Origin of the sequence: Pectobacterium aquaticum (genome assembly GCF_003382565.3) — a bacterium.
Taxonomy (GTDB): Bacteria; Pseudomonadota; Gammaproteobacteria; order Enterobacterales; family Enterobacteriaceae; genus Pectobacterium; species Pectobacterium aquaticum.
The window spans coordinates 1,207,854-1,265,524 of sequence record NZ_CP086253.1; the positions used below are offsets into that span (position 1 = coordinate 1,207,854).

Genomic DNA, 57,671 nt, shown 5'->3' on the forward strand with positions numbered 1-57,671 from the left:
GGGTTTTGGCGATTTTCTTGATCAGCTTGCGCTCACGGTCACGGTTACGCAGTTCGAGGCTGAACTCTTCTTCCTGCGCTGCGCGATCCACGGGATCCGGGAAATTAGCGGCTTCATCGCGCATGTGCGATACCGTACGATCCACTTCATCCATGAGTTGGTTGCGCCATGCTTCAAGAATACGTTTGAAATGAGCCAACTGAGCGTCGTTCATATACTCTTCGCCTGGCTTCTCTTGATACGGCTCTACTCCGGCAATTGCGAGAATGCTCAGAGAAGATGTCTTACGGTTTTGCCCTTCTTGCATGTTGCTTCTCCTACATAACACGACACGCATAATACCCTTTTATGCAGTGAAGTTGCGGCGTTGTTGGCCATAACTTCAGCTATCTGGGTATATCGGCCCCCAAAGGGGGAAAAAACAGGCCGCTATAAATAGCAGATGAAGATGGGGTTGGCAATGCTTCCTGACACCGGCCTGATAAAGTGTGAGGAACAACCTGCTTACATTAAATAATAAACAATGTGTTACGCCTTTGGTGGTACGTTCGGCGTGTTATGCAATGCTTGTACGTCATCCCAACAACGGTAGCTTATGCGTCAATTTAATACCATCAGGGCATAATGTGGAGCCGTAACATAAAATTTCAACCCCAGCCTGCTGTGCTTCGATAAATAATTCCGCATAGCGTGAATCAATATGCCGGGCGGGAGAAACCTGCTGGATACCTGAATGGAGCACGGCGAAAAAAAGGACTGCACGTTTTCCATTGGAAACCATCTGTTGCAGCTCGCGCAGATGCTTTTGCCCTCTGAGTGTAACCGCATCCGGAAAGTAACCACATTCATGTTGCAATAATGTGACGGATTTCACCTCAATATAGCAGTCAATCCTGTCCGGCGCCTGTAAAAGCAGGTCGACTCGGCTATTTTCCGTACCGTATTTTACTTCCGTTTTTACGTCTAGGTAGCCCGCCAACTCTTCTATGCGATTTTCTAATAAGGCTTCGTACAATAATGTGTTGGCACGCAGAGTATTGACACAAATCCAGTGATTTTGTTGTGTTTCAGTCAGTTCCCAGCTCTGGGCGTACTTGCGCTTAGGGTTATCCGATGTGGAGTACCAGACGGTATCGCCGGGCGTTGCACAGCCTGTCATCGCACCGGTATTGGCACAGTGCAGCGTGAGCGTCTCGCCTTCTGGGGTTACGACATCGGCCAAAAAGCGTTTGTAACGTTTAATCAACCGGGCGGGTTGTAAGCGTGGGGTATAGTCCATGCGTATCCTGTTTTTTGTTTATCCACTCGACTATTTATTTAATAAATGACCAGCTTTCCAACTGCTGATAGCGGGTTTTGCCATTATCGAAAAGTGACTCGTAAAGTGAAAAGTGCGTCATGTCTACCTGCCAGCTAAAGGTGGCGGGGGGAATCGCAACGGGGCGTGTCGCGCCACGTAAGAGCGTAATATGTGGATGAAACGGCAAGGCCGTTTGATAGCAGCCGTTGCGTGCGGCCTGAGACCGCAGCAGTTCCGCCAACTGTAACAGCCCGCGCGGTGCACGACGGCAGCCCAGCCATACCACGCCGGGACGCGGCCAGTGTCCAGCGTCATTCAGCGTAAGGGAAAAGGCGGGTTGGTGGATACGGCCTGCCAGCGTTTGCAAAACCTGCGCTTTTTGCTCGCTGACATCGCCTAAAAACGCCAGCGTCAGATGAAGATTGGCCGCCGCGACCGGACGACCGGCTTCCAGAGGGAAGTGTTCGGCACGCCAGCGGAGAATCTCTTGCTGTGTAGTTTCCGGTAGTGATAAGGCAAAAAACAGGCGGCGTGTGGCTGGCATGGCGATCTCTCTGTTCTGATTCCATCAGATGCTACATTCATCCAGATGCTACAATGCTCGCCGCTGAAAGTTAACCTTATACGGAGAAGCCTGTGATTTTACCGCCCGTCAGCGCCGTGCTGGATGATGTGATAACGGCGCTACATAACGCGCCTCAGGTGCTGCTCAATGCGCCAACGGGGGCGGGGAAATCAACTTGGCTGCCGTTGCAGTTGCTGCAACAGGGCAATGTGAACGGGCGCATCATCATGCTGGAGCCACGCCGTCTGGCGGCGAAGAGCGTGGCCTGGCGACTGGCGCAGCAACTGGGTGAAGAACCGGGGCAAACCATAGGCTATCGCATGCGGTCGGAAAGCTGTGTGAGTGACGCAACGAGGCTGGAAGTCGTCACCGAAGGCATGCTAACCCGTTTGCTGCAACAGGATGCGGAACTGCAAGGCGTGGCGCTGATCATCCTTGATGAATTTCACGAGCGCAGCGTGCAGGCCGATTTGGCATTGGCACTGTTGCTCGATGTGCAACAAGGGCTGCGTGAAGACTTAAAATTGTTGATTATGTCCGCCACGCTCGACAATGCACGGCTAGCAACGCTGTTGCCGGACGCCGTCTGCGTGATTTCCGAAGGCCGCAGCTATCCGGTAGCGCGGTGTTATGCCCCGTTGAACAGTCAGGAGCGTTTTGAAGAAGGCGTTGCGCGACAGGTGCGGCGTTTGCTCAGTGAAGAAGCGGGGTCGCTGCTGCTGTTTTTGCCCGGCGTCGCGGAAATTCGCCGTGTGCAGGCGCTGCTGGAAAATAGCGTGTCGAGCGAGACAGATCTTTGTCCTTTATATGGTGCATTGACGTTGGCGGAGCAGCAAAAGGCGATTCTGCCCGCGGAACCGGGTCGCCGTAAGGTGGTGTTAGCCACCAATATTGCCGAAACCAGCCTGACGATTGAAGGTATCCGGCTGGTGATGGATAGCGGCCTTGAGCGCGTAGCCAGCTTTGATGTGAAAAGCGGTATCACCCGACTGGTGACGCAGCGAATCAGTCAGGCATCGATGGTGCAACGTGCCGGACGTGCTGGACGTTTAAGCCCCGGTATATGCTGGCATCTGTGCTCGCGTGAACAAGCAGAGCGCGCGGCGGCGCAGAGTGAAGCCGAGATACTGAATAGCGATTTAAGCAGCATCTGGCTGGATTTATTACAGTGGGGCTGCACTGATGTGACGCAGTTAACCTGGCTGGATACCCCGCCAGCTCCTGCGCTTTATGCTGCACGCCAGCTGCTGTGCCAGCTTGGTATTACTGATGAACAAGATCGGCTGACTGCCGAGGGGCGGAAAATAGCTGCGTTAGGCTGCGATGCCCGACTGGCGACGATGCTGTATGCCGCGTCACAGCAAGGTTCAGATGCATTAGCCACCGCCGGATGTCTGGCGGCGATACTCGAAGAGCCGCCGCGTAGCGGGTCGATCAATCTGGCTGACTGGCTGCATCGCCCATTGTCACACTGGCTGCGGCGGGCAAAACAGCTGACGCGCCGTTTATCGACGGCTTCGGGACGCATTGACAGCGGAGAAGCCGACTGGCTGCTGGCACAGGCTTTCCCCGATCGCATCGCCCGGCGGCGCAGTCAGGATGGGCGCTACCAGCTTGCTAACGGCAGCGGCGCGATGATGTCGCCTGATGAGGCGCTGTCAGGCACCGAGTGGTTGCTGACCCCGGCGTTGCTACAGAACGATCGATTAGTGCAAAACAAGCAAAGCGCAGAGGCACGGATCCTGCTGGCGTTGCCGCTGGATATTGAACGGCTGGAACGGCGGCTACCCGGATTAATAAATGAACGTAACGTGGTGCACTGGGACGAAGAAAAGGGTACTCTGCGCGCCAGCCAGCGCGACCAGATAGGTTGTCTGACTCTGCGAACGCGTCCGCTGAATAAGCCATCCGATGAGGCACTACAGCAGGCGATGTTATCCTGGATTCGGGAGCAGGGGATGGATGTATTAAACTGGGATGCTGCGGCGTTGCAGTTACGCGCCCGGCTACAGTGCGCGCACCAGTGGTTGCCGGAAGTTGACTGGCCGCGAGTGGACGATGAAGCGCTGCGGGCAACGCTGGAAATCTGGCTACAGCCGTCACTTGTCGGCGTGCGTGATTTACGTGCGCTGCACCAGATCAATTTGAGCGATGCGCTGCTGCGGCTGTTGGACTGGCCGCTGCGCCAGCGGCTGGATAGCGCGCTGCCCACGCACTACACGGCACCCGGCGGTAGTCGTTTGCCTATCGCCTATTATGACGATAAGCCACCGGTGCTGTCGGTGCGAATGCAGGAAATGTTTGGCGAGCAGCAGAGCCCGCTGCTGGCAGAAGGGCGTGTGGCGCTGGTATTGGAACTTTTGTCACCCGCACAGCGTCCACTACAGATTACGCGAGATTTAGCGGCATTCTGGCAAGGCACCTACCGCGACGTGCAAAAAGAGATGAAGGGGCGTTACCCCAAGCATGTCTGGCCGGACGATCCGGCAAATACGGCTCCGACGAGACGTACCAAGAAATATCAGAATCACTAATTTCAGACGTTTCCGCTTTCCCAAACAAGGAGCGGGAAACAGAGTAGGCGGCTTGAGCGCAGAGCAGATAGCCGTGAACAACCTGATGGAGAAGTTATTGTAATGTCTGGGGATGACCGCGAACCTATCGGACGCAAAAGTAGAGCGCCAAAACGTAAGCCTGAACGCAAGCAGGCCATACGACGCCGCAGGGATGACGACTATGATGATGAAGGCTATGACGATTATCAGGGCGACTATGACGACAATGATGATGACGACAGCGATGACACCATGACGCGTAAATCGCAGAGAAGACGGCGCTGGCTGGGGCTGGCGATCAAGCTGTTCCTGATCTTTGCCGTGGCGATGGCGATCTATGGCGTATACCTAGATAGCCAGATTCGTAGCCGTATTGAAGGCAAAGTCTGGCAGTTGCCGGCCGCCGTCTATGGTCGCATGGTCAACCTTGAGCCGGGCATGGCCTATAGCCAGAAAGAGATGATCAGCCTGCTGGAAGGTATGCAATACCGTCAGGTGAGCCGCATTACCCGTCCAGGGGAATTCAGCGTGCGTGGCAACAGCATCGACATGCTGCGCCGTCCGTTTGATTTCCCCGATGGAAAAGAAGGGCAGATTCAGGCGCGCCTGACGTTTGCCAACGATCGTCTGTCGCAGATCCAGAATCTGGACAATCAGCGTAACTTCGGCTTTTTCCGCCTCGATCCGAAATTGATCACCATGATGCAGTCGCCGAATGGCGAACAGCGTTTGTTCGTGCCGCGTGCCGGTTTCCCCGATTTGCTGGTTGATACGCTGGTCGCGACCGAAGACCGTCATTTTTATGAGCACGATGGTATCAGCCTGTACTCCATTGGCCGTGCGTTCTTAGCGAACATCACGGCGGGGCGTGCGGTACAGGGTGGTAGTACGCTGACGCAGCAGTTGGTTAAGAACCTGTTCCTGACCAACGAGCGTTCGCTGTGGCGTAAAGCTAACGAAGCCTATATGGCGCTGATCATGGATTATCGCTACAGCAAGGATCGCATCCTTGAGCTGTATCTGAACGAAGTGTATCTCGGTCAGAGCGGTAACGATCAGATCCGCGGTTTCCCGCTTGCCAGCCTGTATTACTTTGGTCGTCCAGTAAATGAACTTAGCCTCGATCAGCAGGCACTGCTGGTGGGCATGGTGAAAGGAGCGTCGCTGTATAACCCGTGGCGTAACCCACAGATTACGTTAGAGCGACGCAATCTGGTGTTGCGTCTGTTGCAGAATCAGCAGGTTATTGATGCCGATTTGTACAACATGCTGAGTGCACGTCCGCTGGGCGTACAGCCGAAAGGCGGTGTCATCAGCCCTCAGCCTGCATTTATGCAACTGGTACGTCAGGAACTGCAACAGCGGCTTGGCGACAAGGTTAACGATCTCTCCGGCGTGAAGATCTTCACCACGCTCGATCCGGTCTCGCAGGATGCGGCGGAAAAAGCGGTGGAAGTCGGGGTTCCGGCACTGCGCGCAGGCCGTAATGTCAGCGATCTGGAAGCGGCGATGGTGATTGTCGATCGCTTCAGCGGCGAAGTCCGCGCGATGGTTGGCGGTGCTCAAACGCAGTACGCCGGGTTTAACCGTGCGCTACAGGCGCGTCGTCCTGTCGGATCGTTGGCGAAGCCGCCGACATATCTGACCGCGCTGAGCCAGCCGGATACCTATCGTCTGAATACCCTGCTGGTGGATGAGCCGTTGTCGATCAAGCAGTCTAACGGACAGCTATGGCAGCCGAAGAACTATGATCGTGAGTTCCGTGGCCGCGTCATGCTGGTTGATGCGTTGGCAAACTCGCTGAACGTGCCGACCGTCAATCTGGGGATGGCCGTGGGGCTGAATCAGATCACGGAAACGTTGAAGCGTTTAGGGATTCCGGAAAATGTGATCCAGCCTGTACCGGCGATGCTGCTGGGGGCGATCAGTCTGACGCCGATGGAAGTGGCGCAGGAATACCAGACGATCGCCAGCGGCGGTAACCGTGCTCCGCTTTCCTCGCTGCGTTCGGTGATTGCGGAAGACGGTACGGTGCTGTATCAGAGCTTCCCGCAGGCGGAACGCGCGGTTCCGGCGCAGGCGGCTTATCTGACGCTGTATGGCATGCAACAGGTTGTCGAACGCGGTACGTCGCGTTCGCTGGCGGTGAAATTCCCGAATTATCATCTGGCGGCGAAAACGGGTACTACCAATGACCTGCGTGACAGTTGGTTTGCTGGGATCGACGGTAAAGAAGTGGCGATTAGCTGGGTAGGGCGCGATAACAACGGCCCAGCCAAGCTGACGGGGGCGAACGGTGCGCTGACGATTTATCGTCGCTATCTGGAAAACCAAACACCGCTGCCGTTAATGCTGACACCGCCGGAAGGCATTACTACCATGACGGTGGATGCCAGCGGTAACTTTATCTGTAACGGCAGCAGCGCCGGACGCGTATTGCCGGTCTGGACGGATAATCCGCAGGCACTGTGTCAGGCGAGCCAGCCGCAGCCTTCAGTGCAGCAGGACCAGCAAAACGGAGAAGGCGTCGCGGACTGGATCAAACAAATGTTTGGGCAATAAATGCTTATCATTACCCCGGTTAATCTATTGTCTCTTATAGACAAAGACAGGGGGATCACGGGCTTTGTCGTTATCCGGCGTAATTTCCGCCAAAAGCCTCGAGATCACGGCGGGAAGGGAAGTCCGCCGACGAACAGCGGCTAGCCGGAGACGTTGATAGCTTCAACCAGCATCCAGCAGGTGGTAAGCACCAGAGAAAGCGCCATGATGCCGTTGAAGGCCTTCAATTTCCACGGCTCTTGTAAATGTTTACCGATGCGATCGCCGAGTAACGCCCAGACCAAAATGCAGGGCAGGTTTAGCGCCATAAAGGCGATCATAATGGTCAACACGCCGTTGCTGGCGGTATACAGCAGCGCGATGTTGCTGGACATTAGCCAGGCCTTTGGGTTTACCGCCTGAAATAACGTCCCTTGCAGTACCGTCATCGGCTGTACTCGCCCCTGTAATTCCGGTGCTGATGAGCGCACGATTTTCCACGATAGCCACAGCAAATAGACGCACCCCAGCACAGTGAGCGGGAGGCGAATCATGCCCAGCCAGCTCAGTAACAGCTCTAATGCTACGCCCATCAGTGCTGTTTGTAGCGCACAGCCAATTAAAATACCCATTAGCATCGGCACAGTACGACGCAGGCCAAAATTGACGCCTGACGTCGCCAGCAGCAGATTATTGGGCCCCGGCGTGATAGACATGACGGTGACGTAGCTGAAAAAAGAAGGGTCGAGCATGGTGTTATCCTGATGATGGGGGAGAACACTATGGTAGGCAGAAAAAAGAAATGGTTACAGATACACAAAATGATTATTGTTATGGGTACAAAATGCATTAATCGTTAACTGTATTCATCGGCTTGCGGGGGAACTGTGTCCATTATCGACTCACAAGAAAGTACGCTCTATCAACAGCTCGCGGAAACTTTCGCCACGGCGATTCATCAAGGAACGTTAGCGCCGGGAAGCCGCCTGCCTTCTATTCGCCGCGTTGCCGGTTCGCATCAGGTGAGTGTGAATACGGTGTTGAATGCCTGGCGTATTCTTGAAGATCGCGGGCTGATCGAAGCGCGACCGCAGTCCGGCTATTTTGTGCGGGGGCGTCTGCCGTCGCTGACGGAGAGCAAGCCTCACCGTGCGCAGGTGATTGTGCCGGGCAGTGAAAAACTGGATCTGATTGATACCGTGTTTGCTGCTCAGACCCACCCAGACTACACCAACATTTCTCTGGCGTGCCCGCAGCATACCGATTTCTACCCTACCGAAAAGATCAGCCGTATTGCTGCTTCTTTGCTGCGACGACAGCCTGAGCTGATTGGTCGCTATGCGCTGCCGCCGGGCAGTGAACGGCTGCGGCGCGAAGTGGCGCGGCGGGCGATGGATTTGGGTATGACATTGACCCGCGAGGACATCACGATCACCCACGGCTGTATGGAAGCGCTACAGCTGGCGCTACGCACGGTTACGCAGCCGGGCGACTGTGTGGGGCTGGAAACGCCAACCTATTTTTATCTCTTTCCTCTGCTTGCCAGTCTGGGATTGAAAACGGTGGAAATTCCCACCGATCCGCAACGTGGTCTTGCACTGGATGCGTTGGAACTGCTGCTGTCAGAACAGCGATTACAGGCGATTATTACTATGCCGAACGCGCAGAATCCGCTCGGATGCAGCATGACGCTGGCAGATAAAAAGCGGCTGGCAAAGCTGGTGAACGATTATCAGGTGCCACTTATTGAGGATGGGTTATACAGCGAACTTCAGTTTACCTGGCCGCTGTCGCCGACAGTGAAAGCCTTCGATCGCGAAGGCTGGGTGATTTACTGCTCCAGCTTCACGAAAACGCTGGCACCCGATTTTCGCATCGGCTGGATGGCGTCAGGCCGTTTCCGCGCCAAAGTGGCGCGGCTGAAAGCGGTATCGTCAATGGCGGAATCGGCGCTGCTATCGGAAACGTTGGCGCAGTTTCTGGAGTCTGGCGGTTACGATCACCATCTGCGCACGCTGCGCCGTCGCTATGCCGCGCAGATGGATGAGGCGCGCGGGCTGATTGCCCGGCATTTTCCGCAGGGGACACGCGCGACGCAGCCGCAGGGCGGTTTTGTTTTCTGGCTGGAATTGCCGGGTAATGTCGATGGGGTGGAATTATTCCATCGTCTGTTGCAAGAGAAAATTTGCGTCACGCCCGGCGAGCTCTATACGCTAAGTGGCCGCTGTAAGCACGCGCTTCGGCTATCGTGTTGCTACCCGTTTGATGAACGCTACACCTATGCGCTTAAGCGCGCGGGGGCGCTGGCGTGTGAAATGAGCGGTATCGAGCCGGGGAATGGGGATTAATGGTGCGTCTGGTTTGCGCTGAAATGACGGCGCCAGTGAGTGACGCCGTCGTCGTGTATTCAGTTGGCTTTTACAACCGTGAGAAGCAGAGCTGTGCGGCTTCTATAGTGCGATCGATGTCCTGTGGCGTGTGTGCCAGCGACATAAAGCCCGCTTCAAACGCGGACGGCGCGAGGTAAATTCCTTCTTCCAGCATCATGTGGAAGAACCGCTTAAAGCGCTCGACGTCGCACTTCATCACATCCTGATAGCAGGTGACGCTCTCGGCATCCGTGAAGAACAGACCGAACATACCGCCCGCCTGATTCACCACTAGCGGAATGTTTTCGGCTTGCGCGGCAGCCAGCAGGCCGTCAGCCAGTTGATTGGTCAACGCGGTGAGTTTTTCATGTACGCCGGGTTTCGCCACTTCCGTCAAACAGGCAAAGCCTGCGGCCATGGCAATCGGGTTACCGGACAGCGTTCCTGCCTGATAAACCGGGCCGGTCGGTGCCAGCGCCTGCATGACCTCACGCTTACCGCCGAATGCGCCAACTGGCATGCCGCCGCCGATGATTTTCCCCAGACAGGTTAGATCTGGCACTACGCCGTAGTGCGACTGTGCACCCGCCAGTGCGACACGGAAACCGGTCATTACTTCATCGATAATGAACAGGGCACCAAACTCGTCACACAGAGCACGCAGGCCGGGAAGGAAATCTGGCAGCGGTGGAACGCAGTTCATGTTGCCCGCAACCGGTTCGACAATAATCGCGGCGATCTCGTCAGGATATTGTTCAAATGCAGCGCGAACGGATGACAGATCGTTATAGACGCAGGTCAGCGTGTGGCGGGCGAAATCGGCTGGAACGCCGGGGGAATTAGGCTGGCCCAATGTCAGCGCGCCGGAACCGGCTTTCACCAGCAGGCAATCGGCGTGGCCGTGGTAGCAGCCTTCAAATTTGATGATTTTGTCGCGGCCCGTGTAACCACGCGCCAGACGGATCGCGCTCATGGTGGCCTCCGTACCGGAGTTGACCATCCGCACCATATCCATACTCGGCACCAGTGAGGTGACCAGACGCGCCATCTGCACTTCCATTTCTGTCGGTGCGCCAAAGCTCAGGCCGCGCTCCGCTGCCGCGATTACCGCATCACGGATTGCCGGATGATTGTGACCCAGCACCATCGGACCCCACGAACCCACGTAATCAATGTACGCTTGATCGTCAGCGTCGTAGAGATAAGCGCCATCAGCCCGTTCGATGAACAGCGGCGTGCCGCCGACGCCGTTAAAAGCACGAACGGGTGAGTTCACTCCGCCGGGAATAAGTTGCTGTGCCGCAGCATACAGGCTTTCAGATTTGTTCATTACGCGGTCCTGACTGGTCTTGATCGTAAAATGTAGGGGTATTCTAATGAACTGACCGCCGTTATGAAATCGCTGTGCGGGTTTTCACTTGAAAACGCGCCGCATCATACCCACTGAGAGTACTGGCTGTGTGGTGTATGAGACGGCATAATACGGCGATTATTTCAACAATCTACCCGTCATACTTCAAGTTGCATGTGTGTTGGCTTTCCTTACTCACCCCAGTCACTTACTTGAGTAAGCTCCTGGGGATTCGTGCGGTTGCCGCCTTCCTGAAACTCGAATTATTTAGGGTAGGGCTGTCAAATCTTGAACGTTTTCGCATACTGCCGGATAATAAGCGTATGAATATGGGTCTATCACCTGATAAGCCCTGAGTTGGGAGTAAAAATATGAGCGATGATATAGCAGCACTGCCTCTGCAATTTACCGATGCGGCGGCAAGCAAGGTGAAAAACCTGATTGCTGATGAAGAAAACCCAGAGCTGAAACTGCGCGTGTATATCACGGGCGGCGGCTGTAGCGGTTTCCAGTATGGTTTTACCTTTGATGATCAAATCAACGACGGCGATATGACCATTGAGAAACAAGGTGTGGCGCTGGTAGTTGATCCGATGAGCCTGCAATATCTGGTTGGCGGTGCGGTGGATTATACCGAAGGGCTGGAAGGTTCTCGTTTCATCGTCACGAATCCGAATGCGAAATCCACCTGCGGCTGTGGTTCCTCTTTCAGCGTCTGATCCTGCGTTGCGGTTATTCACCGACTAAAAAAATAAAAACCGTGTCTTGTTGCCGAGACACGGTTTTTTTATAGCAGACATTTTTTATCGCAGACAATAAGCCAATGATAGGAAGCGTTAAGAAAACACGCCCCTGTTTTTACTGTGACGACCATGCGACCGTAATCAGACGCGTTTCCGTACCCTGTGCGATTTTGCCGCAGAGGTCGAAAATTTTGTCTGATCGATATGAATACGTGACTCAGTAATTTTAGGTTGTGGTACAGAGGCTACGTTACATTTGATATTGACCGGACTGAGGCGTTACGCCGCACGCCGGTAGTATCGTCAGTTGAGCGTTAATTTGTCCGCCCTGACACCCTGTATATGCCGTGCTACAGGCGCCATAAATACTAACGAAGCTATTGTCAGCGGAATGGTTTCATGGTGTTAATTAACAATCACCTGGCTGACGAAAGCGTGGGTCTTAACTCTGCTAATTGAGAACAAATTTGCTGGGCTGCCAATAGCAAACGAGGGCCGCTGCGGCTAAACCAGTCTTCATTGACGGTAATAACCGGAGCCGCTAACTGCGGCTGCCAAAACGCCTGCACGTTGGAAATCCTCTCTGGCGCACCACCGACAATAATGGCCTGCGGCTGGCGTCTTAACACCTGTTCACGGCTGACCTGCGGCCAGGGCACGGGGCTGTCGCTAAAGACATTTTCGGCGCCGCACAGTGAAACGATCTGGCTTTGCAGCGTTGCTTGCGAAGAAGTAAACAGCGGTTGAGTGCCAAATTGAATGAATACCCGCACTGGCGCGGCGTGAGGTGCCTTGCCAGAGTGCCGGAGCTCACCTATTTCCTGCTGAAAATCTGTCGCGGCTCGTTCGGCTTGCTCAGGATGGCGGCTATAGGTCGCCAGCTGTCGTAGTGACGCCGGAATATCGTCTAACGTCTTCGCATCCAGATAAACGATAGGAATCGAGAAATTGGCGAGCTGTTCCAGCGGCCGCTGCGGGTTCCCCTCGCGCCACGCCAGAATCAGGTCGGGTTTGAGGGCGAGGATCCGCTCCAGGTTGATTCCCTGCCAGGAAGCTACCTGTTCCAGCTTTTTCGCTTCTGGCGGGTAATCTGACCAGGCGCTGACCGCAACCAGTTGTTCGCCCATGCCTGCCGCATAGGCCATTTCCGTCGCGTGTGGTGCGAGACTGATCACTCGCTGCGGAATGGCATAAGCGGCAGAGCAGAGCAGTAGCCCGGTCAGCCAGCAGAGGAGCCTGACTGTCACGATTAGCGTGCGGCCAGCTTGGCCAGAATCGCTTCTACCATCCGCGTTGATTGCTGTGCCGCAACGCTCAGGAACTCATCGAAACTCAGGTGTGAGGCTTTATCGGCCACATCAGAAATCGCGCGTACAACCACAAACGGGACGGCGAACTGGTGGCAGACATGGGCGATCGCAGTCGCTTCCATTTCTACGGCAATCGCCTTTGGGAACGTGGTGCGGATACGAGCTAACGGCTCTGCGCCGTTAATGAAGGCATCACCGCTGACAACCAGGCCGCGCACGGCGTTCAGCTGTAACTCGGCAATTGCTTCCTGCGCCAGTGTGATGAGTTTTTCATCGGCAGGGAAAGCGGCGGGGCAGCCCGCCATCTGGCCGGGTTCATAGCCAAAGGCCGTGACGTCAGCATCGTGGTAGCGCACTTCATCGGAAACGACGATATCACCGACGTTCAATGTCGGTGCCAGTCCGCCAGCAGAACCGGTGTTAATGACGACGTCCGGCTTGCTGTGTTCCAGCAGCAGCGTGGTGCCCAGTGCGGCGGAGACTTTGCCGATACCGGATTTCAGCAGCGCGACTTCTACGCCGTTGATTTGTCCGGTGTAAATTTCGCAACCCGCACGCTGGAAGGTCTGACGGTTTTCAATTCGATCGCGCAGCAGCGTTACTTCTTGTTCCATCGCACCGATAATACCGACTTTCATAAGGTTCCCCACAAATTCTGTTATAAATGGAAGGCGTATACCTAATGCTGGTCACTGAAGTCCCATTTTAGGGGAAACACAGGGGGGAGGTTCCCGCAGGGATGCCTCACCCCTGTGGTCGCACCGTGTATCTCGATCGTTAAATGACCAGCATTAGGTGTATATCGCTGATGTTAGTCTATCATGGCTAGCGGGATGAGATGGAATGTCCATTATTGTGCTGTCGCGGGATGATAGGGAGAACCGTATGTCTGATATCGATTTCGCCAAAAAAATGAGCTTTCAGCGCTATTTTAGCCGGTCTAAAACGCTTGATGATGGCTATGCGATTGTGCGCCAGTTTGAGAGCGATCGGGGTCGTATTATTAACTCCGCGGCCATCCGCCGTTTACAGCAAAAAACCCAGGTCTTTCCGCTAGAACGTAATGCGGCTGTCCGCTCCCGTCTGACTCATTCGATGGAAGTTCAGCAGGTTGGCCGCTATATCGCCAAAGAAATTTTGCACCGTCTGCAAGCCGATGGACGGCTGACATCGCTGGGTCTGAAAGACAGAGAAACGCCGTTTGAAAGTCTGGTCGAAATGGCATGCCTGATGCATGACATCGGCAATCCGCCGTTTGGGCATTTTGGCGAATCCGCGATTAATCAATGGTTCAGAAAATTGCTGGATAGCCACTATCTGGACAGTGAATCCCCGGAACGCGTCGATGACTGTAGAGTCCCCACGCTGCGGATGCAGCAAGATGGGCTGGACGATCTGCGCGGGCAGATTCGGCAGGATCTGAGCCATTTTGAAGGCAACGCACAGGCGATCCGTCTGGTGCATACGTTGCTGAAGCTCAACCTGACCTACGGACAGGTGGCCTGCATTTTGAAATACACCCGCCCCGCGTACTGGCACGGCGAGCTTCCGGCGGATTACCATTATTTGATGAAGAAGCCGGGCTACTATCTGGCAGAGGAAGCGTTTGTCGCCACACTGCGTGAAGAGCTGGATATGGGCGAATTTCACCGTCATCCGCTGAGCTACATTATGGAAGCGGCTGATGATGTGTCCTACTGCATCGCGGATCTTGAGGATGCAGTCGAGAAAGATATCCTCACGATCGAAGAACTTTACGATCGTCTGCGCGAGAATTGGGGCACAGGAACAGAGAAAGACATTTTCGCTAAAACAATTGAACGCGCTTACAAAGAACGTGAGCGCTTTCAATGGCGTAGCCACGACGATCAGTTCTTCATGAATCTCCGTGTTCATACCGTGGGGCAGATGGTGCCGCATGCCGCGCAGCGTTTTATCGACAACCTGCCGGAGGTCTATGCTGGATCGTTTAATCAGGCATTGCTTGAGGACGACAGCCCGCAGAACCGCCTGTTAGGCATTTTTAAACGCGTCGCCTTAAAGCACGTTTTTAACCACCATGAAGTTGAACAGTTGGAGCTACAGGGTGACCGCGTGATTCGCGGCCTGCTGGATATTTATAGCCCGCTGCTTGAGATGCCCTATCAGGATTTCAGCCAGCTTGTAAGCGACGATACGCACAAGCGCTATCCGATTGAAACGCGGCTTTACCACAAGCTATCCAGCAAGCACTGTCTGGCCTATTGCGAAGCGGTTACCGAGTTGGAAGGATTACCCGAAACCGAGCGTGTCATCCGTGAATATTATTATCGGGCGCGCCTGATTCAGGATTACATCAGCGGTATGACGGATTTGTACGCCTACGACGAATACCGCAAGCTGATGGCGGCAGATTAGCGATGAACAGGCAGCAACGGAAATCACGACTTTTGTAAAGCCGTTCAATATTTCCTTACGCTTCACGATCTTCCCCTTTGGAACCTTGTTGGTCCATATTTATCTCATACAGCACGACCACTGAGTGTACCCGGTGTCGGGTACACGGGCCGTAAGACTCGCGTGTTGATGACTATGAGATAACCTCCTATGAAAAGAAAATCACTGGTTCTGAGTGTGCTGGCGTTAAGTCTGGCGATGGCGATAGGCTCCACCACGGCGAATGCCGCTGAGTCAGCGGCGTCTGCCGCGTCATCGGGTCAATTACCCAGCCTGGCTCCTATGCTGGAAAATGTCATGCCTTCTGTGGTGAGCATCTACGTGGAAGGGCATACCACCCATGCGGGCAATGAGGGAAAAGAAGGGATCCCACCGCAGCTTCAGCCGTTTTTTGGTGAAAACTCGCCTTTCTGTCAGGAGGGATCGCCGTTCCAGTCATCGCCAATGTGTCAGGGAGAAGGTGACGACGACGGCCAGCCAGCGCAGCAGGAAAATTTCCAGGCGCTGGGCGCGGGCGTCGTGATTAATGCAGAGAAAGGCTATGTGGTGACCAACAGCCATGTGGTGGATAACGCTGACAAGATTCAGGTTCGACTCAGCGATGGCCGCAAGTATGATGGCAAAGTGTTAGGCAAAGACACACGTTCCGATATCGCGCTGGTGCAGTTGAAAGATTTTAAAAATCTGACGGCAATTAAGGTCGCAGATTCTGACCAACTGCGGGTCGGTGATTATACGGTAGCGATTGGTAATCCGTATGGTCTGGGCGAGACGGCGACATCGGGCATTGTGTCCGCGCTGGGGCGTAGCGGGTTGAATATTGAAAACTACGAGAACTTTATTCAGACCGATGCAGCGATCAACCGGGGGAATTCCGGTGGTGCGCTGGTCAACCTGAACGGAGAGCTGGTTGGGTTGAATACCGCGATTCTTGCTCCAGATGGCGGCAATATCGGGATTGGTTTCGCTATCCCCAGCAATATGGTGAAAAGCGTCGTGGCACAGATTGTCGAATTTGGTGAAGTGAAGCGCGGCGAGCTGGGTATCACCGGGACAGAGCTGAACTCCGAACTGGCTCAGGCGATGAAGGTCGATGCACAGCGCGGTGCGTTTGTGAGCCAGGTGCGGCCGAAGTCGGCGGCAGATGAGGCGGGCATCAAGGCGGGCGATGTGATCGTCACGCTGAATGGTAAAGCAGTCAGCAGCTTCTCTGCACTGCGTGCGCAGGTTGGATCGCTGCCAGTGGGCAGCAAAGTCGCGCTGGGACTGCTGCGTGAGGGTAAAGCGCTGACGGTTGAGGTAACGCTGCAACAGAGCAATCAGGCTCAGGTGGCTTCCGGTAATCTTTACTCTGGCATTGAAGGTGCCGAGCTGAGCAATACTCAGGTGGACGACAAAAAAGGCGTCAAGGTGGATAACGTTAAACCCGGTTCCGCAGCGGCTAAGGTTGGCCTGAAGAAGGACGACATTATTCTGGGCGTTAACCAACAGCCGGTACAGAATATTGGCGAGTTGCGTAAAATTCTGGACAGCAAACCGGCCGTATTGGCCTTGAATGTGCGTCGCGGTGACAGCACGATTTACCTGTTGGCTCAGTAATCAATTTGTTCAATGTGTAAGTTAATAATTACCTTTTAAGACAATTTGTTACGTTAGTCTTTTCGCTGGGCACGCGGGTGCCCAGCTACCTCTCGCTTCTCCCTGAAAGTGCTTTTGTGAGTTCTTCCACAGATTTAATCTAATTCCCGTTTCTTTGTTAATTTGCACAATGTGTGGCGCGCCGTGTGGCGGTATGCTGGTGCAATTGTCAATGTTCCTCTCAGAGGTAAAAATGGCGTCGTATCATCTTAATGCCAAGATGGCGCAGGATATTGTCGCGCGGACCATGCAGATCATTGATAGCAATATCAACGTGATGGATGCTCGCGGTAAGATCATCGGCAGTGGCGATCAGGAACGATTGGGGGAACTGCACGAAGGCGCGCTGCTGGCGCTTTCACAGGGGCGAGTTGTCGATATTGATGATGCTGTGGCGCGTCACCTGCACGGTGTGCGCCCGGGCATCAATTTACCTTTGCGCATCGACGGTGAAATTGTTGGCGTCATCGGCCTGACGGGGAATCCTAGCCAGCTACGGCAGTACGGCGAGCTTGTCTGCATGACGGCGGAAATGATGCTGGAGCAAGCGAGGCTGTTGCATATGCTGGCGCAGGATAGCCGCCTGCGTGAAGAGCTGGTACTGAACCTGATTCGCACCGACGATCTGTCTCCCGCGCTCATGGAGTGGGCGCAGCGCTTAGGCATCGATCTAAATAAGCCGCGTGTCGCAGCGGTGATCGAAGTGGACAGCGGGCAACTCGGCGTCGACTCTGCTATGGCAGAGCTACAGCAGTTGCAGACGTTGCTGACCACGCCGGAACGCGACAACCTCATTGCTATCGTTTCTCTGACGGAAATGGTGGTGCTAAAACCGGCACTGAACAGCCACGGTCGCTGGGATGCAGAGGAACACCGGCGTCGCGTGGATACGCTGATGTCGCGTATGGCGGAAAGCAGTCGGCTGCGGGTACGTCTGGCGCTGGGGAACTATTTTGCGGGCTCCGGTAGCATCGCGCGCTCCTACCGCACGGCACGAACGACCATGAGCGTAGGCAAACAGCGTATGCCCGCCCAGCGCTGTTATTACTATCAGGATTTGATGTTACCCGTGCTGCTGGACAGCCTGCGCGGCGGCTGGCAGGCAAACGAACTGGTGCGTCCGCTTTCGAAGCTTAAAGCAATGGACGGCAATGGTCTGCTGCGTCGGACGTTGGGTGCCTGGTTCCGTAACAACGTCCAGCCCGGCGCGACGGCGAAAGCGCTGTTTATCCACCGTAATACGCTGGAATATCGCCTTAACCGCATCTCTGAACTAACGGGGTTAGATCTGGGGAATTTTGACGATCGTCTGCTGTTGTACGTGGCTTTGCAACTGGACGAAGAAGAGTAGGGCAGAAAGACACGCCGTTTACGTCCTCCGTCACTCAAGTTTCCCTTGCACCGTATCCACCTGATGCCGCAAGGCATCAGGGTTACCTCATATCCAGTCGTAAAAAGATTGCCGCTGCAACAAAATTGCTTAGACTGAAAACTATTACATAATCATTAACAATATAACGCGATAGCATAAATTATCGCGAAACAATATTTTTGCCCCTTCCTTATATCCACTATTGTCACTTCCATGTTGTCAGCCTGATATACCCGTCCTATCTCAAGCGGCATGTACGCGGTTCAAATCGATAACGTTTTGTCCTGTAAATCGAATTGTTTAATTTATTAATCAGTCACATCCGTCATGATTTCATCTGATACTTTCGAGCATTAGGGAGTGATAAGAATGCCAATACGTCGTCTGGGGTTATCTGTTGCTACGGCAGCACTGTTGTTTTCTGGTGTGGCCTCGGCGGCTACCGAATTATTAAACGTGTCTTACGATCCGACGCGCGAACTCTATCAGCAATACAATGCGGCGTTTATTAAGCATTGGAAAGCCACTAGCGGTGAAGATATCACCATCAAAAATTCGCACGGCGGTTCTGGAAAGCAGGCGCGTTCGGTAATTGACGGCTTACAGGCTGATGTGGTGACGCTGGCGCTGGCGGGTGACATTGATGCACTAAATCTGAATCAACCGATGATCGATCCTAAATGGCAGGCACGTCTGCCTGACAACAGCACCCCTTACACCTCCACCATCGTTTTTCTGGTGCGCAAAGGTAATCCGAAGCAAATCAAAGACTGGAACGATCTGGTGAAGCCGGGCGTTGACGTGATCACGCCAAACCCGAAAACCTCCGGCGGCGCGCGTTGGAACTTCCTGGCTGCCTGGGCTTATGCCAAAGCGCAACCGGGTGGTAATGATGAAACCGCACTGAAATTTGTCACTGAACTGTATCGCCATGCGCCCGTACTGGATACCGGTGCGCGTGGGGCAACCATCAGCTTTGTGCAACGTCAGCTAGGCGATGTGCTGCTGGCATGGGAAAACGAAGCGTACCTGTCTCTGCAAGAGCAGGGCGGCGATCAGCTTGAGATCGTGACGCCGTCTCTGTCGATTCTGGCAGAACCGCCGGTTGCCGTTGTCGACAAAGTCGTTGAGCGCAAAGGGACGCAGAAACAGGCTGAAGCCTATCTGCAATACCTCTACAGCGATGAAGCGCAGCGCATCATCGGTAAAAATTTCTACCGTCCACGTAATGCCAAGATCGCTGAAGAGTTTAAAGATCAGTTTGCACCGGTGAATCTGGTGACGATTGATAAGGATTTCGGCGGCTGGAAAGCGGCACAGGAAAAATACTTTAACGATGGCGGTGTGTTCGACGCCATCTTTAAAGAGATTAATAAGTAAGTTTCTAATGTCTGACGGATTAAGGCTGCTATCACCCTAGCGGCTTTTTTCAGGTTAAGAAGGCAGAGGATCTGCCGCCTTAACCTTTCTGTCAGGTAGCGCGCGTCGGCAAGCAGTTGTTGGCTGGGTAGTGAGTATGAAAATTAAAGGCACGGTATGTCACAACGTTCTTCCTCAGTGATCCCCGGTTTCGGGCTAACGTTAGGGTTTAGCCTGAGCTATTTAGGATTAATTGTCCTCATTCCGTTGGCGGGGATGTTTTTGTATGCCAGCCAACTAACGTTTGGTCAGTTTTGGGATCTGATCACCAGCCGTCAGGTGCTTTTCTCCCTACGGCTTTCGTTTGGTACGGCGCTGGCAGCGGCGTTGATTAACGGTATTCTCGGGACGCTGCTGGCCTGGGTGCTTGTGCGGTATACCTTTCCCGGCCGTAAAGTGATCGATGCCATGATCGACATGCCCTTCGCGCTGCCAACTGCCGTGGCGGGGATCGCGCTGACGGCGTTGTATGCGCCGAATGGCCTGATTGGCTCGCTGTTTCCGTTCAAAATTGCCTACACCGGTATTGGCATCACGCTGGCGCTCATTTTCGTCACGCTGCCTTTCGTGGTCAGAACGCTGCAACCGGTGCTGGCTGATATTCCGAAAGAAGTGGAAGAAGCAGCCGCCTGCCTTGGTGCACGTCCGCTTCAGGTTTTCCGCCATGTCTTGCTGCCTGCGGTGTTACCGGCGTGGCTGACGGGGTTTGCGCTGGCCTTTGCCCGTGGGGTTGGAGAATACGGTTCCGTGGTATTTATCGCGGGGAATATTCCATTTAAAACCGAAATCCTGCCGCTGCTGATCGTCTCCAAGCTCGATCAGTATGACTACAAGGGAGCAACTGGGATCGGCGTATTCATGTTGCTGGTTTCTTTCATTATGCTGCTGCTGATTAACGTGTTGCAGCGCCGCATTCAACCGAAACTGTAAGGGCCGGTCGTCATGGAACAGGTTATTTCCGCTCAGGCCAGCGCGGCTAAAAGAAAAAAACAGCCCGCCGCCTATTACATTCTGATTTCACTCGCGTGGGTCGTCTTTTTTCTGATTCTGGTGCTGCCGTTGATGATGGTGATGACTCAGGGGCTGGATAAAGGTGTCGGCGCATTTTGGGACGCGATTACCGAACCGGATGCGATCTCTGCGCTTAAGCTGACGCTACTCGCGACCGTCATTTCTGTGCCGTTAAATGTGGTGTTCGGGCTGGCGACAGCGTGGTGCGTGACGAAATTCGAATTTCGTGGCAAGAGCTTTTTGCTGGCGCTGATCGATTTGCCATTCTCCGTTTCGCCCGTGGTTGCGGGGCTGGTGTATGTGCTGCTGTTTGGGGCACAAAGCTCGCTCCATCCTTTTCTGCTCGAACACGATCTGCAAATTGTTTACGCCGTGCCGGGCATCGTACTGGCGACAATTTTTGTCACGCTGCCCTATGTTGCGCGTGAGCTGATTCCGTTGATGGAAGAGCAAGGCTCGCAGGAAGAAGAAGCGGCGCGGTTGCTAGGGGCGAACGGCTGGCAAATGTTCTGGCACATTACGCTGCCGAATGTGAAATGGGCGTTGATCTACGGCGTAGTGCTGTGTACCGCGCGTGCGATGGGGGAATTTGGCGCCGTTTCCGTTATTTCCGGCCACATCCGCGGACTGACTAACACGCTGCCGCTGCATATCGAAATTCTTTATAACGAGTACAACATCGTTGCCGCTTTCAGCGTGGCGATTCTGCTGCTGATAATGTCGCTAGTGGTGTTGCTGCTGCGCCAGTGGAGTGAAGGTCGATTGACGAAGCAAATACAGAAACAACAGGAGTTGGCCAAAAATGAGCATTGAAATTCGCAATATTAATAAACAATTTGGCCAGTTCCGGGCGCTGAACGAGATTAATTTGTCGATCCATAGCGGTGAGCTGGTGGCGCTGCTTGGGCCATCGGGCTGTGGTAAGACGACGCTGCTGCGTATTATCGCCGGGCTGGAACAGCCGGATAGCGGTAGCATTATCTTTCACGGTCAGGATGTGTCCGTTCACGATGTGCGTAAACGCAACGTGGGGTTCGTATTCCAGCACTACGCGTTGTTCCGTCACATGACGGTGTTCGATAACGTGGCGTTTGGGCTGCGAATGAAGCCTAAAAATATCCGGCCATCGAAGAGTGACATCGAAAAGAAAGTGCATGAATTGCTGAATCTGGTGCAGTTGGACTGGCTTGGGGATCGCTATCCTGAACAGCTTTCCGGCGGCCAACGCCAGCGTATTGCACTGGCGCGTGCGTTGATCGTCGAGCCGAGCATCCTGCTGCTGGATGAACCTTTTGGCGCACTGGATGCCAAGGTACGTAAAGAGCTGCGTCGCTGGCTGTCTCAGTTGCATGAAGATATCGATCTGACGTCGGTATTTGTGACGCACGATCAGGAAGAAGCGATGGAAGTCGCTGACCGCATCGTGCTGATGAACAAAGGCGTGATTGAACAAATCGGCACGCCAGCGGAAGTGTATAACAACCCAGCCAGCGAATTTGTTTACCATTTCCTTGGCGACAGTAACCGACTGAAAGTGGCGCAGACGGAAGAGACGATTCTGTTTCGTCCGCATGAAGTGTCGTTATCCGTTCAGGCGCAGGAAGGCTATCAGGCAGTGACAGTGCGAGATATTCGCCCACTCGGTGCCTTGACTCGTCTGTCGTTGAAGCTGGGCGAGCAGTCAGAGCTGATTGAAGCGGAAGTTGCAAAAGACGATGCAAGCCTGCACGGGCTACAGAAAGGCGATGTGATTCAGTTCAAACCCAAGCGTTATAGTCACGATTGGGAAATTTGATCGATAGGGCATCGAAATAAAAAACCCGCGAATCCGCGGGTTTTTTGCTTTTGTCGTGAATACCTGCTGGGTGGCAAGGATTAGCGATAAGCGGGGTTAGAGGCAACAGAATAGCGACCACTACCGACCAGCATGATGATAATGCCCGCGAAGAAATAGAGTGCTTCCAATTCCAGCGCCCAGGCACCCACTTTGGTCAGAGTGAAGAATTTACCCATTCCCACCATCAGCGTAGCAACAACCAGCGTCAGCGCGGCAATCAGGCCTGAAACGCGGGTAAATACGCCCAGAATAATCAGAATCGGGGCAACAACCTCACCGATATAAACGCCATAAGCGATAAAACCAGGCAGGCCTGCACCTTGCAGCATCTGTACTATCCAGCCTACACCGTGCTCAACTTTTGCTACGCCGTGAAACAGCAGCAGAATACCCACGGTTAAACGCAGTAAAAGTTTACCTGCATCAGGATGATCGGTTAAACGCGTGAACCACTGATTCAACTGAGCAATCATAATAGACAACCTCATAAGTGAGCAAAAATGCTGATTGGTAATGCTTGTTTATATAGTGCGGCAGTGTCGTCGATTTAGGGACAGAATAGAAAACCAATAAATTTGATATTTTCTGTCAAAAAATTACGTGAACAGTAAACGCAGATAAGCATAGCACCGCGATTGCGGCGGTCTAATGATGGATGGGAATAATGCAATAACAAGATGTTATGAAAAAGAAACACAGTCTGAATGGCTGAAGGCAAGAGGAATGGATTGCATAAAGGGAATCGTTTTAGAGGGGATAGAATTTGGAACCTATCTTGGATGTGACAGGTCCCTTTTTCATAACCTGTTTATGCGTCGCCAAGCAGCGCTTTTTTGGCGGCGATAAGAAAGTCGTCTGACAAAGGATCGCCAGCCGTTGCTCGCGCTAACGTGAGTGCGCCGGATAACAGGGCGAATTGCGCCAGAGCATGCAGTCGGCGCTGGTCTTTATCTTTTATCGTCGATAGAGACTCCAGCCTGTCCAGCATGGCTCTGACACCACTGAGATAAACCTCACGTATCGGTTTGTCTTCACTTTCTCTGGCTATGTCGCTGGCTAGCGCAGTGAGCGCACAGCCGTCCTTAGCGCCGTCACGATGGGCGGGGGAAAGATAGTGTTCCACCATCGTTTGCAGGTCATGTTGACCTGCGTGCTGAGTTATTTCCTGCCAACGCGAGCGAGAGTCCTCAAGCGCTTTTCGGCTAGCGATGGCAGCGAGCTCATCCTTAGAAGCAAAATGACCATAAAAGCCACCGTGAGTTAAGCCGGCCGCGGCCATCAAGTCGTTCACGCTGACGCCGTTCAGGCCCCGTTCACGAAAGAGTTGTGAAGAAACCTGAATGATTTCCTCTCGGTTACGCTCCATCTGCTGTTTTGATACACGGGCCATGCTGTTCTCCTCTTTCTGTCAGGCATCATCTTAGGGTATGAAAAAGTCAGACTCAATAGATGATGCCTTTCATCAATAGCCAGATCAGGCCCGTGGCGGCCACGGTGTAATAATATGAGCACTGTTGCCCCCTTGAGCCCGAGGCAATGACCCTGCGATCTGATCGTGCGGCGTCCCCAGCGAAATAGCACTGACGTCGTCCAGTCGTGCGACCTGATCGTCGCTTAGCGTCACACCTAATGCAACCAGTGTATCGTCCAACTGCGCCAGTGTGCGGGAGCCCAGAATGGGGATCAGGCTGGTGCTAGCGCGGGCGGATTTATGTCGCAGCCAGGCGATGGCAATCTGTATTGGCATGACATTTAAGTCGTTTGCCACGCGAAAGACCTCGTCCAACAAGGTTGTGTCTTGCTCTGTGTGTACTAGTCTTCCGCCAAAACCGATCAGACGGCCTTCTTTACTTTTACGGTATTTTCCCGTCAGCAGGCCGCCACCCAGTGGAGACCAAAGCGTTGCTGCCAGCCCCATTGCTTCAGCCATCGGCAGTAGCTCTCGTTCTGCGGTGCGCTGCACCAGACTGTATTCCACCTGAATACCGGCAATTCGCGACCAGCCGCGCAGTTCCGCGATGGTGTCCGCTCTGGCAATGCGCCAGGCGGGGAAATTAGAGAAGCCTGCGTACTGGATTTTCCCTGCCCGAACGAGATCGTCGAAAGCGCGAACAATCTCTTCCAGTGGCGTTAATTGGTCATCAAAGTGCGCCCACAGTACATCGATACGATCGGTGTTTAGCCGTTTTAGGCTGTTTTCGACTGATGAGATCATGTTCTTGCGGCTATTGCCGGTTTGGGAAATTCCGGCATCCGGCATGGCACTTAAGGTGTACTTCGTCGCAACGACAAAATGGTCGCGATCTGCGGCAATGAATTCTCCGACCATTTGCTCAGATTGGCCTAACTGGTAAGCATCCGCTGTATCGATGAAGTTGCCGCCCGCGTTGGCATAACGATCAAATACCTGTTTAGCCTGTTCTTTTTCAGAACCATAGCCCCAACCGGTGCCAAAATTTCCTGTTCCGAGAGCAAGTTCGGAAACGCGTAAGCCCGTATTACGTCCAAAAGTCGTGTATTTCATGCTGCTACCTTTATTTTTAGATGTTGTGTGACATTTATTATATATGTCATATATCATCTATATTGCAAGTGGAGCGGTATTATTTTTACGGGATGTCGAGTTAACTGGGGTTGCTTAACCGCATGAATTGAGTTTCTAATCGATATTCAACGCCGCGATAGCGTTAAACCATAAAAGGAAATATTTATGTCTGATGATGTTCTGTTTAGTCCCTTCACGTTGAAAGGGTTAACCCTTCCTAACCGCATTGTTATGGCACCGATGACGCGAGGTATGGCTGAAAACGGCATTCCTGGCCCAGCGCAGGCGGAATATTATCGCCGCCGTGCCGAAGGGGGAGTTGGGCTGATTCTGACAGAGGGAACGGTAGTCGATCGTCCCGCTTCGCGTAATATGCCAGGAATCCCGCTCTTTCACGGCGAAGCCGCGTTGACCGGTTGGGACGCGGTGGCGAAAGCGGTTCATGCCGCTGGTGGTCGTATTGGGCCGCAAATTTGGCATACGGGTTCAACCCACGGACGTGGCTGGGAGCCTGATGCGCCTGTTGAAAGCCCCTCGGGAATCGTCAGTCCAGATGAGCCTCGCGGTGTGGTGATGACCGAAGAAGATATTGCCGATACCGTGGCAGCTTTCGCTCGCGCTGCGGCGGATGCGAAACGATTGGGTTTTGACACGTTGGAACTGCATGGTGCACATGGTTACCTGATCGACCAATTCTTTTGGTCGGGCACGAATAAGCGTGAAGATGCCTTTGGTGGCGCAACGATCCGCGAACGTTCTCGCTTTGCCGCTGAGGTAATTCGTGCTGTCCGGACCGCTGTTGGTGAGGATTTCCCGCTGATCCTGCGTGTGAGTCAGTGGAAGCAGCAGGACTATAGTGCGCGGCTGGCGAGTTCCCCACAGGAGATGACGGACTGGTTAGCGCCGCTGGTTGAGGCGGGTGTGGATATTCTTCACTGTTCCCAGCGTCGTTTCTGGGAGCCTGAATTCCCGGAGGTTGATGGGGCGGAAGGGCTGAACTTCGCCGGTTGGGCGAAAAAACTGACGGGTGCGGCGACAATTAGCGTTGGCTCAGTGGGATTGAGCTCGGATTTCTTTGCTGCGTTTGGTGGTGAAGGTTCTGGCACGGCGGCATTGGACAATCTGCACGCTCGGATGGAGCGAGAGGAGTTTGACCTGATCGCGGTAGGCCGAGTCCTGCTTTCTGATGCGCAATGGGTACAAAAAGTGCGTTCTGGGCAGACTGATAAATTACGCGGTTTTGACGCTGCGGATTTAGCCGTACTGGCGTGATATTTAGGTGCCGTAGCTGAGTAGGGCTGCGGTACTTCATTGAATATTGGGAAAGCTAACGCGGAATCATTGAGCAGGTTCTCACCTACACGACATGCACAATATATAACATTGGATGGATTTACTTCAGATAGGAATAACTTTGCGGAAGTGGTGGGTCGTGCAGGATTCGAACCTGCGACCAATTGATTAAAAGTCAACTGCTCTACCGACTGAGCTAACGACCCGCAGAAGTGGTGGGTGATGACGGGATCGAACCGCCGACCCCCCTTGTAAGGGAGGTGCTCTCCCAGCTGAGCTAATCACCCACTTCTGAACTACATTTACTTCTTGACTTGCTTCAACTTCTAATAAGAAGACCAGCTGGTATGAGATTGGTGGGTGATGACGGGATCGAACCGCCGACCCCCTCCTTGTAAGGGAGGTGCTCTCCCAGCTGAGCTAATCACCCAATCTCAAATCTTCTTACTCTACACAGCGAGCTACTCTTATTTAAAACTCAAAAGAGTGGTGGGTGATGACGGGATCGAACCGCCGACCCCCTCCTTGTAAGGGAGGTGCTCTCCCAGCTGAGCTAATCACCCCCGCTGTGTGGAGTCGCATTATAGGGATCCTTGAATGTGAGTCAACGCTTTTTAAAACTAAAATGATTGTTCGTTGCAAAATTAGTCAAGGCGTCGTATTTATCGCCGTTGGTGCTGCATCCTTGCGCAATTCAGCCTGTTATCTTGCCATCGCTAGCAGAATAAAAGCATGTGCGGCATGTTACGGCGTTGAGGAATCGAAGCAGAGTGATAGAATGTTGCCCACTTTTGTTCTCTGAGCTTATGTCGGTCTATGCCGACAGCCGTTGCGTAATAAGGCTGTAATCCCAAATGAAAATCAAAACCCGTTTCGCCCCTAGTCCTACTGGCTATCTCCACGTCGGCGGCGCTCGTACCGCACTGTATTCTTGGCTGTTTGCCCGTCATCATGACGGCGAGTTCGTGCTGCGTATTGAAGATACCGATCTGGAGCGTTCAACTCAGGACGCGATTGATGCCATTATGGATGGTATGAACTGGCTGAGCCTGAACTGGGATGAAGGCCCGTACTACCAGACTAAACGTTTTGACCGTTACAACGCAGTCATCGATCAGATGCTGGAAAACGGTACGGCATATAAGTGCTACTGTTCTAAAGAGCGTCTGGAAGCGCTGCGTGAAAAGCAGATGGAAAACGGCGAAAAGCCGCGTTACGACGGCTGTTGCCGTGGCTCTCACGAACACCATGCTGATAATGAGCCGCACGTCGTGCGTTTCCTCAACCCGCAGGAAGGCTCGGTCATCTTCAATGACCGCATTCGCGGGCCGATCGAATTCAGCAATCAGGAGCTCGATGACCTGATTATCCGTCGTACTGACGGTTCACCAACCTACAATTTCTGTGTCGTTATCGATGACTGGGATATGGAAATCACGCACGTTATCCGTGGTGAAGACCATATCAACAACACGCCGCGTCAGATCAACATCCTGAAAGCGCTGGGCGCACCCGTGCCAGAATATGCGCATGTGTCGATGATCCTGGGCGACGACGGTAAGAAATTGTCCAAACGTCACGGCGCTGTGGGTGTAATGCAATACCGCGATGACGGCTATTTGCCGGAAGCACTGCTGAACTATCTGGTGCGTTTAGGCTGGTCGTCTGGCGATCAGGAAATCTTCTCTATAGATGAGATGAAATCGCTGTTCTCGCTGGATGCTGTCAACAAATCGGCGAGCGCTTTCAATACTGAGAAGCTGCAATGGCTGAACCATCACTATATTAACCATTTACCCGCAGAATATGTGGCGACACATCTGTTATGGCATATCGAGCAGGCAGGGATTGACACCCGTACTGGGCCGCAGTTGAGCGAGCTGGTTGGTTTGCTGGGCGAACGCTGCAAGACGCTGAAAGAAATGGCGGATTCTTGCCGTTATTTCTATGAAGATTTTGCTGAGTTTGACGCTGATGCCGCGAAGAAACATTTGCGTCCGGTTGCCCGTCAGCCGCTTGAGCTGGTACGCGAGAAGCTGGCCGCGATAACGAGCTGGACGCCGGAGAATATCCATCACGCCATTCAGGGCACGGCGGACGAGCTGGGTCAGGGCATGGGTAAAGTCGGTATGCCGCTGCGTGTTGCGGTAACGGGCGCGGGTCAGTCTCCAGGTGTTGATGTGACTGTGCACGCGATTGGTCAACAGCGTTCGCTGGCGCGTATTGATAAAGCACTGGCGTTCATCGCCGAGCGTGAAGCGCAGCAGTAATCGTTATCGCGTGAATAGCGTTATATAAAATGAACCCTGGCCAGAAGCCGGGGTTCATTTTTTTATGGCGTGCTATGGGAATTATTGACCGGCGATAGCAACCGCTTTACCGATGGCATCGGGGATCACGTCGCCGTGCCCTTTACCGAGGAACAGAATAAAGTCGGCTTTTGTGCCTTGTTCGTTGAGCTGTGCGACCAGTGCCGTTGCTCTTTCCACCATTTTTCTTTGGCTGATCCGTTCTGCCCGCTTTTCATCAACGGGTTTACCTGCCTGCGTTTTGGCTTGCTCATCTTCATTTGCCCCTGCCGTGACGGTTATTGACAGCGGTGGTGTAGCGAGCAGCGGCGTTCTTGCCGGAATCACGACGCCATTTCCCCACCAGATAGACGGGCTTGCGGCAACATAACGCTGGAAAGATTCGGTGTGGTTAAACAGCGTATAGAGCGTAAACAGACCGCCGAAAGAGTGCCCGGCCAGCGTTTGTTTTTGCTTATTTACGGCGTAGTTCGCTTCAACCCAGGGCTTTACCGTGGATTGCAGGAATTGATAAAACGCTTCGGCTTCGCCGCCTGCGGCAAAATCTGGATCGGTGAGCGTTGTCGGTGGCGTGTAGTCACGCGTTCTGGCGGGAACATCGTAAGGCTTATCGATCGGATAACCCACGGCGACAATCAGCGGTGCTGCGCCATTTTTTGTATTGTAGCTGTTTACGGCAACGGGAAACTGAGCGTTGCCATCCAGCATGTACAGAACCGGATAACCGCCTTCAGGTGCGGGTTGGCGGGGAAGCGCCATGAAAAGCCGATAGACATGCTGTGCATCGCTTTTCATTTCAACGAGCTTGATCTCAAATTGAGCTTTTGCTTGTTCGGTCATATCAGGAATGGTTGGCTGCGCCCGAACAGGCAACATGCCAGAGGCAGATACCATCAGAGAAAATACAATCATAGGAAAATAGCGCATGTGGTGAGGCTTATATAAGAGGCAGAAGCGTAACGTGAAATGATGATAATAAATCGCGTTATCGTTAGCAGCTTTTTTATTGAGACTGCAATTTAAATTGTGCTTATGACGAGATGACATCGAAATTGCCGCCTGTTTTTTCTTACCTTTGGCGTCTTTTTCAGCGGTTAATCGGATAACCGGATTTAGCCGTTGACACTGCGAATCGGGTTTCATATTATGCGACGCGTTCGCACAGTACTTGCCCTCGCGGTGATGCTGTAAGATACGGGGCTATAGCTCAGCTGGGAGAGCGCTTGCATGGCATGCAAGAGGTCAGCGGTTCGATCCCGCTTAGCTCCACCAAACACTCCCTCTGTTTGGTTCATTATCACGAACATTCCACACGTTGTGGGGCTATAGCTCAGCTGGGAGAGCGCTTGCATGGCATGCAAGAGGTCAGCGGTTCGATCCCGCTTAGCTCCACCAAATCATCGAATTAACGCTTATTCATCCCTTTCTCAATATATCTGCATTCAATGAACGTTTTTTATTTGCTCAATACGTTAGTGAGCGATTTCTTGTAAACCATCCCTTGTAAACGACAGTTGGCCGCCTTCGTTTTTTGAAGACAACCAACCCGTTATCGCTTAAGCCTCTTCCGGGAGCCTTGGCGTCCAGTCTATTGGCGACAGCCCTTGCTGTTCCAAAAGCTGATTAGCCTGAGAAAAATGCTTACAGCCCAAGAAACCACGGTGTGCAGACAGTGGGGAAGGGTGCGGCGATTTCAGAATATGATGGCGCTGCTGGTCAATGATGTTGCCTTTTTTCTGTGCATGAGAGCCCCATAGCAGAAAAATCAGGCCTTCCCGTTGTTCATTCAATGCTGCGATGACGCGGTCAGTAAACGTTTCCCAGCCCAAATTAGCATGCGAGTGCGCCTGTCCAGCTTCAACGGTTAATACCGTGTTGAGCAGTAAAACGCCTTGCTCTGCCCAGCTTTGCAGAAAACCGTGTCGTGGAATTTCAAATCCAGGGATGTCGCTCGCCAATTCTTTATAAATATTACCCAGAGAAGGCGGAGCGGGTACGCCCGGACGTACAGAAAATGACAGCCCGTGTGCCTGATTCGGGCCGTGATAGGGATCTTGCCCGAGAATGACGACTTTGACCTGATGCAGTTCAGTAAAGCGGAACGCGTTGAAAACATCCTTCTGCGGGGGATAGATAGTTTTACCCGCTGCACGTTCCTTCCCAACGAATTCAAGGGTATTAATGAAGTAAGGCTGCTGCTTTTCTTGTGCCAGCACGTCATGCCAGGTGAGAGAGATCGCCATCATGCACTCTTTTTTTACAGGTTGAATGGTGTTGTCGGTAGCTTACCGATCTATCGTCCTGAGGTAAAACCGTAACCGCTATTGTCGGGATGAAAGGACCTTTTTTGAAAAAAAATTGAAAATTTACAAAAATATTTGCAATTCAGTGTGTTGGTAAAATTGATATAAAACAATATATTGCCATCGGGCTGCCAAGTCGTGGGCTTTTAAAATTGATTTAAGTCAAGGATGTCTGGTTGTCAGGCTGGTATATAAGAGGCAGATACAAACGGTTTTATACGATCGTTACGAAATTTAGCAGTTTTTTTGCTGATAGCGATTTTTACTCAGTTAGTTTTTTAACTAAGACAATAACACGCCGTTTTACGGAGGCAATTATGGTTACTGGTATTCAAATCACCAAGGCTAACGACAGCGCGCTGATCAATTCTTTCTGGTTGCTGGATGAAGAAAAATCACAGGCGCGTTGCGTGTGTGCTAAATCAGGTTATAGCGAAGATCAAATCGTTCCGGTGAGCGATCTGGGTCAGATCGAGTATCGTGAAATTCCGCTGGAAATCAAACCTGAAGTGCGTGTGGAAGGCGGTCAACACCTGAACGTAAACGTTCTGCGCCGTGAGACGCTGGAAGATGCTGTTAAGCATCCGGAAAACTATCCGCAACTGACTATCCGCGTATCTGGTTACGCTGTGCGTTTCAACTCACTGACGCCAGAACAGCAGCGCGACGTTATCGCTCGTACTTTTACAGCAAGCCTGTAATTCAAGCCTTAACAAAAAGGGAGCTGAGGCTCCCTTTTTTTACATCTATATAAAACATCGACTGTTTTATTCGGCAGAGGGTTCGTCGGTTTTCTGCGTTGGTTGACGACGCTTACCAATATTTTTAGCATCGCGATGACGAACTTTTACCTTAACTTTTTCTTTTTCCTTCTCTTTTTTCTCTTGTCTCTTAGCCAGTACTTTTTTCGACGGTTTCCCCGTCGTTTTGGCGCTTGGCGCTTTCGTCTCTGGGCGGAGTTCTTCAATGACGCGCGGTTTTAGCGGTTCATTCAAGTAGCGACTGATTTTTCCCAGCAGCAGATGGTCGTGCGCTTCGACGAAAGAGATAGCACAGCCTTTACGACCGGCGCGACCGGTGCGGCCGATACGGTGAAGATAGGTGTCCGATGTGCGCGGCAAATCGAAGTTAAATACGTGGCTGACATCGTTAATATCAATACCACGCGCTGCGATATCCGTTGCTACCAGCACGTTGACACGCCCGTCGCTGAGACGTTTGATCGCCTCATTACGTTTAGCTTGCACCATTTCGCCTTCAAGATAGCAGGAGTTAATGCCCGCTTCACGCAACCAGGCAACCAGCTCGTGCACGCGCTCACGCTTGCGTACAAAAACGATAGAACGCGTCACGTCCGGCTGTTTTAACTGGTGGCAGAGCAGCGCCGTTTTGTGTTTGAGATCGTCGGCGCGGTAATACCATTGCAGAATTTTTTTACGTTCCCGACGCGATGGATCGGATTCGATTTCAACAGGTTCGTTGAGCAAGCGCTCGGCGAAATCTTTGATCGCGTCCCCTTCCAGCGTTGCAGAAAACAGCATCGTTTGCTTGCGCCAGCGGGTTTCTCCAGCGATGTGTTCAATATCCTGAGCGAAGCCCATATCCAGCATTCTGTCTGCTTCATCCAGAATCAGCGTTTCTACCGCGCGGCAATCGAAGTTTTCTTCTTTAATGTATTGCAGAAGACGGCCCGTCGTCGCGACGACGATATCCTGATTTTCACTGAAGACTTCTGCGTGGTTCATGTAGGCCACGCCGCCGGTGATCGTGGCGATATCCAGGTGCGTATGTGCAGCAAACGCTCGCGCCTGATCGGCCACCTGCATGGCGAGTTCACGGGTTGGCGTGAGGATCAGAATACGAGGTGGACCCGATTTTTTACGAGGGAAATCGATAAGATGCTGCAAAACCGGCAGCAGATAGGCGGCGGTTTTACCTGTTCCTGTTGGCGCGGAGCCTAGGACGTCGCGGCCTTCCATCGCCGGAGGGATCGCCTCAGCTTGAATCACGGTTGGGCGCTCGTAGCCCATGTCGCGCAGGGCGTCTAACAGGCTTTCATCAAGATCGAGCTCGGAAAAATTGGTTACAGTCATGGTCTACCTCTATTTGGGGCGCCGATTATAGACGGATTGGCCGGTTTCTTCACCTGTTTAAGCAGACATCGGCACTTTTCCTGCATTGATGTTTCACCTATGCTACTGCGGTTTGCGTTTGGAATCTTATTTTCATGAGTCATCAGGCTGATAATAAACTGACATTGCGTCGGGATGGTTTTACCTTCAAGCAATTCTTTGTGGCGCACGATCGCTGTGCCATGAAGGTGGGGACCGACGGCATTTTGCTGGGAGCATGGACGCCAGTGTCTTCAGCCACTCGGATTTTGGATATCGGTAGCGGTTCCGGTCTTCTCGCGTTGATGCTGGCGCAACGTTCTGAACCGCATGTTCCGATTGATGCCGTCGAGCTGGATAGTGCCGCCAGCCAGCAGGCACAGGAGAACATTGCCGCCTCTCCATGGGCTGACAGAATCACGGTGTATGCTGAAGATATTGTCGGTTTTGCTGAGACGCGAGCCGCCGATTATTCGTTGATTATCAGTAACCCGCCTTATTTCCCGCCAGGGATCGCGTGCGGATCGGCTCAGCGCGATCAGGCTCGCTATACCACCTTGTTAACTCATGAAGCGCTGTTGCATTGTGCGCATCAGTTGCTAATGCCTGAAGGTCTTTTCTGCGTAGTGCTACCGGTTCAGGTTGCTGAGTCTTTTATTCCGCTGGCGCAGCAGCACCATTGGTATGTTCACCAGCAGCTTCGCGTATCGGAACAGGAAGAGAAACCAGCGCATCGCGTTTTGCTGGCGCTGTCTCGTCAGGAAAGAGAATGTTTGAGTTCCTCACTGGTAATTCGTGATGCAGAAAGGGGTTATTCGACGGATTTCCAGCAACTGACAAAAGATTTTTATCTCTTTATGTAGATGGCAGACGCCTTGTTGCTGCGCCTGCCTTTGCTAAGTGAACTATTTTTTATGAACTACGGCACCAGAATAGTTGGCGTTGGGGCGTCGAACTGCTCTGGGTAGTCCAGCGTGTAATGTAGCCCGCGGCTTTCTTTTCTTTCTAGCGCACAGCGGACGATGAGTTCGGCGACCTGCACCAGATTACGCAGTTCCAGCAAATTGTTGGAAATGCGGAAGTGGGCGTAGTATTCATTGATTTCCTGCTGAAGCAGTTGGATGCGGCGTTGTGCCCGCTCCAGTCGCTTAGTCGTCCGCACGATCCCAACATAATCCCACATAAATAGACGCAGCTCGTGCCAGTTATGCTGAATCACCACTTGTTCGTCGGAGTTGTCGACCTGGCTTTCATCCCAATCTGGTAGCTTTTTCACCGCTTTGATTTGCGGTAAGCGCTGCAAAATATCCTCAGCGGCTGACCAGCCGTAAACCAGACATTCCAGCAGTGAATTGGATGCCATGCGGTTTGCGCCATGCAAGCCGGTATAGCTGACTTCGCCAATCGCATACAGGCCGTCAAGATCGGTACGGCCGTGCTGATCGACCAGCACGCCACCGCAGGTGTAGTGTGCCGCGGGGACGATAGGTATCGGTTCACGCGTCAGATCGATGCCGAGAGACTGTAGCTTTTCATCGATAGTGGGGAAGTGCTGTTTGATGAATGCTTCGGGCTTGTGGCTGATATCCAGATACATGCAGTCTGCGCCAAGCCGTTTCATCTCATGGTCAATCGCACGGGCGACCACGTCACGCGGGGCCAATTCGCCTCTGGCATCGAAATCGGGCATAAAGCGTGTGCCGTCAGGACGTTTAAGGTACGCGCCTTCACCGCGTAGCGCTTCCGTTAGCAGGAAATTTCGCGCCTGCGGGTGGAACAGGCAGGTCGGGTGAAACTGATTGAACTCCAGATTTGCCACGCGGCAACCCGCGCGCCAGGCCATGGCGATGCCATCACCAGAGGAAATATCGGGGTTCGTGGTGTATTGATACACTTTGGATGCGCCACCGGTCGCTAAAACTACCGTTTTCGCTCGGCAGGATTCTACGCGCTCCCGTTCACGATTCCATATGTAAGCACCGACAATGCGGCGTGTGCCGGGCAGACCCAGCTTATTCGAGGTAATCAAATCGACGGCGTTACAGCGTTCCATAATCCGAATATTCGGATGAGATAGCGCTTTCTGCACCAGCGTGTTTTCCACTTCTTTTCCGGTTGCATCCGCCGCGTGCAGAATCCGACGATGGCTGTGCCCACCTTCGCGCGTGAGATGGTAACGTTCTTCACCGCTGGTGCTGGTTTCAGTATCGAATAGCACGCCTTGTTCGATAAGCCATTGCACGCAGTGTTTGGCATTGCTGGCGATAAACTCAACCGCTTCCCTTTCACACAGGCCATCGCCAGCGATCAGGGTATCTTCGATATGGGAGTCAATCGTGTCCGTTTCATCGAAAACCGCGGCGATGCCGCCCTGAGCATAAAACGTTGCGCCTTCGTTGAGTGGGCCTTTGCTTAATACCGTCACGTTGGCTTGTGAAGCCAGACGCAGAGCTAGCGAAAGCCCGGCAGCACCGCTGCCAATGATTAAAACATCACAGACGTATTCAGTGGTCGTTTGCATGGTCGTGTCGTGGGTGCAAAAAGAAGAGGAAATCGGATGGTAGCACCCAATGGTTGATTGCTGCATTGGTTTTTAGCCCCCTATCTACACGCTAAATAAGCGAAGGGAAGGGAATGCTGAATCGTGCGCATACCCCAAATTTATCGTATCATCCTCGGAGAGGCGTGGAGCCTCAGATCAAGACCATTTTTGATAAAGACAATGTGTGATGAAGAGAATGCGTCATGATACGCATCGCAAAGACGAGTAACGGCGCTAAGCAAAATAAAAATGATGACTCGGAACTTTATTGGATGTCTTGGTTCTAATGAGGAGCTTGCTCTAAATGACTTATATAGCTGGCAGTACTATTTTACGTGTGGAGAACGGTTTGAGTAGAGATTACCTCGGATGAGCGAGCAACTGGCAGATCAGGTTCTGGTCGAGCGAGTCCAAAAAGGCGATCAAAAATCGTTTAACTTGTTGGTCGTTCGTTATCAGCATAAGGTAGCGAGCCTGGTATCGCGGTATGTTTCCCAAGGGGACGTGCCAGACGTGGTGCAGGAATCGTTTATTAAAGCCTATCGCGCGCTAGAGTCATTCCGCGGCGATAGTGCGTTCTATACGTGGCTATATCGTATCGCAGTGAATACGGCCAAAAATTATTTGGTTGCTCAGGGACGCCGTCCGCCTTCCAGCGACATTGATGCTAATGACGCGGAAAACTATGAAAATGCGGGCGCACTGAAAGAAATATCGAACCCTGAGAATTTAATGTTGTCAGAAGAATTACGAAGCATCGTTTTCCGAACTATCGAGTCTTTACCGGAAGATTTACGTTTAGCGATTACGCTGCGTGAGTTGGACGGTTTAAGCTACGAAGAGATCGCCGTGATTATGGATTGTCCCGTCGGCACTGTTCGTTCTCGTATTTTCCGGGCGCGGGAAGCGATTGATAATAAAGTACAACCGCTTATTCAGCGCTAGCGAGCGTTTTCAGCTATCCGCATGACTAATGATGGATTTGACAAGGTAAGGGTGTCGGTATGCAGAAAGAGAAACTTTCCGCTTTAATGGATGGCGAAGCAGTAGATTCCGAACTGTTAGGCGCACTGTCACGGGATGATGCGTTGCAGCAAAGTTGGCAAAGTTATCATCTGATTCGTGATGTGATGCGTGGTGACGTGAGTGAAAACGTGATTCACCTGGACATCGCTTCTCGTGTTGCTGCTGCAATCGAAAAAGAACCTGTTCGTCTGGTTCCACAAGCGCAGCCTGAATCTCAGCCACAGCCTGTCGAGTGGACGAAGATGCCTTTCTGGCACAAAATCCGCCCGTGGGGCAGCCAACTGACGCAAGTCGGTGTCGCAGCCTGCGTATCTTTAGCGGTGATTGTCGGCGTACAAAATTACCAGCAGGGTAATGCTTCTGAACATGTTGTGGAATCCGGCGTGTTCAGTACCTTACCTGCTATGGGCACCGCCTCTCCAGTGAGTCTGGGCGTGCCGTCAGAAAATGTTGCCCCTAACAGCGGTCAACAAAAATCCGATATGCAGCGCAATCGCCTTAACGCCATTTTGCAGGACTACGAATTACAGCGCCGGCTGCATGCCGAGCACGCTCTGCCGCAGGACGATCAGCAAGCGGCAATTCAGGTTCCCGGTACTCAATCATTAGGAACACAGCCCCGGTAATGAAGCGTGTTTGGTCCGCCGCCTGTTTTCTGATTGGCAGTCTGTTTTATTCTACTTTCGCCCCGGCTCAGAATGTTGAGCCGGGCGCGTTGCTGCAACAGATGAATAGCGCTACTCGTTCTCTGAATTACGAAATTTCCTTTATTAACATTACCCTGCAAGGTTTCGAGTCGGTACGGTATCGTCATGCTGTGGTCAACAACCGTGCCTTAGCGCAGTTGCTGTTTATGGATGGTCCGAGACGCGAGATTGTGCAGCGTGGCAATGAAATCAGCTATTTCGATCCTGGTTTTGAGCCATTTACGCTCACCAGCGATCATATCGTTGATTCTCTCCCTTCTCTGGTCTTCGCTGATTTTCAGAAACTATCGCCCTATTATGATTTTGTTCCTGCTGATGGACGGGTACGCATTGCCGATCGTCTGGCATCAGGCATTCGGGTCATCTCACGCGATGGCACACGCTACAGCTACACGGTGTGGATTGATGCGGACTCCAAACTTCCACTGCGCATTGATTTACAGGATCGCAATGGCGACAAACGGTTGGAGCAATTCTTAACGACATCATTGATTGTTGACGATGATCTGGTGAGCGTGATGCGTCCGCTGGAAGGTATCAAACTTCCTCCTGCGCTACCCACGCCTGCTGCGGAAAAAAGTGATTTTACCTGGGTGCCTGAATGGTTGCCTGCCGGCATGAAAGAACAGTCGCACAACAAAAAAGTATTGCCAGGTTCGTCCATTCCTATTGAAACACGTCTGTATAGCGATGGTTTATTCAGTTTTTCGGTTAATATTAGCCCGTCTTCTGACGTGAGTGAGGAGCAGTCTGTACTCACGGGGCGGCGCTCCATTCACACCGTCATGAAAGACAACCGCGAGATTACCGTTGTCGGCGATATTCCTCCTTCTACGGCTAAGCGCGTGGCTGACAGCATTAGTATGAAGGCGGAGCCGTGATTAAAGAGTGGGCGACAGTGGTGTCATGGCAGGATGGAATTGCGGAGCTGCGGTGTGAGCCCAGTGCGGGCTGTGGCACCTGCAAATCCCGCTCGTCGTGTGGAACCGGTTTATTAAGTCAGCTTGGGCTCTCTGCCGAAAACACGCTGTACGTTCCTTGCGATCGGCCTTTGGAAATTGGACAAAAAGTGGAGCTGGGTATTTCTGAAGGACGGTTATTGTTTTCCGCCGCTTTGGTTTATATTGTCCCGCTGTTTGGATTGCTGTTCGGGGCAGCGATATGCCAAACGCTGTTCGGCACCGATCTGGCCGCGGTTATTGGCGCGCTGTTAGGCGGTAGCGTGGCGTTTATCGGCGTGAAGCGCTGGGCAAAGCAGCTAGGTAAAAATAAACGTTATGAACCCGTTATCCTGCAAATCGCACTGCCGGGTACTCTGTTACAAAATTGACCTGTTCACCCCAGCGTAAACGGCGCGCGGCGCGGAAACATTGCTTACTCGCTTGTTATCTTTCGACACGATATTTGCCACGTAATGACACTTTACTTCCTGCTTTCCTCTTGTTGTTCTGCTATTCCAAATAAAACCGTCATAATCAAGGGGAATGCACTGGACATGACTAGGTTTTCAGGCTTCTCGCATGTAGAATGCTGCGATTCAGGTGGAATAACATCGCTGCTGTTTTCACCTATGCGCATGCCCATCGGCAAGAATTTCAGGAATATCAAGGTAGAAAAATTTTTATAATGAAGCATATACGAAATTTCTCCATTATTGCCCATATCGACCACGGTAAATCAACGTTATCTGACCGTATTATCCAGATTTGCGGCGGTTTAACCGAGCGTGAAATGGCTGCGCAGGTTCTGGATTCCATGGATCTGGAACGCGAACGCGGAATAACGATTAAAGCGCAAAGCGTCACGCTGGATTATAAAGCGCAGGACGGCCAAACCTACCAGTTAAACTTCATTGATACGCCTGGACACGTTGACTTCTCTTATGAAGTTTCCCGCTCGCTCGCCGCCTGTGAAGGCGCGCTGCTTGTCGTTGACGCGGGGCAGGGTGTTGAAGCGCAAACGCTGGCTAACTGCTATACCGCGCTGGATATGAATCTGGAAGTGGTGCCGGTTCTGAATAAGATCGACCTACCTGCTGCCGATCCAGATCGCGTTGCTCAGGAAATTGAAGACATCGTCGGCATTGATGCCACCGACGCTGTGCGCTGCTCTGCAAAAACGGGGATTGGCGTGCCGGATGTTCTGGATCGTCTGGTGCGTGATATTCCGCCGCCGGAAGGCAGTCCTGATGCGCCGCTGCAGGCGCTGATTATCGACTCTTGGTTTGATAACTACTTAGGCGTTGTGTCATTGGTGCGTATTAAAAACGGCACGATGCGCAAAGGCGATAAAATTAAGGTGATGAGTACGGGTCAGGTTTATAACGCTGACCGTCTCGGTATTTTTACACCGAAGCAGATCGACCGTGATGTCTTGAACTGCGGCGAAGTAGGTTGGTTGGTGTGCGCCATCAAAGATATTTTGGGTGCGCCAGTAGGGGATACCCTGACGTTGGCGCGTCAGCCAGCTGAAAAAGCGTTGCCGGGCTTCAAGAAAGTCAAACCTCAGGTCTACGCTGGCCTGTTCCCGATTAGTTCCGACGACTATGAAGCATTCCGTGATGCGTTAGGCAAGCTGAGCCTCAATGATGCCTCCCTGTTCTATGAACCAGAAAGCTCCACTGCGCTGGGCTTTGGTTTCCGCTGTGGATTCCTGGGTCTGCTGCACATGGAGATCATTCAGGAACGTCTGGAGCGTGAGTACGATCTGGAACTGATCACCACGGCACCGACGGTAGTGTATGAAGTAGAAACGACGGCTAAAGAAACCATTTATGTCGATAGTCCGTCTAAACTGCCGCCGCTGAATAATATTCAGGAACTGCGCGAACCGATTGCCGAATGTCACATGCTGATGCCTCAGGAATATTTGGGCAACGTAATTACGCTTTGTATTGAAAAGCGCGGCGTGCAGACGAACATGGTGTACCACGGTAATCAGGTTGCGTTGACGTATGAAATTCCGATGGCCGAAGTGGTACTCGATTTCTTTGACCGCCTGAAATCAACCTCTCGTGGTTATGCCTCGCTGGATTATGGCTTCAAACGTTTCCAGACATCAGACATGGTGCGCGTTGATGTATTAATCAACAACGAGCGTGTCGATGCATTGGCCCTCATTACTCACCGTGATAATTCACAATACCGTGGCCGTGAATTCGTCGAAAAGATGAAAGAACTGATTCCGCGTCAGCAGTTTGATATCGCGATTCAGGCCGCCATTGGTAACCACATTATTGCGCGTTCTACGGTTAAGCAATTGCGTAAAAACGTACTGGCCAAGTGTTATGGTGGCGACGTCAGCCGTAAGAAGAAACTGTTGCAGAAACAGAAAGACGGTAAGAAACGTATGAAGCAGGTCGGTAACGTTGAACTGCCGCAAGAGGCGTTTCTGGCAATCCTGCACGTCGGCAAAGACAGTAAATAAATTCTGAGGAGTTGGCATGGCCAATATGTTTGCCGTAATTCTGGCATTGGTGACGCTGGTCACGGGGATTGTCTGGTGTTTAGAACGTTTCCTCTGGGCACCCGCTCGCCGGAAGAAATTTGCCACCATGAGCGGCGCCGATCTGGCTGATGGTGCCGTTTCATCGAAAGCTATTGAACAACCTGGCTGGATTGAAACAATCGCATCCGTCTTCCCTGTAGTGGCTTTGGTATTGGTTGTGCGCTCCTTCATTTATGAGCCGTTTCAAATTCCATCGGGTTCGATGATGCCGACGCTGTTGATTGGTGATTTTATTCTGGTGGAGAAATTTGCCTACGGCATTAAAGAACCCTTCACGCAAAAAACGCTGATCGAAACCGGTCACCCGAAGCGTGGCGACGTGGTGGTATTTAAATACCCGTCCGATCCTAAAGTAGACTTCATCAAGCGTGTGGTTGGTGTACCGGGCGATCGCGTTAGCTATAACCCGATAACCAAGCAGGTGACGATTCGTCCATCCTGTCAGGGGCAGCAGGCGTGCGATACGGCACTCGCCGTCACATACAGTAACGTACAGCCTAGCGATTTTGTTCAGACCTTCAACCAACCAGGACTGGAATCGCGCAGCGGTTTTTATGAGGTGCCTGCTAATGACAACAGCGTGGAAGGGACCCGAATGGGCGCACGCAAAGAGTCATTAGGCAATGTAACGCACAATATTCTGTTGGTGCCGGGTCAGCAGGATCAGCTCGGTGGTTATTACCAGCAATCGCAGCAGCAGCTTGCGACATGGGTTGTCCCTGCCGGGCACTACTTCATGATGGGTGATAACCGCGACAACAGTCTGGATAGTCGCTATTGGGGCTTTGTACCAGAGAGAAATCTGGTCGGCAAAGCTACCGCTATCTGGATGAGCTTCGAGAAGCAGGAAGGTGAATGGCCTACCGGCGTACGTTTGAGTCGCATCGGTGGCATCCATTAACCAAAGTAAGCATTAACCGAAATAAGATACAGGCAGCATTCTGATGCTGTCCGATGTAGAATATTTTCTGTAACGCTCTTTTTGAAAGAACATGCCCTAAATAGTACGAGTTGCATGACAACACGTTAGCGTTTTAACCATGCTAACGTACAGGCAACGCGAAGTATGACGGGCAAAAAGGCAGGCTCCCTATGGGAGCCAATGCAAACGAAACAGTTTTGACCGAATTAGTAAGCAGGGCTGTTCCGTATGCTGCTGTTTTTGACGCATCGTTGATCTATTGGTAACACATGAATCCCATTCTGATAAATCGTTTACAAAGAAAGCTGGGCTATACTTTTCAGCAGTACGAGCTTTTGTTACAGGCGTTGACGCACCGTAGCGCCAGCAGCAAACATAATGAAAGACTCGAGTTCCTGGGTGATTCCATCCTGAGTTTTGTGATCGCTAATGCGCTGTATCATCGTTTTCCCAAGGTTGATGAAGGGGACATGAGTCGGATGCGAGCGACGCTGGTGCGAGGAAACACGCTGGCGGAAATCGCGCGTGAATTCGAACTGGGAGAGTGCTTACGCCTCGGTCCCGGTGAATTAAAGAGCGGTGGTTTCCGTCGTGAATCGATCCTGGCTGATACGGTCGAAGCGCTGATTGGCGGCATTTTCCTCGACAGCGACATTCAGACCATCGAACGTTTGATCCTGAACTGGTATCAGACGCGTCTGGATGAAATCAGTCCCGGCGATAAGCAAAAAGATCCGAAAACGCGGTTGCAGGAATTTCTGCAAGGGCGTCACTTACCTCTGCCGACCTATCTGGTGGTGCAGGTTCGTGGGGAAGCACACGATCAGGAGTTTACTATCCACTGTCAGGTGAGCGGCTTTAGTGAGTCGGTCATTGGTACAGGATCGAGCCGTCGTAAAGCCGAACAGGCTGCGGCTGAACAAGCGTTGAAAAAACTGGAGCTTGAATGAGCGAAGTACAGACACACTGCGGTTTTGTCGCGATTGTTGGTCGACCAAACGTCGGTAAATCGACGTTACTGAATCAATTACTGGGGCAGAAGATTTCTATTACGTCACGTAAGCCCCAGACGACGCGGCACCGCATCATGGGTATTCACACTGAAGGGCCTTATCAGGCTATTTATGTGGATACGCCGGGATTGCACATTGAAGAAAAACGGGCGATTAATCGCCTGATGAACCGTGCCGCCAGCAGTTCAATTGGTGACGTTGAGCTGATCATTTTCGTTGTTGAAGGTACACACTGGAACGACGACGACGATATGGTATTGAATAAGCTGCGCGATCAGAAACTCCCAGTGTTATTGGCGATCAATAAAGTCGATAACGTCACGGATAAAACTAAGCTGCTGCCGCATATTCAGTTCCTCAGCCAACAGATGGACTTCCTTGATGTTGTTCCAATCTCGGCTGAGAAGGGGACGAATGTCGATACGATTGCCAGCATTGTGCGTAAACACTTACCGCAGGCAACGCATCACTTCCCGGAAGATTACATCACCGATCGCTCACAGCGTTTTATGGCATCGGAAATTATCCGTGAAAAACTGATGCGTTTCCTGGGTGAAGAGCTGCCGTATTCTGTAACGGTTGAAATTGAGCGTTTCGTGACGAACGAGCGTGGCGGTTATGACATCAACGGCCTGATTCTGGTTGAGCGTGAAGGCCAGAAGAAGATGGTCATTGGCAACAAAGGTGCCAAAATTAAAACCATTGGTATCGAGTCTCGTCAGGATATGGAAGAGATGTTCGAAGCCAAGGTGCACCTTGAGCTGTGGGTTAAAGTGAAATCCGGTTGGGCAGATGACGAACGTGCCCTGCGCAGCTTGGGTTATAGCGAAGATCTGTAAGGTTCACGCCGATGGAAGGCTGGCAGCGCGCATTTGTCTTACATGGGCGACCTTATAGTGAAACGAGTTTATTGCTGGATCTGTTTAGTGAAAGCGATGGTCGAGTTCGCGTGCTTGCCAAAGGCGCGCGAGCCCGACGCTCTAGCTTGAAAGGTTGCTTACAGCCTTTCACTCCGCTGCTGGTGCGCTGGAGTGGCCGGGGAGAAGTGAAAACATTGCGCAGCGCTGAGCCTGTCTCGCTCGCGCTACCACTGACTGGTTCGATGCTTTATAGCGGTTTATACGTTAACGAACTGCTATCTCGCGTGCTGGAACATGAAACCAATTACTCCGCTCTTTTCTTCGATTATCTCCACTGTTTACAACATCTTGCTGCACAGGATGCCTCTCCCGAGCCGGCATTGAGACGCTTTGAATTAGCGTTACTGGGCTATCTGGGATACGGCGTTGATTTTCTGCATTGTGCTGGCAGTGGTGAACCCGTGGCAGATACCATGACTTATCAATATCGAGAGGAAAAGGGATTTATTGCCAGCCTGGTTGTTGATAATAAAAGCTTTACCGGGAATGAGTTACGTTCGCTGGCGTCGCGTGAATTTCCAGATGTCGGCACATTGAAGGCGGCAAAGCGTTTCACCCGTATCGCGTTAAAGCCGTATCTAGGGGGGAAACCGCTGAAAAGTCGTGAACTATTCCGCCAGTTCGTTCCCGCTGCTAATTTGTCCAAACCCACGTCTCCTGATAAATAATCCCGTCTCCTCAGTACCCTGACGCTGTGACATCGGTGTAAACTGCCACGTATCGTGCATGACTTTACCGAGGATTTATCATGGCTGAATTACTGCTTGGCGTTAACATCGATCACATTGCAACGTTGCGTAATGCGCGTGGAACGGCGTATCCCGATCCCGTTCAGGCTGCTTTTATCGCTGAGCAGGCGGGGGCGGATGGCATCACCGTGCATTTGCGCGAAGATCGTCGCCATATCACGGATCGTGATGTGCGAATCCTGAGAGACACGCTCCAAACCCGCATGAATCTGGAAATGGCTGTCACGGAAGAAATGCTAAACATTGCCTGTGAGGTGAAGCCACATTTCTGCTGTCTGGTACCGGAGAAACGCCAGGAAGTGACGACCGAAGGCGGTCTAGATGTCGCAGGGCAGCAGGAAAAAATCGATAACGCGGTAGCCAGACTTAGCCAGGCTAACATCTTGGTTTCACTCTTCATTGATGCGGATAAGCGGCAAATCGATGCCGCCGTGGCCAGCGGTGCACCCTATATCGAAATCCATACTGGGGCGTATGCCGATGCGCCAGATGACGAAGCACGCCAACATGAGTTCGAGCGCATTCGTGATGCGGCGTCTTATGCGGCGGCGAAGGGGCTTAAAGTTAATGCCGGCCACGGTCTTACGTACCATAACGTTCTGCCGATTGCTGCCTTGCCAGAAATGCATGAATTGAATATTGGGCATGCAATTATCGGGCGTGCAGTGATGTCCGGTCTGAAGGATGCTGTTGCCGAAATGAAGCGTCTGATGCGAGAAGCACGTCGCTGATGGCAATTCTTGGGCTCGGGACGGATATTGTCGAGATCGCCCGTATTGACGCGGTAATTGAACGTTCAGGCGAGCGATTGGCTCGCCGCATTCTGACGGATGCTGAATGGGCGCATTATCAGCAGCATCAGCAGCCTGTCCGTTTCCTCGCCAAGCGCTTTGCCGTGAAAGAAGCGGCAGCAAAAGCCTTTGGTACCGGAATCCGTAACGGGCTCGCGTTCAACCAGTTTGAAGTTTTTAATGACGAACTGGGTAAACCTTGCCTGCGGTTTTTTGCTAAAGCGGCAGAGCTGGCTGAACAGATGGGGGTCAGACACGTCCATGTGACGCTGGCGGATGAAAGACGCTATGCCTGTGCGACGGTGATTATCGAAAGCTGATCGTCCGTAAACGGCTGTTTAAATCCTGTCGGCATGGTGGATGAGAACGTATTTTTCCCACAGTTGCTCATTGCCTTCAACATGGTTTGGATCTTTGATGATCGTGTTGTCGATCGGACAGACTTTCTGACACGTAGGGGTGTCGTAGTGGCCAACACACTCGGTACAGAGGGTGGTGTCAATTTCATAAATGTCCACGCCCATGGAAATAGCCTGATTAGGACACTCGGGCTCACACATGTCACAGTTGATGCATTTATGGGTAATGAGTAACGCCATGATGTTCTTCTACCTTACAAACAGGGCGCAGATTATACCCGCTGATGATCGTTTAAACACGCGTAACTGTCATTGGTGGAGAATATACTGGCAAATCGGTTTCTCCTGTCTTCAATGTGCCTCTCTTCCGAGACCGTTTACTGCGGGTTTTGCGTGTTTTCGAAGGCCTTCAGCATGCAATTTATTGACAGTATAAATAGTGAGGTTACAGGGTAAAATTACCATCTGTTCGTTAAATTGGTTTTATACCTATCCTTTAAACTGTATAAATCAGCCAGTGCGACTGTGTTTCTTGGTTTTTAATTTATTGATTTACAATTTAAATAAATTTAGTTGTGATATTGAACCACTTATTTTTGTAATATCATGGACAGTGATTTAATCGGTATTGCTGATTAAGTTTGCATCTGGAGAGTCGATGATGGTGCATGTCCGTATGATATAATTTTATGACTAATAGTGTCAGTTTAATGGCGGAACTCATAGTGCAGCAGGAAGGTCATCTTAATCAGGTTGGGGCAGGATTTTTCCAACAGGGAGACACAGAGCCATTAGGCGCTGATTACTGGCATCAATGCCAGCGGCGGTATACTTTTCAGCCCATTTACCGAACATCAGGTAAATTAATGGCTATTGAGTTACTGACTTCCGTTTTTTCTCCTACCCTGCCGCAAAAGTTCATCTCTCCTGAAAAATACTTCGCGAATATCGATGTTGAAACTCGCCTGTTAATTATTGTAGAACAACTGCAACTTTTATCTCAGTGGAGTTTTCGATTTACTCGCGACGAGCTTTTTGCCTCTGTCAATATTGATGGTATGACGCTACTGGCGTTGCAGAATAGTCTGGAAGCCAAACGTTTGATCGCGGCAATGCCCTGGATTCGTTTTGAAATAGTCGAAAATCAGGGAGGGCTGCCAAAAGAAATCTTAACCAAGCTCCCTGAAGCGCAAACACTGTGGCTGGATGATTTCGGCTGCGGAATGGCGAATTTTTCATCACTCATGCTGGCCCAGTATGATTGCATCAAAGTAGCACGTGAGCTCTTCATTCTTCTGCAACAAAGTGGTGAAGGGAAAACCGTTTTCCCTGTGCTGATCGCTTTGCTATCGCGTTTTTGCAATTATGTCGTCATTGAAGGAATCGAAACAAAGGAAGAATGGGCGATTGTTCAGGCATCACATGCTCATGCTGCCCAAGGATACTACCTCTCTCGCCCTCAGCCGTTTGAGTATTTTGAAACGTTGAAACTTGAAATTTAGGTGATAACCTGTTGTTTTGGCTATCACTTTTTACATTAGAGTACCGCTGTATGCCCATCCATGTTTCTTCTTCATGTTAATTCATTATATTTCCTAATATTTCATTGTTGTACAAAATTTATCCTATCTGACAGATTTCCTTTCTCTTGTTGTTTTCAAGTAATAATGCTGAATTTTGTTTTATTTTTGTTATTTAATTCTTGTTTTACTTGTTATGGCGGTGTTTAATTTCGATGAAGTAACAGGGAGGAACACTGTGAATTTTGCATCAATTTATGACATATATAATCAGACACTTGCGTTAATGATTTTATTTTTTTCTTTTAATTATTTGATTTTTAATGGTAAAAAAATATAATGTTTACTGTTAACGATCAAAAATCACTTTGTGATAGATTTTGTTGATTAAAACAATGATACTTATTGGTATAATTGATTTGCTTACAAAAATTTGATGTTCAGAATATATCGCCATGTACCCTTAGGATTATTCTTTTATTCCATTAGAGAAGCTTATAACCCGAACAATTACGACTATTAAATTAAGATACTCTTTTGAATTTGTTGTTTTTTATCTGCGCACAGTCATATGCGAGGGCTTTATGCTTACGTTGCTATGTTTCTAAACACTCCTGCTTCATGGAGCGTTTTTTCTTTCATCCTTTCTGCTCTCCGGAAATGCACTCATCCTGAAAATCTATGGGGTGTGGGCTTGTTACCCGGATTTTTCGTCATCAGCGTTGTGATTTGTACGATCAGGACCACTCGGGCCTGAGGAGAGTGTCATTGTGTATGAAATTATAATAACCCTACTTTTACTGTTGTTATTGTTTTCTTCTGTAAAAAATAGAAAAATCAAACAAAATTTTAAAACTGATCAGAAAAAGCAAGATTTCCTTAACATGGCTTTTTTTGCGATGGAATATAGTCCTGCCTCAATTATGATTGCAGATGAAAATTGTGAAATTATTTACGTCAATCGTCAGTTTATTACCATGTCTGGCTATATGCCCGATGAAGTTATTGGCAAAAAAACGAATATATTAAACTCTGGCATGACCAACGCTAGTGTCTATGAAGATCTGTGGGCTACCATAAATAAAGGTAATATTTGGAGCGGTGAATTCGTTAACCGGCGTAAAGATGGGCAGTTGTATTGGGAAAAGGCTAATATTGCTAAAATATATAATAAGGCGAGTAACACGACCCAATACGTCGGCATTAAGTTAGATATTACAGAGCGGAAATCGCAGGAACATCATGATAATTCATACAATCGTGCGCTGGATTTGTTATCAAGCGGCGCGCCGCTGAAGGATATTCTGGATGCGATCATTTTCAGTGTGGAAGAAAAAAACCCAGGTCGTATCGTTTGTTCTGTACTGCTCGTTGATAAAGAAAAGAAATGTTTGACGCTTGGATCAGCACCGAGCCTGCCAGGCTTTTATAAAAATGCTATTCACAACGTTAAAATTGCCGATGGCGTGGCTTCTTTTGGGACCGCAGCCTATACCGGAAAACGTGTGATTGCTGACGATATTTCCGTGCATCCACATTGGTCTTTATATAAAGGGCTCGCATTATATGCCGGGCTGCGTTCGTGTTGGTCTGAACCTATCATTGGTCAGAACAAAGAAATATTAGGGGTTTTAAGCGTTTATCATCGTAAAGTGTATGTCCCGACTGAAGAGGAAATTTTCTCTATCGAGAAGTCGGCGCAGCTGATTGCGATCGCTATAGAGCGATATCATGCCATTGATATGCTGCGGCGCAGCGAGGAACACTATCGGCAACTGGCGCACTATGATTCATTAACGTCATTGGCTAATGGTCTGACGTTTGCCGAGCAAATGGAACAGGCGATTCTGTTATCGAAACAAACGGGTAGAAAAATCGCGCTGATGTTCCTGGATCTCGATAAATTTAAACAGATAAACGACTCTTTTGGGCATGCTGTTGGCGATTTGCTATTAAAAGAGGCGGCGGCGCGTATGCGTGGTGCGGTACGCGATTCTGATACGGTATATCGCCGTAGCGGCGATGAATTTATTATTCTGCTTCAGGGTATTAAGGAAATTGACAATACTCTTTATGTTGCAGATAAAATCCATAACGCACTGAACAAGCCTTTTGAGATCGATGGGAAAACGCTGGATATATCATGCAGTATCGGTATTGCGCTGTATCCAGAGCACGGTACCGATTCTCTGACGTTGGCAATTAATGCTGATTCCGCCATGTACCAGGCTAAGGCCATGGGGCGCAGTCAGACTCAGATTTATCACAGCATGAACGATCATTGATAAATGAAATAAAAAAGGCGCTCTGTCGAGTGCCTTTTTTATTATCTTTCTCGTAGTGCTTCTGCTTTTGCCCGAATAATCGGCTTTAACAAATAGCTGAGGATAGTTTTCTTGCCGGTGATTATATCAACAGAAGCCACCATGCCTGGAATGATAAGAAGCGGCTTATCGGCTGAACCCAAATAATTCTTATCAGTCCGTAAGCGAATAATATAAAAGCTGTTCCCTTCTTTATCAGTGACGGTGTCTGGGCTGATTTGTTCCAACTGACCTTTTAAACCTCCATAGATGGTGTAGTCATAAGCGGTCAATTTTATGATGGCATCCTGACCTGGGTGTAAAAAGGCAATATCCTGAGGGCGAATTTTCGCTTCGACCAACAGCTTGTCATCCAGTGGAACAATTTCTACCAGATCGCTACCCGGTTGAATCACTCCCCCGATGGTATTCACCAGAACTTGCTGCACGATACCGCGAACAGGGGAGACGACCAGCGTTCGGTTTACCCGATCTTCGAGAGCTTTACCCGTTGCTGCAATTTTGTTCAGGCTGGTTTGTGCTTCACTAAGTTGAGATAACGCCTCGCTTTTATAGCGACTACGCGTTTCCTCTATTTTATTTTCGCCCTCTTTAATCGCAGACTCCGCCCGTGGAATGGAGAGCTTGATGGAATCAAGCTGGCCACGAGTTTCAACCTCAGCACGGCGCAGGCGTAAAACTTCTACTTTAGAAATGGCGCCTTCCGCGATCAGCGGTTCCGACATTTTAATTTCTTGCTGGAGCAGGCTTAGGCTATTGCGGAACTGAATTTCCTTGGCTGAGAAATCCCGCAATTCCTGCTGGCGCTGGATCAACTGCTCTTCCAGACCGGATATCTCATTATGCAGTTGCTGGCGGCGGCTGTTATAAAGCTCTTTTTCTCCTGCCGCGATTTTAGGCGCTTGTGTCGTGATTTCTGCGGAAAGCACGAGCTCTTGACCGTTGATTTCAGCGTTCAGACGTTCAATTCGCGACAGTAGCGCAAGCCGATCGGCTTCGGTTTCACCGACGTTGGAGGCAAAGCGGGTATCATCAAGGCGCAGCAAAGGATCGCCTGCATTGACAACTTGTCCCTCACGAATGAACACTTCCGTGATAATGCCGCCTTCCAGGTTTTGGATTTTTTGCAGCCGAGAAGATGGGATTGCTTTACCATCGCCGCGAGTGACTTCATCAATATTTGCGAGCCCAGCCCACAGGATGAAAAACAGGAAAAAAGCACCGACAGCCCACAGCGTGAAGCGAATCGATCGCGGTGAATCCTCGGTCATTGCTCGGCTCACTTCAGGCATCGTTTGCAGGCTCTCTTCATCTCCGCCGACAAAATACTGTTTGATTCGTCTGATATATTTACCGAGACGCATTGATCTGCCCCTTCTTCAACGCATCCATCACGATTACTTTCGGCCCATCAGCAATAATTTTACCTCTGTCGACAATCACTAAACGATCGACCAGCGCTAGCATGGAAACCCGATGGGTGACCAGCAAGAGCGTTTTCTCTGCAATCACGGGGGCCAGAGCTTGTTTTAACCGATCTTCGCTGGTGTTATCCATCGAACTGGTGGGTTCATCCAACACCAGAATCGGCGGATCGAGCAGCAGCGCTCTGGCTATCGCGACAGCCTGACGCTGCCCGCCGGAGAGTTGTTGGCCACGTTCACCAACCTGAAGGTTATAGCCATCGGGGTGCAGACGAGCAAACTCGTTCACCCCTGAAATTTCTGCGGCTCGCAACATGGCTTCGTCTTCGACATAGCGTGCGCCGCTAATCAGGTTGTTGCGCAGCGAGCCACTAAATAGCTGAATATCCTGAGGAACATAGCCGATATTGTGGCGTAAATCGCTGACATCCAACTGACGAGCATCGACGCCGTCGATCAGAATATTACCTGTATTAGGCTGATAGAGGTTTACGATCAGTTTTTGCAGCGAGCTTTTTCCCGAGCCGCTACGGCCGATGACGCCCACTTTTTCACCGGGCGCGATGGTCAGGCTGATGCCTTGCAGCGAACTGGTTTTTTGTTCTGGGTAATTGAACGTCACATCGCGAAATTCGATACCGCCCCGGATGCTCTCGCGTTTCAGCGGGCGTTCGTTATCGCTACGCTCCTGCGGTAATTGCATCATCTGCTCGGTGGTTTGCATCGTCAAACGCGCCTGCTGGTAACGGCTGACCAAGCCAGACAATTGGCCCAACGGCATGAGCGCTCTGCCGTTCAGCATGTAACAGGCAATCAATCCACCCATACTGAGTTTGCCGTTAATCAGCATATAGACGCCGACGACAATCATGGCAACGCCAGCAAATTGCTGGAACCACTGCGTCAGGTTTACCGCCAGTGAAGACAATGCCTTGGCCCGCATTTCCAGCTTGCTCAGGCTGCCAATGGTCTGTTCCCACTGGTGCTGCCGTTCACTTTCCGCATTATTGACCTTGATTGCGTCCAGACAGCTCAAGGTTTCGATCAGCGTAGCCTGCCGTTCACTGGCAAGGTGCATCGTTTTTTCAATGGTGGCGGATAGCGGTTTTTGCATCGCCCAGCTCGCCAGCAGGGCAATAGGGTAGGCGAGTATGGAAACCCAGACCAGCGGGCCGCCGATGATGCCGATAACCAGCAGCAGAAGCAGCGTAAAAGGAAAATCGATCAACGTCGTCAGCGTCAGTGAGGAAAGAAAATCTCTTAGTGATTGAAATTCGTGAATATTTTGTGCAAAGCTACCGATTCGTGGCGGTCTGGCCTTCATCGACATGCCCGTGATTCGTTCAAATAACGTGGCAGAAATAATCAGGTCGGTTTTTTTGCCCGCCATATCGAGGCAAATGCCACGCAGCGTTTTGAGTATCAAATCGAAAATAAATGCGCCGGTCACGCCGATAGCCAGCACCCACAGTGTCGCTGTTGCCTGATTGGGCACAACGCGGTCATAGACATTCATCACGAACAGCGGCGTGGCAAGCGCGATAATGTTCACCAGCAAACTGGCGAGGACCGCATCGAGATAGAGCGAGCGTGAAAGCTTCAGCGTATCTTTGAACCAGGATTTGGTTCGGGGGATCAGCGACGGATTTTGCAAATCGAACTGATGACGAGGCTGGGCAAACATCACTAAACCGAGGTAATTCTGTTGCAGCGTATTGTGCTCAACGGAAATTTCTCCGCCTTCTGTTTCACTGGGCATCAGACGTGCGCTGCCGTCAGCGTTCCAGCCCAACAGAATCGCCGCGCGTCCTTCCCGTAACAGCAGCATCGCTGGGAGCGACATTTCGGAAATTTTATTCAGAGAACGTTTGAGAACACGCCCTTGCAGCCCCGCGCGTGCAGCGGCTCTTGGGAGCAATTTTACCGATAACCGTTGGTTGGCTAAGGGGAGCCCCGCCGTGAGTGTGGCACGACTGACGGATTTCCCCTGCAAGGTGCAGAGGATCAGCAAACTATCCAATAAGGGATCGTCATGGCGGCTGCGAGGGTCACTATTTTCATGAATGATGGGCTCATGAACACCAGTCGATTCATGGACAGCTGGCTCTTGGACGATAGACTCCTCGGTAGCTGATTTATCAGAACCATTTGTCTCTTGTACTGAATGCAACTTCATTTAACTAAACGTTCCCTTACGCAACGTAATTCCCCGCATATAAAGCATAATTCATCGCCGTCTGACTAATGAAATATATTAATTAAGGCTCGGCAACTCTGCTTGGGTGGTGACGTTGGTCAGGCTGGTACCGGCATCAGGTGCTGGGATCGCCAAACGGTTTAATAGCTCTCCCATACGGGATGCGATCCGATATTCAGTATAGAGGGAGGTGAAGCGAACTTCGACCAGACGGCGCTGTGCGGTGAACAGCTCGTTTTCACTGTCCAGAAGGTCCAATAATGTCCTTTCTCCCAGACCAAATTGCTTCTGATAAGCGGTTCGTACTTTCATACTGCGGTCGGCATATTCGGCGGCAATCGGCAGTTGCTGACGCGAGTTATTTAACGCTGACCAAGCTAACTTGAGTTCTTCGCTAAGCAGGCGTAGGGCATTATTTCTCACATCCTGTGCTTCTTTTACCTGATAGGCTTTTGATTCCATGTTGGCTTTACTGCTACCGCCTTCATACAGGTTGTAGCGCATGCGCAGCATCGCCTGCCACTCATTATTTTGACCACGTGTTCCGCCAACGTTGTTATCCATCGTGCGAGAGAGCTCAACGTTAAGGCGTGGGTAAAACGTTGATTTTGAAGTCTCATATTGCTGCTGAGTGGCTTCAATATCTGACTCCGCGGATTTCAGCGCCGGGCTGTTAGCCAGCATAATGCGCAGTGTTTCTTCCAGCGAGGCGGGGAGTTTTATCGCAGACGCATCGGGCATCACCAAATCCTCTGGCACCTTACCCACAATGCTCATGTAGTTGATTTTGGCATCATCAAGATTGGTTTTTTCTGTCAGCACGTTGTTACGGGCCTGTGCAAGACGTGCTTCGGCCTGATCCAAGTCGGCCAATCGCCCAACGCCTTGTTCGCTACGCAGCCTGATTTGATCGTAAATGCGCTCATGGCTTGCAAGGTTTGCTTCCGCCAGACGGACAAATTCCTGACGTTGCAGCACACTGAGATAGACCTGAACGGTATCTAACGCCGTCGCCTCACTGGTATTTAATACTTTATAGGCGCGTGAATTGACCGTAGCGCGTTGTCTGCCCACTTCGCTGGAGGTGGCGAAGCCATCAAACACCGTCTGGCTTAGATTGATACTCGATTCCTGGCGGTTGAGCTCAACGCGCTTATTGGTGCTGGCGCGTGTCGAGGGGCTATCAGTCTCTTCGCGGCCAACGCCAGCACTTAGCGTGATGGAGGGGAGATATCCGCCTTTTGCCGCACGCAAATCATGTTCGGCAGAAAAACGGCTATTAATGGCGGCGCTGACTTCAGGATGTGTATAAAGCGTGCTTTTTATTGCTTCCTGAATCGTCTCGGCATGTGTCGTCGCTGTGGAAAAAACGGTAATAAAAGGTAATAAAGCAAAATAATATCTACGCATCATCAGCAGTTTTCCTTCACAAAAAAACTTTATTTGTGATTATTCCTATTAAAGTGTTTGAGTGTTATATAAACGCTTAACGAGTTGATTTTATTTTATTCCTTTTATATCAATGTGTTAAACACCATTTCTGAAAGGGCCTTAATGCGAGAAAAATAAGACCTACTCGAAATGAGTAAATTTCTGGAAAGAATATTCTGAATTTTTTATTATATCGTGCATTGAGTCAAGCGTTTGACGCATCACGACAGCACTATCGTAACGATTTTTTCATAAAATGTCGGGACGACACACAGCAAATCAACCTTATCAGGATGATAGCAAAAATCTATAGCCGCAATATCGCCACATTATAAAAATAATTATAGATATCAAGGAGAAAGTATTTTGAATGGTGTGATTGGTGTCATTAAATTCGTTATTGGACAAGTGTTTATCGTCGCGCTTGATGGAAGCCAGAGATTGCTGGTTGCTGGCGATCGGGTTTACAGCGGTGAAGAAGTAGTAACTGGCGCTAATGGCGCGGTTTCAATCACATTACCCGATGGCAAAACATTAGATCTAGGACGTGATAGCCGCTGGAGCGATGTGAGCAATGCGTCCTCTCAGGCCAATGCGGATGTTGCTGATGATGTTGCTGCGATACAAGATGCTATCGCTCAGGGGGCCGACCCAACGCAAGTATTAGAAGCGACTGCCGCGGGTAATGACAACACCGGAGAAGCGGGTGACGGAGGCGGTGGGCATTTCAATCCAGCGGTGGTGCTGAATTTAACGGCCGAGGTCGTTACCACCCCGATTGGTTATGATACCGCAGGTCTATCGTTTACTGACCGTGCTTCATCCGTTCTGGATGGCGCCGATTCATCCATGTTGCAGGCTGCGACAGCGGACACCACTGATACCACACCGCCTTCTGTCACCATCGTTATAAACAGTGGTGGCACAGTAATTTTCGTCTTCACAAAACCGATTAGTGGTTTTGATCTCAGTGATATCAGCGTAACAAACGGCGCAGTAACGAATCTGGTACAGGATCCGAATGATCCGACTCGCTGGACGGCGACATTGACGCCTGCCACCAACTTTGAGGGAGAAGTCCGTGTCAGTATTTCTGACAGCAGCTACACCGATGCTGCCGGTATTCCTGGCACGGGGGGAAGTGAAGCGATAACGGTCGATACATTGCCTCCAGTGGCGTCGATCGCTATCGACAATGTCACGTCGGATAACGTGATCAATGCCAGCGAGTCCGGTCAGACCATCGCCGTGACGGGTAAAGTCGATAACGACGTCAAAGCGGGCGATGCGGTTACGGTCAAGGTCGGTACTGAAACGTACCAGACGACGGTGAATACCGATGGCAAAACCTGGAGCGTGAATGTTCCTGGTTCTGTTTTAGCCGCGAATGGTGATATCTCGGCGACCGTGACCACGCGTGATACCGTGGGCAATGTCACCACCGCCAATACTTCTCACACTTACGGTGTGGACACCGTTGCACCAACAGCCTCTATCAGTATCGATAATGTCACGTCGGATAACATCATTAACGCCAGTGAATCCGGTCAGACCATCGCCGTGACGGGTCAGGTCGGCAATGAGGTCAATGCGGGCGATGCGGTTACGGTGAAAGTCGGTACCGAGACCTATCAGACGACGGTGAATGCCGATGGCAAAACCTGGAGCGTGAATGTTCCGGGATCGGTGCTGGCCGCAAACAGTGATGTGAGTGCGACGGTCACCACGCGTGATACGGCGGGTAACGTCACCACCGCCAATACCAGTCACACATACGGCGTCGATACGGTTGCGCCGGTGGCGTCGATTACCATTGATAACGTTACGTCGGATAACATCATTAACGCGACCGAATCCGGTCAGACGATTGCGGTGACCGGTAAAGTCGATAACGACGTGAAAGCCGGTGATGCGATCACGGTGAAAGTCGGTACCGAGACTTACCAGACGACGGTGAATACCGATGGCAAGACCTGGAGTGTGAATGTGCCGGGATCGGTGCTGGCCGCGAATAGTGATGTGAGCGCCACCGTGACCACCCGCGATACCGCAGGTAATGTCACCACGGCGAACACCAGCCACGCTTACGATGTGGACACCGTTGCACCAACAGCCTCTATCAGTATCGACAATGTCACGCCGGATAACATCATTAACGCCAGTGAATCCGGTCAGACCATTGCGGTGACAGGTCAGGTCGGCAATGAAGTTAACGCAGGCGATGCCGTTACGATTAAAGTCGGCACCGAGACCTATCAGACGACGGTGAATGCCGATGGCAAAACCTGGAGCGTGAATGTTCCGGGATCGGTGCTGGCCGCAAATAGCGATGTGAGTGCCACGGTCACCACGCGTGATACCGCAGGTAATGTCACCACGGCGAACACCAGCCACGCTTACGATGTGGACACCGTTGCGCCTATGGCGTCGATTACCATCGATAACGTCACGTCGGATAACATCATTAACGCCAGTGAATCCGGTCAGACCCTTGCGCTGACGGGTAAAGTTGATAACGACGTGAAAGCGGGCGATGCGGTTACGGTCAAGGTCGGTACTGAAACGTACCAGACGACGGTGAATACCGATGGCAAGACCTGGAGCGTGAATGTTCCCGGTTCTGTTTTAGCCGCGAATGGTGATATCTCGGCAACGGTCACCACGCGTGACACCGTGGGCAATGTCACTACCGCCAATACCAGTCACACTTACGGTGTGGACACCGTTGCACCAACAGCCTCTATCAGTATCGACAATGTCACGCCGGATAACATCATTAACGCCAGTGAATCCGGTCAGACCATCGCCGTGACGGGTAAAGTTGATAACGACGTCAAAGCGGGTGATGCGGTTACGGTGAAAGTCGGCACCGAGACCTACCAGACCACGGTGAATGCCGATGGCAAAACCTGGAGCGTGAATGTGCCGGGATCGGTGCTGGCCGCAAATAGTGATGTGAGCGCGACCGTGACCACGCGTGATACGGCGGGTAACGTCACCACCGCCAATACTTATCACACTTACGGTGTGGACACCGTTGCACCAACAGCCTCTATCAGTATCGATAATGTCACGTCGGATAACATCATTAACGCCAGTGAATCCGGTCAGACCATTGCGGTGACAGGTCAGGTCGGCAATGAAGTTAACGCAGGCGATGCCGTTACGATTAAAGTCGGCACCGAGACCTATCAGACGACGGTGAATGCCGATGGCAAAACCTGGAGCGTG

48 protein-coding genes and 6 tRNA genes (2 of these 54 cut by a window edge) are annotated in these 57,671 nt (G+C 51.4%); 31 read left to right on the plus strand and 23 right to left on the minus strand.

The window, feature by feature from the left end; genetic code table 11:
* The 3 genes from dksA to thpR form a co-directional block, all read right to left on the minus strand.
* A protein-coding gene (dksA, locus tag DMB82_RS05680) for an RNA polymerase-binding protein DksA (RefSeq protein ID WP_005969032.1) crosses the window boundary here: on the minus strand, positions 1 to 307 show its 5' portion. 149 nt of this gene lie to the left of the window's left edge; only the first 307 of its 456 coding nucleotides appear in the window; the start codon lies at positions 305 to 307; the stop codon falls past the left edge of the window.
* 267 nt (positions 308 to 574) lie between these two features.
* Complete coding sequence (gene sfsA / locus DMB82_RS05685) at positions 575 to 1,279, minus strand: DNA/RNA nuclease SfsA (protein ID WP_116163092.1); 705 nt, start codon at positions 1,277 to 1,279, stop codon at positions 575 to 577.
* Positions 1,280 to 1,313: 34 nt separating this feature from the next.
* The gene (gene thpR, locus DMB82_RS05690; RefSeq protein ID WP_040038324.1) at positions 1,314 to 1,844 is read right to left on the minus strand and encodes an RNA 2',3'-cyclic phosphodiesterase; all 531 of its coding nucleotides are present in this window, start codon (positions 1,842 to 1,844) and stop codon (positions 1,314 to 1,316) included.
* Positions 1,845 to 1,936: 92 nt separating this feature from the next.
* Between thpR and hrpB the strand changes: the two genes are divergently transcribed.
* Positions 1,937 to 4,399, plus strand: coding sequence for an ATP-dependent helicase HrpB (gene hrpB / locus DMB82_RS05695; protein ID WP_116163090.1), 2,463 nt, complete (start codon positions 1,937 to 1,939; stop codon positions 4,397 to 4,399).
* Between the two features lie 102 nt (positions 4,400 to 4,501).
* The gene (gene mrcB / locus DMB82_RS05700; RefSeq protein WP_102118581.1) at positions 4,502 to 6,982 is read left to right on the plus strand and encodes a bifunctional glycosyl transferase/transpeptidase; all 2,481 of its coding nucleotides are present in this window, start codon (positions 4,502 to 4,504) and stop codon (positions 6,980 to 6,982) included.
* A gap of 140 nt (positions 6,983 to 7,122) precedes the next feature.
* On the opposite strand, the gene DMB82_RS05705 is transcribed toward mrcB, so the two are convergent.
* Positions 7,123 to 7,713 carry a LysE family translocator gene (locus DMB82_RS05705; RefSeq protein WP_102118580.1) on the minus strand — a complete coding sequence of 197 codons (591 nt, stop codon included), beginning with the start codon at positions 7,711 to 7,713 and terminating at the stop codon, positions 7,123 to 7,125.
* 135 nt (positions 7,714 to 7,848) lie between these two features.
* On the opposite strand from DMB82_RS05705, the gene DMB82_RS05710 reads away from it, so the two are divergent.
* Positions 7,849 to 9,309, plus strand: coding sequence for an aminotransferase-like domain-containing protein (locus DMB82_RS05710; protein WP_116163088.1), 1,461 nt, complete (start codon positions 7,849 to 7,851; stop codon positions 9,307 to 9,309).
* Positions 9,310 to 9,379: 70 nt separating this feature from the next.
* Here DMB82_RS05710 and hemL read toward each other — a convergent pair whose 3' ends face one another.
* On the minus strand, positions 9,380 to 10,660 hold the full coding sequence (gene hemL / locus DMB82_RS05715; RefSeq protein WP_116163086.1) for a glutamate-1-semialdehyde 2,1-aminomutase: 1,281 nt from the start codon (positions 10,658 to 10,660) through the stop codon (positions 9,380 to 9,382).
* Between the two features lie 392 nt (positions 10,661 to 11,052).
* On the opposite strand from hemL, the gene erpA reads away from it, so the two are divergent.
* Positions 11,053 to 11,400, plus strand: coding sequence for an iron-sulfur cluster insertion protein ErpA (gene erpA, locus DMB82_RS05720; RefSeq protein ID WP_005969047.1), 348 nt, complete (start codon positions 11,053 to 11,055; stop codon positions 11,398 to 11,400).
* Positions 11,401 to 11,840: 440 nt separating this feature from the next.
* Here erpA and btuF read toward each other — a convergent pair whose 3' ends face one another.
* Positions 11,841 to 12,671, minus strand: a complete 831-nt coding sequence (gene btuF, locus DMB82_RS05725; protein ID WP_116163082.1) for a vitamin B12 ABC transporter substrate-binding protein BtuF — start codon at positions 12,669 to 12,671, stop codon at positions 11,841 to 11,843.
* Positions 12,672 to 12,673: 2 nt separating this feature from the next.
* Positions 12,674 to 13,372 (minus strand): 5'-methylthioadenosine/S-adenosylhomocysteine nucleosidase, encoded by a 699-nt coding sequence (gene mtnN / locus DMB82_RS05730; RefSeq protein ID WP_102118575.1) that lies wholly within the window; start codon positions 13,370 to 13,372, stop codon positions 12,674 to 12,676.
* A gap of 247 nt (positions 13,373 to 13,619) precedes the next feature.
* On the opposite strand from mtnN, the gene dgt reads away from it, so the two are divergent.
* From dgt to DMB82_RS05765, 7 genes are all read left to right on the plus strand, one after another.
* Positions 13,620 to 15,131, plus strand: coding sequence for a dGTPase (gene dgt, locus DMB82_RS05735; RefSeq protein WP_116156215.1), 1,512 nt, complete (start codon positions 13,620 to 13,622; stop codon positions 15,129 to 15,131).
* A gap of 189 nt (positions 15,132 to 15,320) precedes the next feature.
* On the plus strand, positions 15,321 to 16,769 hold the full coding sequence (gene degP / locus DMB82_RS05740; protein WP_102118573.1) for a serine endoprotease DegP: 1,449 nt from the start codon (positions 15,321 to 15,323) through the stop codon (positions 16,767 to 16,769).
* A gap of 232 nt (positions 16,770 to 17,001) precedes the next feature.
* A complete protein-coding gene (locus tag DMB82_RS05745; protein WP_102118572.1) occupies positions 17,002 to 18,159 on the plus strand; it encodes a CdaR family transcriptional regulator in 1,158 nt (385 codons plus the stop codon).
* A gap of 396 nt (positions 18,160 to 18,555) precedes the next feature.
* Positions 18,556 to 19,560, plus strand: a complete 1,005-nt coding sequence (locus DMB82_RS05750) for a sulfate ABC transporter substrate-binding protein (protein ID WP_420892628.1) — start codon at positions 18,556 to 18,558, stop codon at positions 19,558 to 19,560.
* A gap of 156 nt (positions 19,561 to 19,716) precedes the next feature.
* On the plus strand, positions 19,717 to 20,529 hold the full coding sequence (cysT, locus tag DMB82_RS05755; protein ID WP_102118570.1) for a sulfate ABC transporter permease subunit CysT: 813 nt from the start codon (positions 19,717 to 19,719) through the stop codon (positions 20,527 to 20,529).
* A 12-nt stretch (positions 20,530 to 20,541) separates the two neighbouring features.
* The gene (gene cysW, locus DMB82_RS05760) at positions 20,542 to 21,423 is read left to right on the plus strand and encodes a sulfate ABC transporter permease subunit CysW (RefSeq protein ID WP_116156216.1); all 882 of its coding nucleotides are present in this window, start codon (positions 20,542 to 20,544) and stop codon (positions 21,421 to 21,423) included.
* A complete protein-coding gene (locus DMB82_RS05765; RefSeq protein WP_010299494.1) occupies positions 21,413 to 22,405 on the plus strand; it encodes a sulfate/molybdate ABC transporter ATP-binding protein in 993 nt (330 codons plus the stop codon). The genes cysW and DMB82_RS05765 overlap by 11 nt, the downstream gene beginning before the upstream one ends.
* 80 nt (positions 22,406 to 22,485) lie before the next feature.
* On the opposite strand, the gene DMB82_RS05770 is transcribed toward DMB82_RS05765, so the two are convergent.
* From DMB82_RS05770 to DMB82_RS05780, 3 genes are all read right to left on the minus strand, one after another.
* Entirely contained in the window at positions 22,486 to 22,920 is a 435-nt protein-coding gene (locus DMB82_RS05770; protein WP_102118568.1) for a DoxX family protein, read from the minus strand.
* A gap of 335 nt (positions 22,921 to 23,255) precedes the next feature.
* Positions 23,256 to 23,837: a TetR/AcrR family transcriptional regulator gene (locus DMB82_RS05775; RefSeq protein WP_116156217.1), complete on the minus strand. Its 582-nt coding sequence runs from the start codon at positions 23,835 to 23,837 to the stop codon at positions 23,256 to 23,258.
* Positions 23,838 to 23,921: 84 nt separating this feature from the next.
* On the minus strand, positions 23,922 to 24,971 hold the full coding sequence (locus DMB82_RS05780) for an aldo/keto reductase (RefSeq protein WP_102118566.1): 1,050 nt from the start codon (positions 24,969 to 24,971) through the stop codon (positions 23,922 to 23,924).
* 186 nt (positions 24,972 to 25,157) lie between these two features.
* On the opposite strand from DMB82_RS05780, the gene DMB82_RS05785 reads away from it, so the two are divergent.
* Positions 25,158 to 26,264 (plus strand): NADH:flavin oxidoreductase, encoded by a 1,107-nt coding sequence (locus DMB82_RS05785; RefSeq protein ID WP_102118565.1) that lies wholly within the window; start codon positions 25,158 to 25,160, stop codon positions 26,262 to 26,264.
* 151 nt (positions 26,265 to 26,415) lie between these two features.
* Here the strand turns inward: DMB82_RS05785 and DMB82_RS05790 are convergent.
* The 4 genes from DMB82_RS05790 to DMB82_RS05805 form a co-directional block, all read right to left on the minus strand.
* A tRNA-Lys gene (locus DMB82_RS05790) sits at positions 26,416 to 26,491 on the minus strand.
* A 7-nt stretch (positions 26,492 to 26,498) separates the two neighbouring features.
* Positions 26,499 to 26,572: transfer RNA gene (locus DMB82_RS05795), tRNA-Val, on the minus strand.
* A gap of 67 nt (positions 26,573 to 26,639) precedes the next feature.
* Positions 26,640 to 26,715: transfer RNA gene (locus DMB82_RS05800), tRNA-Val, on the minus strand.
* Positions 26,716 to 26,772: 57 nt separating this feature from the next.
* A tRNA-Val gene (locus tag DMB82_RS05805) sits at positions 26,773 to 26,848 on the minus strand.
* Between the two features lie 291 nt (positions 26,849 to 27,139).
* Here DMB82_RS05805 and gltX point away from each other — a divergent pair.
* On the plus strand, positions 27,140 to 28,555 hold the full coding sequence (gene gltX / locus DMB82_RS05810; protein WP_102118564.1) for a glutamate--tRNA ligase: 1,416 nt from the start codon (positions 27,140 to 27,142) through the stop codon (positions 28,553 to 28,555).
* Between the two features lie 81 nt (positions 28,556 to 28,636).
* Here the strand turns inward: gltX and DMB82_RS05815 are convergent, their stop codons facing one another.
* On the minus strand, positions 28,637 to 29,506 hold the full coding sequence (locus DMB82_RS05815; protein ID WP_226306221.1) for an alpha/beta hydrolase: 870 nt from the start codon (positions 29,504 to 29,506) through the stop codon (positions 28,637 to 28,639).
* 284 nt (positions 29,507 to 29,790) lie between these two features.
* On the opposite strand from DMB82_RS05815, the gene DMB82_RS05820 reads away from it, so the two are divergent.
* Positions 29,791 to 29,866 (plus strand) — tRNA-Ala (locus tag DMB82_RS05820).
* Positions 29,867 to 29,913: 47 nt separating this feature from the next.
* Positions 29,914 to 29,989: transfer RNA gene (locus DMB82_RS05825), tRNA-Ala, on the plus strand.
* 161 nt (positions 29,990 to 30,150) lie between these two features.
* Here the strand turns inward: DMB82_RS05825 and ung are convergent.
* Complete coding sequence (gene ung / locus DMB82_RS05830; RefSeq protein ID WP_116163078.1) at positions 30,151 to 30,837, minus strand: uracil-DNA glycosylase; 687 nt, start codon at positions 30,835 to 30,837, stop codon at positions 30,151 to 30,153.
* Between the two features lie 377 nt (positions 30,838 to 31,214).
* On the opposite strand from ung, the gene grcA reads away from it, so the two are divergent.
* The gene (gene grcA / locus DMB82_RS05835; RefSeq protein ID WP_005973551.1) at positions 31,215 to 31,598 is read left to right on the plus strand and encodes an autonomous glycyl radical cofactor GrcA; all 384 of its coding nucleotides are present in this window, start codon (positions 31,215 to 31,217) and stop codon (positions 31,596 to 31,598) included.
* Positions 31,599 to 31,664: 66 nt separating this feature from the next.
* Here the strand turns inward: grcA and srmB are convergent, their stop codons facing one another.
* Positions 31,665 to 32,990, minus strand: coding sequence for an ATP-dependent RNA helicase SrmB (srmB, locus tag DMB82_RS05840; protein ID WP_116163076.1), 1,326 nt, complete (start codon positions 32,988 to 32,990; stop codon positions 31,665 to 31,667).
* Positions 32,991 to 33,124: 134 nt separating this feature from the next.
* On the opposite strand from srmB, the gene trmN reads away from it, so the two are divergent.
* The gene (gene trmN / locus DMB82_RS05845) at positions 33,125 to 33,871 is read left to right on the plus strand and encodes a tRNA(1)(Val) (adenine(37)-N(6))-methyltransferase TrmN (RefSeq protein WP_102118561.1); all 747 of its coding nucleotides are present in this window, start codon (positions 33,125 to 33,127) and stop codon (positions 33,869 to 33,871) included.
* A 56-nt stretch (positions 33,872 to 33,927) separates the two neighbouring features.
* Here the strand turns inward: trmN and nadB are convergent, their stop codons facing one another.
* Positions 33,928 to 35,529 (minus strand): L-aspartate oxidase, encoded by a 1,602-nt coding sequence (gene nadB / locus DMB82_RS05850; protein ID WP_039360787.1) that lies wholly within the window; start codon positions 35,527 to 35,529, stop codon positions 33,928 to 33,930.
* 390 nt (positions 35,530 to 35,919) lie between these two features.
* Between nadB and rpoE the strand changes: the two genes are divergently transcribed.
* From rpoE to rseC, 4 genes are read left to right on the plus strand one after another with little or no spacing between them, the layout of a single operon-like run.
* Positions 35,920 to 36,495 carry an RNA polymerase sigma factor RpoE gene (rpoE, locus tag DMB82_RS05855; RefSeq protein WP_102118560.1) on the plus strand — a complete coding sequence of 192 codons (576 nt, stop codon included), beginning with the start codon at positions 35,920 to 35,922 and terminating at the stop codon, positions 36,493 to 36,495.
* Positions 36,496 to 36,554: 59 nt separating this feature from the next.
* The gene (rseA, locus tag DMB82_RS05860; protein WP_039486631.1) at positions 36,555 to 37,202 is read left to right on the plus strand and encodes an anti-sigma-E factor RseA; all 648 of its coding nucleotides are present in this window, start codon (positions 36,555 to 36,557) and stop codon (positions 37,200 to 37,202) included.
* On the plus strand, positions 37,202 to 38,164 hold the full coding sequence (gene rseB / locus DMB82_RS05865; protein ID WP_116156219.1) for a sigma-E factor regulatory protein RseB: 963 nt from the start codon (positions 37,202 to 37,204) through the stop codon (positions 38,162 to 38,164). The genes rseA and rseB overlap by 1 nt, the downstream gene beginning before the upstream one ends.
* Complete coding sequence (gene rseC / locus DMB82_RS05870) at positions 38,161 to 38,613, plus strand: SoxR-reducing system protein RseC (RefSeq protein ID WP_116163074.1); 453 nt, start codon at positions 38,161 to 38,163, stop codon at positions 38,611 to 38,613. Before rseB ends, rseC begins: the two co-directional genes overlap by 4 nt.
* Before the next feature lie 92 nt (positions 38,614 to 38,705).
* Here rseC and DMB82_RS05875 read toward each other — a convergent pair whose 3' ends face one another.
* Entirely contained in the window at positions 38,706 to 38,918 is a 213-nt protein-coding gene (locus DMB82_RS05875; RefSeq protein WP_116156221.1) for a hypothetical protein, read from the minus strand.
* On the opposite strand from DMB82_RS05875, the gene lepA reads away from it, so the two are divergent.
* From lepA to acpS, 7 genes are all read left to right on the plus strand, one after another.
* The gene (gene lepA, locus DMB82_RS05880) at positions 38,910 to 40,709 is read left to right on the plus strand and encodes a translation elongation factor 4 (protein WP_102118557.1); all 1,800 of its coding nucleotides are present in this window, start codon (positions 38,910 to 38,912) and stop codon (positions 40,707 to 40,709) included. The genes DMB82_RS05875 and lepA overlap by 9 nt on opposite strands.
* Before the next feature lie 16 nt (positions 40,710 to 40,725).
* Positions 40,726 to 41,691, plus strand: a complete 966-nt coding sequence (gene lepB / locus DMB82_RS05885; protein ID WP_102118556.1) for a signal peptidase I — start codon at positions 40,726 to 40,728, stop codon at positions 41,689 to 41,691.
* A gap of 290 nt (positions 41,692 to 41,981) precedes the next feature.
* Positions 41,982 to 42,662, plus strand: a complete 681-nt coding sequence (rnc, locus tag DMB82_RS05890) for a ribonuclease III (protein ID WP_010280465.1) — start codon at positions 41,982 to 41,984, stop codon at positions 42,660 to 42,662.
* Positions 42,659 to 43,564: a GTPase Era gene (gene era, locus DMB82_RS05895; RefSeq protein WP_012822898.1), complete on the plus strand. Its 906-nt coding sequence runs from the start codon at positions 42,659 to 42,661 to the stop codon at positions 43,562 to 43,564. Before rnc ends, era begins: the two co-directional genes overlap by 4 nt.
* A gap of 11 nt (positions 43,565 to 43,575) precedes the next feature.
* Positions 43,576 to 44,313: a DNA repair protein RecO gene (gene recO, locus DMB82_RS05900; RefSeq protein WP_103971485.1), complete on the plus strand. Its 738-nt coding sequence runs from the start codon at positions 43,576 to 43,578 to the stop codon at positions 44,311 to 44,313.
* A gap of 80 nt (positions 44,314 to 44,393) precedes the next feature.
* Complete coding sequence (pdxJ, locus tag DMB82_RS05905; protein ID WP_116163072.1) at positions 44,394 to 45,125, plus strand: pyridoxine 5'-phosphate synthase; 732 nt, start codon at positions 44,394 to 44,396, stop codon at positions 45,123 to 45,125.
* Complete coding sequence (gene acpS, locus DMB82_RS05910) at positions 45,125 to 45,505, plus strand: holo-ACP synthase (protein WP_014916247.1); 381 nt, start codon at positions 45,125 to 45,127, stop codon at positions 45,503 to 45,505. The genes pdxJ and acpS overlap by 1 nt, the downstream gene beginning before the upstream one ends.
* Positions 45,506 to 45,523: 18 nt before the next feature.
* On the opposite strand, the gene DMB82_RS05915 is transcribed toward acpS, so the two are convergent.
* On the minus strand, positions 45,524 to 45,784 hold the full coding sequence (locus DMB82_RS05915) for a YfhL family 4Fe-4S dicluster ferredoxin (protein ID WP_102118553.1): 261 nt from the start codon (positions 45,782 to 45,784) through the stop codon (positions 45,524 to 45,526).
* 470 nt (positions 45,785 to 46,254) lie between these two features.
* On the opposite strand from DMB82_RS05915, the gene pdeH reads away from it, so the two are divergent.
* Together pdeH and DMB82_RS05925 are read left to right on the plus strand one after the other, a co-directional pair.
* Entirely contained in the window at positions 46,255 to 47,046 is a 792-nt protein-coding gene (gene pdeH / locus DMB82_RS05920) for a cyclic-guanylate-specific phosphodiesterase (protein ID WP_145962351.1), read from the plus strand.
* 788 nt (positions 47,047 to 47,834) lie between these two features.
* The gene (locus tag DMB82_RS05925) at positions 47,835 to 49,349 is read left to right on the plus strand and encodes a sensor domain-containing protein (protein ID WP_116163070.1); all 1,515 of its coding nucleotides are present in this window, start codon (positions 47,835 to 47,837) and stop codon (positions 49,347 to 49,349) included.
* A 41-nt stretch (positions 49,350 to 49,390) separates the two neighbouring features.
* On the opposite strand, the gene DMB82_RS05930 is transcribed toward DMB82_RS05925, so the two are convergent.
* The 3 genes from DMB82_RS05930 to DMB82_RS05940 all read right to left on the minus strand — a co-directional run bounded on the left by DMB82_RS05930 (position 49,391) and on the right by DMB82_RS05940 (position 54,422).
* Entirely contained in the window at positions 49,391 to 50,752 is a 1,362-nt protein-coding gene (locus tag DMB82_RS05930; protein WP_116163068.1) for an HlyD family type I secretion periplasmic adaptor subunit, read from the minus strand.
* Positions 50,739 to 52,988, minus strand: a complete 2,250-nt coding sequence (locus tag DMB82_RS05935; protein ID WP_102118549.1) for a type I secretion system permease/ATPase — start codon at positions 52,986 to 52,988, stop codon at positions 50,739 to 50,741. The genes DMB82_RS05930 and DMB82_RS05935 overlap by 14 nt, the downstream gene beginning before the upstream one ends.
* A 78-nt stretch (positions 52,989 to 53,066) precedes the next feature.
* Entirely contained in the window at positions 53,067 to 54,422 is a 1,356-nt protein-coding gene (locus tag DMB82_RS05940; protein ID WP_102118548.1) for a TolC family outer membrane protein, read from the minus strand.
* 393 nt (positions 54,423 to 54,815) lie between these two features.
* Here DMB82_RS05940 and DMB82_RS05945 point away from each other — a divergent pair, with 393 nt between their 5' ends.
* Positions 54,816 to 57,671, plus strand: partial view of an Ig-like domain-containing protein gene (locus DMB82_RS05945; protein ID WP_228400066.1) — the 5' end (the start) only. The gene runs 13,326 nt beyond the window's last position; 2,856 of the gene's 16,182 nt are visible here — the first part of the coding sequence; it begins with the start codon at positions 54,816 to 54,818; its stop codon lies off the right edge, out of view.

Bases quoted from the DNA above. Each gene is read 5' to 3' on its own strand.
- sfsA (WP_116163092.1), bottom strand. From the start codon at position 1,279: ATGGACTATACCCCACGCTTACAACCCGCCCGGTTGATTAAACGTTAC.
- thpR (WP_040038324.1), bottom strand. From the start codon at position 1,844: ATGCCAGCCACACGCCGCCTGTTTTTTGCCTTATCACTACCGGAAACT.
- mrcB (WP_102118581.1), top strand. From the start codon at position 4,502: ATGTCTGGGGATGACCGCGAACCTATCGGACGCAAAAGTAGAGCGCCA.
- DMB82_RS05705 (WP_102118580.1), bottom strand. From the start codon at position 7,713: ATGCTCGACCCTTCTTTTTTCAGCTACGTCACCGTCATGTCTATCACG.
- hemL (WP_116163086.1), bottom strand. From the start codon at position 10,660: ATGAACAAATCTGAAAGCCTGTATGCTGCGGCACAGCAACTTATTCCC.
- erpA (WP_005969047.1), top strand. From the start codon at position 11,053: ATGAGCGATGATATAGCAGCACTGCCTCTGCAATTTACCGATGCGGCG.
- mtnN (WP_102118575.1), bottom strand. From the start codon at position 13,372: ATGAAAGTCGGTATTATCGGTGCGATGGAACAAGAAGTAACGCTGCTG.
- dgt (WP_116156215.1), top strand. From the start codon at position 13,620: ATGTCTGATATCGATTTCGCCAAAAAAATGAGCTTTCAGCGCTATTTT.
- degP (WP_102118573.1), top strand. From the start codon at position 15,321: ATGAAAAGAAAATCACTGGTTCTGAGTGTGCTGGCGTTAAGTCTGGCG.
- DMB82_RS05745 (WP_102118572.1), top strand. From the start codon at position 17,002: ATGGCGTCGTATCATCTTAATGCCAAGATGGCGCAGGATATTGTCGCG.
- cysT (WP_102118570.1), top strand. From the start codon at position 19,717: ATGTCACAACGTTCTTCCTCAGTGATCCCCGGTTTCGGGCTAACGTTA.
- cysW (WP_116156216.1), top strand. From the start codon at position 20,542: ATGGAACAGGTTATTTCCGCTCAGGCCAGCGCGGCTAAAAGAAAAAAA.
- DMB82_RS05765 (WP_010299494.1), top strand. From the start codon at position 21,413: ATGAGCATTGAAATTCGCAATATTAATAAACAATTTGGCCAGTTCCGG.
- DMB82_RS05770 (WP_102118568.1), bottom strand. From the start codon at position 22,920: ATGATTGCTCAGTTGAATCAGTGGTTCACGCGTTTAACCGATCATCCT.
- DMB82_RS05775 (WP_116156217.1), bottom strand. From the start codon at position 23,837: ATGGCCCGTGTATCAAAACAGCAGATGGAGCGTAACCGAGAGGAAATC.
- DMB82_RS05780 (WP_102118566.1), bottom strand. From the start codon at position 24,971: ATGAAATACACGACTTTTGGACGTAATACGGGCTTACGCGTTTCCGAA.
- DMB82_RS05785 (WP_102118565.1), top strand. From the start codon at position 25,158: ATGTCTGATGATGTTCTGTTTAGTCCCTTCACGTTGAAAGGGTTAACC.
- gltX (WP_102118564.1), top strand. From the start codon at position 27,140: ATGAAAATCAAAACCCGTTTCGCCCCTAGTCCTACTGGCTATCTCCAC.
- DMB82_RS05815 (WP_226306221.1), bottom strand. From the start codon at position 29,506: ATGATTGTATTTTCTCTGATGGTATCTGCCTCTGGCATGTTGCCTGTT.
- ung (WP_116163078.1), bottom strand. From the start codon at position 30,837: ATGGCGATCTCTCTCACCTGGCATGACGTGCTGGCACAAGAAAAGCAG.
- grcA (WP_005973551.1), top strand. From the start codon at position 31,215: ATGGTTACTGGTATTCAAATCACCAAGGCTAACGACAGCGCGCTGATC.
- srmB (WP_116163076.1), bottom strand. From the start codon at position 32,990: ATGACTGTAACCAATTTTTCCGAGCTCGATCTTGATGAAAGCCTGTTA.
- trmN (WP_102118561.1), top strand. From the start codon at position 33,125: ATGAGTCATCAGGCTGATAATAAACTGACATTGCGTCGGGATGGTTTT.
- nadB (WP_039360787.1), bottom strand. From the start codon at position 35,529: ATGCAAACGACCACTGAATACGTCTGTGATGTTTTAATCATTGGCAGC.
- rpoE (WP_102118560.1), top strand. From the start codon at position 35,920: ATGAGCGAGCAACTGGCAGATCAGGTTCTGGTCGAGCGAGTCCAAAAA.
- rseA (WP_039486631.1), top strand. From the start codon at position 36,555: ATGCAGAAAGAGAAACTTTCCGCTTTAATGGATGGCGAAGCAGTAGAT.
- rseB (WP_116156219.1), top strand. From the start codon at position 37,202: ATGAAGCGTGTTTGGTCCGCCGCCTGTTTTCTGATTGGCAGTCTGTTT.
- lepA (WP_102118557.1), top strand. From the start codon at position 38,910: ATGAAGCATATACGAAATTTCTCCATTATTGCCCATATCGACCACGGT.
- DMB82_RS05875 (WP_116156221.1), bottom strand. From the start codon at position 38,918: ATGCTTCATTATAAAAATTTTTCTACCTTGATATTCCTGAAATTCTTG.
- lepB (WP_102118556.1), top strand. From the start codon at position 40,726: ATGGCCAATATGTTTGCCGTAATTCTGGCATTGGTGACGCTGGTCACG.
- rnc (WP_010280465.1), top strand. From the start codon at position 41,982: ATGAATCCCATTCTGATAAATCGTTTACAAAGAAAGCTGGGCTATACT.
- era (WP_012822898.1), top strand. From the start codon at position 42,659: ATGAGCGAAGTACAGACACACTGCGGTTTTGTCGCGATTGTTGGTCGA.
- recO (WP_103971485.1), top strand. From the start codon at position 43,576: ATGGAAGGCTGGCAGCGCGCATTTGTCTTACATGGGCGACCTTATAGT.
- pdxJ (WP_116163072.1), top strand. From the start codon at position 44,394: ATGGCTGAATTACTGCTTGGCGTTAACATCGATCACATTGCAACGTTG.
- acpS (WP_014916247.1), top strand. From the start codon at position 45,125: ATGGCAATTCTTGGGCTCGGGACGGATATTGTCGAGATCGCCCGTATT.
- DMB82_RS05915 (WP_102118553.1), bottom strand. From the start codon at position 45,784: ATGGCGTTACTCATTACCCATAAATGCATCAACTGTGACATGTGTGAG.
- pdeH (WP_145962351.1), top strand. From the start codon at position 46,255: ATGGCGGAACTCATAGTGCAGCAGGAAGGTCATCTTAATCAGGTTGGG.
- DMB82_RS05930 (WP_116163068.1), bottom strand. From the start codon at position 50,752: ATGCGTCTCGGTAAATATATCAGACGAATCAAACAGTATTTTGTCGGC.
- DMB82_RS05935 (WP_102118549.1), bottom strand. From the start codon at position 52,988: ATGAAGTTGCATTCAGTACAAGAGACAAATGGTTCTGATAAATCAGCT.
- DMB82_RS05940 (WP_102118548.1), bottom strand. From the start codon at position 54,422: ATGATGCGTAGATATTATTTTGCTTTATTACCTTTTATTACCGTTTTT.